Here is a 44,461-nt window from a genome sequence, read left to right on the forward strand (position 1 = left end):
CTCCCACCCCACCGGTCCCACTGGCGGCGCTCCTGGCCCGTGAGGACCTCGCCCTCCGCCAGATCGCCGGGCCGACCGATCCGGACCTCGTCGTCCACTGGGCGCACACCTCGGAGATGGCGGACCCGTACCCGTACCTGCTGGGCGGCGAGCTGCTGCTGACGGCCGGGGTGCACATCCCGGAGGCGGCGGGCTCGGGTACCTACTTCGACGACTACGTGTCCCGGATCGTCGCGGCGGGCGGCGCGGCCCTCGGCTTCGGGGTGGCGCCGGTGCACGACACGGTGCCGCGGGCGCTGGTCGCGGCCTGCGAGGCGTACGAGCTGCCGCTGGTCGAGGTCCCGCCGCAAACCACCTTCTCGGGCGTGGCCCGGGCGGTCTGGCAGCTCATGGCCCAGGCGCGCCACGCGGAGCTGCGCCGGGTGACCGAGGCCCAGCAGAGCCTGGCCGCGGCGGCCTCCCGGCAGGATCCGGTGCCGTCGGTCCTGCGGCAACTGGCTCGGCGGGTGGGCGGCCGGGCGGTGCTGTACGGGACCGACGGGGCGGAAGTCGCGGTTGCGGGGCGGGAGTTGGCGCCGGGAGTGAGTGGCGCGTTGGTGGAGCTGGCGGCGATCGTGCGGCCGGTCGAGGGCCCCGGTGTCACGCCCACGCCCGCCCCTTCCTCCGCCACCGACACCGTGGACGGCACCCATCTCGCCGCGTACGCCCTCGGTACGGAGCAGAGGTTCGTGCTCGGAGTGGCGGCGCCCCGGCGTGAACCCGGCGACCACACCATCGCCTCCGTCGCCGCCGTACTCCTGTCCCTCCTCACCGGCGAGCACCAGAGCGGCACCGGGGCGGCCCACTCCTCGGCTCTCGTACGACTGCTGCTGGGCGCCGCGCCCGAGGACGTGGCACCTCTCCTGGGCGGGAAGCGGTGGGTCGTGGTGCACGCGTGTCCGGACGGCCCCGCTGCTCCGGACGCCGTCGCCGCGTCCGCGCTGGGGGCGGCGCTCGGCTCGGCGCTCGTGGACGTGGACGGGGAGGTCGTACGTGTCCTCGTGCCCGCCGATCGTGAGCCGGCCCCGCAGTCCGGCTGGACGTGCGGGGTGAGCTCGGCCGTCGGCCCGCGGGAATGGGCGACCGGCGATATGCAGGCCGCCCGCGCGCTGGCTCGCGCGCGGGCCACCCGTACGCCCCTGGTCCGCCACAGCGAACGCCCCAGCCTGGCCGGTCTGATTCCGCCGGCCGAGGCCGAGGCTCACGCCCGTACGCTCCTCGCCCCGATCGCCACGAACCCGGCCCTCCCCGAGACCCTCCGCACCTGGCTTTCCCTGCACGGCAGTTGGGACCGCACGGCGGTCGCCCTGTCCGTGCACCGGAACACGGTGCGGCAGCGGGTCGCGCGGTGTTCCGCCCTGCTGGACATGGACCTCGACGATCCGGACGTACGGATGGAGCTGTGGTTCGCGCTCAGGCACGAGTGACCCGGGAGCGGCGCGGACGCCTGTCCCGGGTCACTCGTGGGCCTCTCGCTTGCTCAGTTCCCGCTTGCTCAGTCGCTCAGCGCAGGTCCGAGCCGAACAGGGCGTTCGTGGTCGGCGCCGACAGCGTGCCGGGGCCGAAGGCGAAGGCCGACGTGGTGGTGAGGCCGTTCGTGTTGCCGCGCAGGAGCCAGACCGCTCCGGCGGCGGCGTTCTCAGCCGTCGAGGCGACGGCGAGGTCGCGGTGGCCGTTGCCGTCCACGTCCACGAGTGCGGTGGCCGCGCCGAACGCGTCGTCCGTCTCGGCTACTCCCGGCACACCCTCGGTGTTCTGGTTGAAGACCTGGGTGCCGGTGCCCGTGACGCCGGAGGCGCTGCCGGGGACCAGGGCGAACGAACCGGCGTCGGTGAGGCCGCCGAAGTCCTCGCCGGCGATGCCGAGCGCGATGTCCGCGAAACCGTCGCCCGTGACGTCGGCGACCGAGACCGCGGAGCCGACGCGGTCACCCTCCTCCTGGGCGCCGTAGAAGCCGGGCAGGCTCTGGTCGAAGGACTTGGTGTCGGCCAGTCCGGAGGCCGAGCCGTAGGCGACGCGGACCTGTTCGGACCAGTCGTCGGCGCCGACCACCACGTCGTCGAAGCCGTCGCCGTTCACGTCACCCACGCCGGTGCCCGGCTGGTCGCCGCCCGCGGTCTCTCCGGGTGCCCGCTCGGTGGTGAAGCCGGAACTGCCGCCGTACAGCAGCCGATTGCCCCAGGTGCCGTCGCCGGTGTAGTTCCACTGGACGATGTCGTCCTTGCCGTCGCCGTTCACGTCGCCGACCTGGCCGGAGACGACAGGCCCGGTGATCGAGTCGGGGCCGTCCTCGCAGCCGCCGTTGGTGACGCAGGAGGCGTCGTCCGCCTCGTATCCCCACCATTCGGACTTGTCGAGGATGTTCTGGGTGGCGGCGGGCGTTCCGGCGCGGGAGATCGGGCCCTTCCACAAGGTGGCCGGGGCGCCCACGGGGTCGTCGCCGCCGACGTTCTGCTTGGAGAACAGGGCCAGGTCCGTCGTGCCGTCCCCGTCGAAGTCACCGGCCTGCGGGGCGGCCCCGTACCCGGCGATGTTCGTGCCGCCGGTCAGGCCCGAGGGGGAGCCCCACAGGATGACGGAGCCCGCGGTGCCGCCCGCGATCACGAGGTCGCCGTAGCCGTCGCCGTCCAGGTCGCCCTTGGCGAACGTGGACCCGAAGCGCTGGTCGGCGGTGGCCGAGCCGGGGACGCCGCTGGTGGAGCGGCTGACGAGCTTCTTGTTGGCGGCGGAGAGGCCGCTGGGCGAGCCGTAGGTGACGGCCACGTAGCCGGCCTTGGCCTTGCCGGACACCGTGGCGCCCGGGGCGCCGGTGACCAGGTCGGCGTGGCCGTCTCCGTTTAAGTCGTCCTGTACGTCCACGTCCGCCGCTGCGGCGGCGGGCGCGGCTTGGGCGGAGGCCCCGGTGAGGGCCAGGGTGCCGACCCCTCCGGCGAGCAGCGCCGCGGCGGCCACGGGAGCGGTCAGCCGGGCGGTGGGGGTTCTGCGTCGTGCTCGGGACATGCATGAGCCTTTCGAGTCGGTCCGTTCAGCGCGTTGGACGCGCATTCATGGACTGGGACCCGGATGACGATTCACCGGTTGCACGGCCGTACGACATTTTTTGTTCACCCACGGACCTTGGCTTGAACTGAACACCCCGTTGAACACGGGGAGTTCAGGCCTCTGTGCGGTGGGCTACCGGACGGCTGCTGGTCCGCTACCAGATCGCCTCCACCCACTCCGGGTGGTCGATGAACGGGTTGCGGTTGTGCTGGTACGTGTCGTAGATGATCTCGTTGCGGTTCTCCTCGAAGGCGCTCGGCGGGTCCTCGTCGTTCCACTGCTTCAGCACCGAGAGGCGGCCGTGGTACGGGGAAGTGCCGTTGGTGACCGAGTCGTTGGGCTCCAGGTCCGCCCAGCTGTCGTCGCCCTCGTAACGGACGGCCATGTAGAGGATCATGCGGGCCACGTCGCCCTTGACGGAGTCGCGGGGCTCGAAGGAGTTCGAGTCGGTGAAGTTGCCGGACGCGCCGCTGACCGCGCTGCCGCCGTTGTCGAAGTCCTTGTTGCCGCGGATGCTGTTGATCCGCACGTCCTCGGGCCGCAGGTGGTGCAGGTCGGTGCCGGGACCCGTCGACGTGCCGAAGTCGCCATGGGACTTCGCCCAGACGTGCTCACGGTTCCAGTCGCCGGTGTCGCCGCCGTTGAGGGACTTGCTGCGGGAGGTGCCGCTGTAGAGCAGGATCACGTTGTTGCTGTTGTTCGGGTCCTGGTCCGTGGCCTTGAGGGCGTTCCAGACCGCGGAGTACGAGACCTTGGTCTGGTCGCTGATGATCGTGTGCAGCGAGTCCTTCAGGGCCGGGCCCGTCTTGCCGATCGCGTCCTGGTAGTACGTGTCGTCGTACGCGTCGGTGGTGGCCACGGCGGGGCTCGCGGCGGCGGTCGGCAGGGTGACGCCGATGAGTACGGCGGCGGCGGTCAGCGCGAGCGGCTTCCAGGCGCGTATTCGTGTGCCTGTCTGCCGGCTGGTGCCTGTCTGCGTAACGGACATGGGGGGTGCCCTTTCCCGGGGACGGCACGCGTGGAACGCGATGGTCCGGCTCAAGGTGCCTGTGCTCTACGCGTGTTGACCACTTGGTCAATCGCGAGAGTGGCACGGGGGAGGGGTCCGCCGTGTAACCGGGAAGGGGCGGTTGTGTGACGTTCCCGTAGAGCCGCGTGGTGCGCGGGCTTTGCGCGGGTTTTCCCCAACTGGCTGAGGGTTTGCTCTAGTTGACGGCCGTCGGGTCCGGGCGGTACGGGGATGCCGCGCAGCTGCGGGTGACGATGTCGGCGAAGGCGCGGGCGAGGGGCGGGAGGGCGTCCCAGCGGCGTACGGCCCAGCCGACCGACAGCGGCGGCAGCGCCGGAATGGGGACGAGCCGCAGGGGGCCGTCCTCGGGCGTCGGCAGGCCCGGTACGGCGGGTACGACGGCGTGACCCAGACCGAGTTCGGCGAGCAGCAGGGCCGTGTCCCAGTCGGCGACGCTCGTGTCCGAGCCGACCCGGATGCCCAACTCGGTGAAGGCCGCGTCCAGGTGGGCGCCGGAGGTGGAGTTCGGCGGCAGCCGGACGAGGCGGATGTCCGACAGGTCGGGGGCGTCGATGCGTGCCCGGGTTGCGAGCGGGTCGTCGGCCTGGACGGCGAGCACCCAGGGCAGGTCGACTACGGGGCGCTGCTCGATGCCACGCACCGGGTCGCCGACGGTGATCCAGGCCAGATCGAGGTTGCTGGCCAGGAGGGCGTCGAAGCAGCTGCGGCTGGAAGTCTCGGTCTGGAACTCCAGGCTCGCTCTGGGATAACGCCTGCGGAAGGAGACGATCGCCTCGGCCATGAAGTGCCGTACGGTCGTGCCGCCGGTGGTGATCCGGACCGAACCGCTGTCACCGTTCACCAGCTCGCCGAGGCGGCGCAGCGCGAGATCGAGCCCCGCGATCCCGTCGGCGGCGGCATCACACAGGATTCGCCCGGCCGCCGTGGGAACGACCCCGCGCGGCTGACGCTCCAGCAGGCTCAGACCGGTCTCCCGCTCCAGCCGCTTCACGTGCTGGCTGACAGCCGACTGAGTGCAGGTCAGATCCCGGGCCACCGCACTGAGGCTTCCCGCCCGGCACACGGCCACGAACACACGCAGGTCGTCCAACGTCACGGGCACCCAAGCTACACCTTGGGGTATGCGAGAAAACCCCAGGATTGACTGGGGTGCTCGACCCCCGCGAAGATCGTCACAGGGCCCAGGCGGCAACCCGTCCGGTGCCTTCGCCCGGCTCCGGACCAGGCGATGGCGTCGTACGGGTGCCGACCGCCCAACCTGCGTGCGAGCTGCCCTACTTCGCCGGGAAGAGCCGTAGCTTCGCGGTGTCGCCCGCGATGGCGAGAACCTCGATCGACAGCTCGTTGACGGTGGAGGGTCCGCCCTGGTCGGGGTGCTGCCCGAGCAGGTTGGAGGCGAATCCGGTGGCGTTGACCGATCTCAGGTCCACGCCCTCGGCGCCGACGGCGGTCACCGTGAACGGTCCCGCCCGAAGGCTCTCGGCGCGCGGGAGCTCGGTCCCCTTCTTCACGACGACTGTGCAGCTTCCGTCCGTACACGCCCGCAACTCGGCCGGTGTCGACGGCTTCATCGGCTTCACCGGGGGCGGCGACGGCGACGCGGAGGGCTTCGTGGGCCAGGGCGCGGCGGTCGACGGTTCGGTCGAAGGCGACGATTCGGCTGACGCGGGCGCCCCCTTGTCGTCACCCGAGTCGGAGCCGCAGCCGGTCAGCGCGACGGAGAGGACCAGGAGGGCGCAGACGGTGCCCGCCGCACCGCGCACCGTGGACAGCCTGGCCGTACGGCGACGGGCCAATGTTTCCGATGTGGTGGTCATGGGCCCGTTCTATAGGCGGGTGCCCGGGAGGGGTCCCCGCGTTCCCGTCACCTAGCCGACCGAGAAGGTGGTACCGGGTGCGGCATAGTCAACGGAACCGTCGAACCGGGCCGAGGCGCGTGCCACCGCCTGCTCCGGGGTGAGGAATCGGCCGACGTGGGTGACGATCAACCGGCCTGCTCGGGCTGCGACGGCCGTGTCGCCGGTGTCTTCGGGCGTGTGGTGCACCTGTTCGCCCTCGGTCGGCGCCTGGGCGCTCTCGGCTTCGCACAGCAACACGTCGCATCCCTCGGCCAGTTCCGTGAGGTTCGTGCACGGTGCTGTGTCGCCGGAGTAGACCAGCGACCCGCCGGCCGCCTCGATGCGCACGGCGAACGCCGGGACGCCGTGCGCCACCGCCCGGCTGGTCAGCCGCAGCGAGCCGATGGTCGCCTGATGCCCGTCGTGCAACTCGGTGACGGCGAAGGCTGATTCGATCGGACTGCGGGCCGGTGTGTTGGTGAGGAACCCGGCCAGCCGGTCGGCGATTCCCGGCGGGCCATAGAGGGGAATCGGCGCAGCCAGGCGGATGTCCGCGTACAGGGCGCCGTAGTACGCGGTGAGCAGGTCCGCGCTGTGATCGGCGTGCAGGTGGGAGATCCAGATCGCGTCGAGCTCGTCCAGCCGCACGTGCCGCTGGAGCGGGCCGAGCGTCCCGCTTCCCGCATCCACCCAGATCCGGGTGTCGCCGCTCGACACCAGATAGCCCGAGCACGGGTTGTCCACGCTCGGGTACGGCGTCGCGCACCCCAGGACCGTAAGGCGAAGAAGCTCATCACTCATCGCGGGATCTTAGAACGTACGATCCCCAGGTTCTGACAATTTCTCATTCAGGGTGTGGGACGGGCGATCCACAACCACAAGGACCTCGTCCTACAACCGGCTGACCGTAGGGCTGTTACTGAACGGGAGGCCAGGGGGAGAGCAGATCACGCAGCAGCTCGGTGAAGGCGCTGTCCAAGGTGTCCTCCCAGCGCTGGTCGCCGACTGCTTCGGGGCAGAGAGCTGCGGGGCGGGCGATCCAGAGGATCTTCCACGTCCTGGACTTCAGCGCGAGGTCGCCCCAGACCCCGCCACGCGGGACGAGCGGGTAGAGCAGATCGCCGATCCGTTCCGTCGCGACGTCTATCAGCGGGCCCTCGATCGCCGTGTGCGCCGCTACGAGCGCCATGGGGGAGGAGCGGGCGATCGCGGCAGTGGTCGGATGGCGGCGGACGACACGCGCCACGTGGGTCAGGTGGTCGATGATTCCCGGAGTGGTGCCGTCGCTGGGGCAGGTGCGTTGTGCCTCGTCAAAAGCGTGCGCGAGTTCGGCTTTGAGCGCGAGATGGTGCAGTTCGGAGGCGGATTTCCAGTTGGCGTAGAGGAAGTTGCGCGACGTGCCACAGCTGCGGGCGATGGCGGTCAGGGGTACGTCCAGGCCGTCTGTGCGCATCAGCGTTCGTGCGGTGGTGATCACGTGTCCCGTGTTGTACGGGTTGCGCTCGGATCTGGATTGCGGGCTCATGGCCCCTATGGTGCGAAAAGCGTGAACACACGGGGGCGTGATGCCCTTTGTGTACTCAAACGAGCGGTGTTTGAACACGGCGGGGAGAAGTGCTCACACTTTTGCTAGGGGTACTGGTCCGCCGGCCCCCTCAGGATGGGAACTAGATCGTAGACGGCCTGGAGCCGATGGACCACGGCCGGCGAATCGTGGACTCTGCCGACGGACATGGCCTCGCTGTACGCGGCCGGGGGCTGGTCCTCGAACCACCACAGCGACAGCATGCTCTGCATCAGCGGATGAACGCCCAGGCCGAACGGCAGAACGTGAGCACGTACCCGCTCGCTCTCCACGAGGTGGACGAGGTGCATGATCTGCTCAGCCATGACGTCCTGGCCGCCGACCGGGCGACGTAGCACTGCCTCGTCCAGCAGCGTCCACACCACGGGCGTCACCGGATCGTCGAGGACAATCGTGCCGTCCCGCTGCGGCAGAAAGCTGCTCAGTCCGGACCGCCTCTCCATCGCCACAGCCCGCGCACCTTACGGGAGTTTCGGCCTACAGGCGTTTCGGCGTGCACTCCGCCGGGAGGTCCCCCAACTCCCTTTTCGGGAACGCCCGTACAACCTCCAGCCACTCCGGTGAGTCGAGAGACCAGTGCGCCGAGGCGCGCTCGTACGTACTCAAGAGGACGGAAACACTCGATGACTCACCGGATATCCCGGCCTGCCCGCGGGCTCTGCGAGGGCCTCGACGCCGGGATCCCGGCGCGGCCCACCGTGACCGCGACGTCGGCGGTGGCGGCGTCGTGATCATCTGGCTGAACGGTGCCTTCGGGGTCGGCAAGACCACGACCGCGAGAGAACTCACCACCATCTTCCCGGACTCCAGACTCTTCGACGCCGAGCAGGTCGGGTACATGCTCTGGCACGTCCTTGGAAAGCCGCGGGAGTTCCAGGACCTTCCGCCGTGGCGCGGGCTGGTGGTGGAGACCGCGCGTCAGGTGCTCGACTATGTGGGCGGCACGCTGGTCGTCACGCAGACCGTGCTGGAGAAGCCGTACTGGCGGGAGATCCGTACCGGGCTGACCCAAGCGGGCATTCCCTTACGGCACTTCGTCCTCCACACCGACCACAACACCTTGGTCGAGCGCATCCAGAACGACACCGACCCGGAGGGCGCCGACGCCCGCGGGTGGCGGCTGGACCATCTCGAGGACTATGACCAGGCACTCCTCTGGCTACGCGAGGAAGCGGAGCTGATCGACACCACCCGTATCCCGCCGCCCATCGTCGCGAAGCTCGTCATGGGAATGGCCCAGGAGCATCCCTAAGCCCGTCCACCGGAAACTCCGCCCCGGAATTAACGGCCCGTACGCTCTCCCTCCACCACCCCCGCCCTACGGTGATCCCATGCGTTTGAGATCCGTACTCGCGACCCTTACCGCCGGCCTTACCGCGGCCACCTGCCTCACCGCCGCCGGACCGGCCGCAGCCGCCGGAGCCCCACCGCGGAACGCCTGCTCCCCCTCCGTTTCCATCGACGGCTTCTCCGACGCCCTCGACAAGACGACGTACGAGGGCACCTTCGTCGGTAACTTCTCCGCGCTCGCCGTCGACCGGGACGGCAAGCTCGCCGCCCTCTCCGACCGGTCCTCCCTCTTCACCCTGGACCGGAAGACGCTCCAGCCCCGTTCCGTCGTCGCGCTCGCGGACGAGAACAAGGCCGCGCTCGACTCCGAGGGGCTGGTCATCGAACGGGACGGTACGCGGCTCGTGTCGTCCGAGGGGGAGCCGGCGGTTCGGCGTTACGGGAGGGACGGGGCGCTCCTGGGCCGGCTCCCTGTGCCGGACGACCTGCGCGTCGCCCCCGCCGGGCGAGCCGCCACCAACCAGACCTTCGAGGCCCTGACGTTCCGCAACGGCGGCCGCACCCTGCTGGCCGGCATGGAGGGCTCCCTGTCCGGTGACACGGCCGGCATCGTCCGCTTCCAGACCTGGCACCGCCACGGCTCGCAGGACTTCCGTCTCGCGGCCCAGTACGGCTACCGCGCGGACACCGGCCTCGGCGTCGTCGAGACCACCGCGACCCCGGACGGCCGTCTCCTCGTCCTGGAACGCGGCTTCACCTCGGGTGTCGGCAACACGGTCCGCCTCTACGCCGCCGACCTCCGCCGCGCCACTGACACCAGCGGCATCGAGAACCTGACCGGCCAGGACGGCGTCCGCCTGATCAAGAAGACCCTCCTCGCCGATCTCGTGAACTGCCCCACCCTCGGCGCCACCGCCAAGCAGCCCCAGCCCAACCCCCTCCTCGACAACATCGAGGCCATGACCGTCACCGGCCACCGCCACGGCCGCCTCAAGGTCCTCCTGGCCAGCGACGACAACCAGAACGCGGCGCAGATCACCCGCTTCTACTCCTTGCGCGTACGCCTCTGACACCTCTGACCATTTCGCCTCCGACTGTTGCGGAGGGATGAAATCCGGTTCCGATCGCGTTGGTGCCTTCCGGCGGACAAGGATCTGAAGATCTGGATCCAACCGATCTACGGGAGGCACCGGCGTTGGCAGCGCAACAGGGGGAGTCGAGCGGCTGGGCACGGCGGCTCGCCGGATACGCGTGGCGGTATCCGAAGGACGTCGTGCTCGCGCTCGGCTCCTCGCTCGCCGGTATGGCGGTCATGGCGCTGGTCCCGCTCGTCACCAAGGTGATCATCGATGACGTCATCGGGGACAAGACCCGGGACATGGCCCCGTGGGCGGGCGCCCTCATCGGGGCGGCCCTCCTCGTGTACGTCTTCACGTACATCCGGCGCTACTACGGCGGCCGGCTCGCCCTCGACGTCCAGCACGACCTGCGGACCGAGATGTACAAGGCGATCACCCGGCTCGACGGGCGGCGCCAGGACGAGCTGTCGACCGGGCAGGTCGTGGGCCGGGCGACCAGTGACCTCCAGCTGATCCAGAGCCTGCTGTTCATGCTCCCGATGACGATCGGGAACGTACTGCTCTTCCTGATCTCCCTCGGGATCATGGCCTCGCTGTCCCTGCCGCTCACCCTCGTCGCGCTGGCCGTCGCCCCCGCCCTGTGGTTCATCGCCAAGCACAGCAGCAGCCGGCTGCACCCGGCCACCTGGTACGCGCAGGGTCAGGCCGCCGCCGTCGCGGGAGTCGTCGACGGCGCCGTGAGCGGCGTACGCGTGGTGAAGGGGTTCGGGCAGGAGGACCAGGAGACCGGGAAGCTGCGAGAGGTCGGGCGGCGGCTCTTCGCGGGGCGGCTGCGGACCATCAAGCTGAACGCCCGGTACACCCCGGCACTGCAGGCCGTGCCCGCGCTCGGTCAGGTCGCGATGCTCGCGCTGGGCGGTTGGCTCGCCGTACGCGGGCACATCACCCTCGGTACGTTCGTCGCCTTCTCGACGTACCTCGCCCAGCTCGTCGGGCCCGTGCGCATGCTCGCCATGGTGCTCACCGTCGGGCAGCAGGCCCGGGCCGGTGCCGAGCGGGTCCTTGAGCTGATCGACACCGAGCCGTCCATCGAGGACGGCACGAAGCCGTTGCCGGCCGACGCGCCCGCGACCGTCGAGTTCGACGATGTGAGCTTCGGATACGCCGACGCCTCGCAGCCCGTTCTCGACGGGCTCAGCTTCGAGGTCCGGCCGGGCGAAACCCTCGCCGTCGTCGGCTCCTCCGGCTCCGGCAAGTCCACCGTCTCCCTCCTCCTCCCGCGCTTCTACGACGTCACACGCGGCGCCGTCCTCGTCGGCGGCCACGATGTGCGCGAGCTGAGCCTCGAATCGCTGCGTGCCGCGATCGGGCTCGTCCCCGAGGACTCCTTCCTCTTCTCGGACACGGTGCGCGCCAACATCGCGTACGGCCGCCCCGACGCCACCCAGGAGGAGATCGTCACCGCGGCACGGGCCGCGCAGGCGGACCGGTTCATCGCCGAACTGCCCGACGGGTACGACACCAAGGTCGGCGAACAGGGACTGACTCTCTCCGGCGGGCAGCGCCAGCGCGTCGCGCTCGCCCGCGCGATCCTCACCGACCCGCGCCTGCTGGTCCTCGACGACGCGACCTCGGCCGTGGACGCCCGCGTGGAGCACGAGATCCACGAGGCGCTGAAGCACGTCATGGAGGGCCGTACGACCCTCCTCATCGCCCACCGCCGCTCCACGCTCAACCTCGCCGACCGCATCGCCGTCCTCGACGGCGGACGACTCGCCGACATCGGTACGCACGACGAACTTCAGCAGCGCTCACCCCTGTACCGGCGGCTGCTCACCGACCCGGACGAGCTGGGCGGCGTCTCGCCAGGGCACACCCAGCCCGCCTGCCCGGTCGAGGACACGTCCATGGGGGTCCCCCCGCCCGAGTTCATTCGAGGGTGGGGGAGGGACGAACTGGACGCCGAGTTCGACGCCGAGCGTGGGATCACCCCCAAGCTGTGGACCGGCGACCGTGAGCCCCGGGACGCCGCCATGGACGGCATGCCCGCGACACCCGAACTCCTCGCCCAGGTCGAGGCCTTGCCCCCGGCGGACGACAAGCCCGGCATCGACGAGGCGCGGGCGGTCACCCCGGAGGAGTCGTACGGGCTCCGCAGACTGTTGCGGGGCTTCGGGCTCCCCCTTCTCGTCAGCCTCGGCCTCGTCGCCGTCGACGCGGGCATGGGCCTGCTGCTGCCGATCATGATCAGGAACGGAATCGACGACGGTGTCAGCAAGGTCGCCGAGGGCGCGGTGTGGACGGCGTCCCTGCTGGCCCTGCTCACCGTGGTCGTCCAGTGGGTGGCACAGACCGGTGAGATCCGTATGACGGGACGTACGGGCGAGAGGGTCCTGTACGCGCTCCGGCTGAAGATCTTCGCGCAGCTCCAGCGGCTCGGACTCGACTACTACGAGCGGGAGTTGACGGGCCGGATCATGACCCGGATGACGACCGACGTGGACGCCCTGTCGACGTTCCTGCAGACGGGACTCGTCACCGCCTTCGTCTCGGTCGTCACCTTCTTCGGCATCATGGTCGCGCTGCTCGTGATCGACGTGGAGCTCGCGCTGGTCGTCTTCGCGACGCTGCCGCCGCTGATCATCGGCACGGTCTTCTTCCGCCGGTCGAGTGTGAAGGCGTACGAACTCGCCCGTGAGCGCGTGTCCGTGGTGAACGCCGACCTTCAGGAGTCGGTGGCCGGGCTGCGGATCGTCCAGGCGTTCCGGCGTGAGCGCGGCGGCCGGGAGCGGTTCGCGGCAGGCAGCGACAGCTACCGCAAGGCGCGGATCCGGGGGCAGTGGCTGATCTCGGTGTACTTCCCCTTCGTGCAGTTCCTGTCGTCGGTCGCGGCGGCCGCGGTGATCATCGTGGGCGCGGGGCGGATCGACGCGGGGACGCTCAGCACCGGTGCGCTGGTCGCGTATCTGCTGTACATCGACCTGTTCTTCGCGCCCGTGCAGCAGCTCTCGCAGGTCTTCGACGGCTATCAGCAGGCGAGCGTCTCGCTGGGCCGCGTCCAGGAACTCCTCCAGGAGCCGACCTCCACCAAGGCTGCCGACAAGGCGCTCGACGTCCCGTCACTGCGTGGGGAGATCGCCTTCGAGGACGTCGACTTCGCGTACAAGGACGACGAAGAGGCCCTGAGCGGCGTGCAGTTGCACATCCCCGCCGGACAGACCGTGGCCTTCGTCGGCGAGACGGGTGCGGGCAAGTCGACGCTGGTCAAGCTGGTCGCCCGGTTCTACGACCCGACGGGCGGACGGGTCACCGTCGACGGCACGGACCTGCGTGCGCTGGACCTCACCTCCTACCGGCACCGTCTCGGCGTCGTCCCCCAGGAGGCGTACCTCTTCCAGGGCACGGTCCGCGACGCCATCGCCTACGGCCGCCCCGACGCCACCGACGCCGAGGTGGAGGCCGCCGCCCGCGCGGTCGGCGCACACGACATGATCGCCACGCTCGACGGCGGCTACCTCCACGAGGTCGCCGAACGCGGCCGCAACCTCTCCGCCGGGCAACGCCAGTTGATCGCCCTCGCCCGCGCCGAACTCGTCGACCCCGACATCCTCCTGCTCGACGAGGCCACCGCCGCCCTCGACCTGGCCACCGAGGCCCAGGTCAACCAGGCCACCGACCGCATCGCCGGCCGCCGCACCACACTCGTGGTCGCCCACCGCCTGACGACAGCGGCCCGCGCGGACCGCGTCGTGGTCATGGACCACGGCCGGGTCGCGGAGGACGGCACCCACGAGGAACTGCTCGAACGCGGCGGGCGGTACGCCGAGTTGTGGCAGATGTTCCTCGGGGAGCCCGTCACGGCCCCGCTGTCGTAGTGCCGTAGCGTTTCTCCCGGCTTTCTCCCACCACGCAACCAGACGGCCTTCGTCATGCGTCCGTAGACGGAGTACGCCGATTGCTGCGGGAGGAACAACAGTGGACAAGAGCGCGATACGCCGCCATATGGCGCTCGCTGTGGCTGTACTGACCGCTTCCGGACTTCTGTCGCTCGCGGGCCCCGGCACGGCCACCGCCGAGGCGGCAGCCCTCTGCTCCGGCCGCAAGGTCCGCACGCTGCCCTTCTCCACCGGATCCGTCCAGATCTACAAGAAGCGCGGATACGTCTGCGCGCTGACCCTCCCCAAGAAGGAGGGCACCCGCACCTACATGTCCGTAAGCGTCCGGGCCTGGCGCGCCCGCCCGGCCGTCAACAAGGGCCTGTTTCGGCACCATGCGGGCCCGGTGACGGCACATGTCGGCCACCGCCGCGTACTGGTGAAGGGAATGGTCGGTTCGGCGTCGGTGAGCTCGGGCTGGATCCGCCTGTAAACCGCGACCCAGCTCAGAACTGTCCGTAATGCACCCAACATCCCCTGGTCTCAACGGAGTTGCTCCGATAAGTTCCGGCGGACATCTGTGTTTTCCAGGGGAGTGTGCATGCGCAAGACGCTCAGATGGCTGCTGTCGCTCGTGGTGCTCATAGGCACTGTGAGCACGGCCGGCGCGGCCACCGCCGCACAGCCGGAGGCCACCGCCGCACAGCCGTCGGCAACCGCCGACATAAAGGACCGCCTCCTCGCGATACCGGGCATGAGCCTGATCGAGGAGAAGCCCTACACCGGCTACCGCTACTTCGTCCTCAACTACACCCAGCCGATTGACCACCGGCACCCGTCCAAGGGCACGTTCAAGCAGCGCATCACGATGCTGCACAAGGACACGGCCCGCCCGACGGTGTTCTTCACCAGCGGCTACAACGTCTCGACGACGCCGCGCCGCAGCGAGCCGACCCAGATCGTGGACGGCAACCAGATCTCGATGGAGTACCGCTTCTTCACTCCGTCCCGCCCCGACCCGGCGAACTGGTCCAAGCTCGACATCTGGCAGGCGGCCAGCGACCAGCACCGTATCTTCAAGGCGCTCAAGAAGATCTACGCCAAGAAGTGGCTCTCCACGGGCGGTTCGAAGGGCGGCATGACCGCCACGTACTACGAGCGCTTCTACCCGCGCGACATGGACGGCGTCGTCGCGTACGTCGCCCCCAACGACGTGGTGAACAAGGAGGATTCGGCGTACGACGAGTTCTTCGCGAATGTCGGCACCAAGGAGTGCCGCGACAAGCTGAACGCCGTGCAGCGCGAGGCACTCGTACGCCGTGAGCAGCTGGAGAAGCGCTACGAGGAGTACGCCGCGGCCGAGGGTCTGACCTTCAAGACCATCGGCAGCATGGACAAGGCGTACGAGGCCGTCGTACTCGACTATGTGTGGGGCTTCTGGCAGTACAGCCTGCTCGCCGACTGCGACACCATCCCGGCCGACGCCGCGAACGCCACCGACGACGAGCTCTGGAGCACGATCGACACGATCGTCGGCTTCTCCGCCTACGCCGACCAAGGCCTGGAGCAGTACACGCCGTACTACTACCAGGCGGGTACGCAACTCGGGGCGCCGGACATCGAGTTCCCGCACATCGAGTCGGGGCTGATCCGGTATGGCTACCAGCCGCCGCGGAACTTCGTGCCGCGCGACATCTCCATGAAGTTCCAGCCGTGGGCGATGCGCGACGTCGACACCTGGGTCAAGCACAACGCCAAGCAGATGCTGTTCGTGTACGGCGAGAACGACCCGTGGGGCTCCGAGCCGTTCCACCTGGGCAAGGGCGCCCGTGACTCGTACATCTTCACGGCCCCCGGCGCGAACCACGGCGCCAATGTCGCAGGCCTCGTCGACGACGAGAAGGCCCTCGCCACGGCCCGCATCCTGAAGTGGGCGGGCGTCGCCTCCGCCACGGTCCAGGAGGACCCGTCGAAGGCGAAGCCGCTGGCCAAGCACGACAGGAAGCTGGACAAGCACAGCGCGGAGCGCCAGCTGCGGCCGTAAAGCCGTACCTGCCCTATCTGCCTTACTGTCTGGCCTATCCGGTCCAACTTCCTTGTTGCGCCCGTCCGTTGATCACAGCGGGCGGGCGCAGCCCACCGGCTTCGGACCGCCGAGCCGGACGTACAGGGCGGTTGACGCGGGACACTCGGCGCGCTTCTCGACCGCCGAAGTCACCTTGTACTCGGGCGACTTCTCGCCCTTGCCGTCGCACGCCGTCTCGCGGACCTCGCCCTCGCCTGCGCTGTAGACGCAGTCGCCGACGATCGTGCGCGGGCCTCCGCCACCGCCCGGGTCGCCGGGGTGCGGCTTCTGGAGATTGCGCATACAGGCGTAGCCCTGCGGGACCGCGCCGTCGCCGTCCTCGTCCGCGGACGGCTTCTGTTCGCTGATGTGCAGCACGAAGTCCGTGGTGGCGGGGCACGGCGGACCTTCGCTCTGCTTGCCGTCATGGCGCGCCACGACCCGCGCCGCCGCCCGCTCGCTGCTGCACGCCACCTCGGTGAACGACGTCCGCCCGAACGAACTGCACTCGTCGACCCCGAGGAACTCCGCCCCGTATCCGGCGGTCCGCGTCGGCGTCACCCGCCCGCTCTCGCCGTTCTCGCCGAGCCGGCCCTCCCCGGAATCCGCGGACCCCGAAAGCCGATCGCACCCGGTGAGCGCCGCCACCATGACCAGCAGCGCGCACACCACCCACCCACACCGTGCCTTGTACATGACGCTCCCCCCGATACCCCCGCCCAGCGTGACCCGCCACAGCGGGCCCACGCCAGACGTGCGGGGTGCTTTGCGTCTTTTGGGGGCTGTGCGCCGGGTGTGCGGCGTACGTGGCGTACGGCGGACTGTACAGCCGTACGTCATCCAATGTCGGACTAGGGCCTGGTCTGCGTTTTCCCGGGGGCGACCCCCGGACCCCAGCAGAAGGACTCGTTGTCCGGCCAGGGCTTAGTAACTCAACCCGTGCCCGATCGGATACAGCACCCGGTCCGGAGCGTCCGCCCGCTGTACGGGTACCGGCAGCCTGCCCGCCGGTTCGACACGGCCCGCGATCACCCGGGCCGCGGCGCGCAGCTCGACGTCGGTCCAGGAGTACGTCGCCAAGTAGGCTGGTACTGACGGCAGTTGAGCCACGTCGTACGGGTTGCGGACGGCGACCGCGATCACCGGGCGGCCCGTCGCGAGCAGCTCGCCGACGAGCGTCTTCTGCGAGCTGGTCGCCGTGACGTTGTACGTGCCGACGACCACCGCGTCCGCGTCCCGCGCCGCCGCCACGGCCTGCGCGATGGCCGCCGCGGAGGGTGCCGTACCGGTGGATAGGGCGGTGGCGGTGAAGCCCAGTTCCGTGAGCGCGCCCGCGAGGACGGTCGTCGGCGGCCCGGTGGTCCCGGACGGCGAGGCGGGATCGGCGCCGACGACGAGCACTTTCCGGTGCGTACGGCGCGAAAGCGGCAGTAGGCCGCCCGAGTTGACCAGCAGCGTGGTCGTACCGTCGGCGATCTTGTCGGCCGCCCTGAGATGCGCCGGGATGCCGACGACGCGGTCGACGCCGCGGTGGGAGACGTACGGATCCTTCAGCAGCCCCAGCTTCGCCTTCAGCCGGAGGACGCGCAGGATCGACTCGTCGAGGCGGGCCTCGGTCAGCTCGCCGCCGCGTACGGCCGCCAGGACCGCGTTCCAGGCGACGTCCAGCTTGGGCGGGTTGAGGAGCTGGTCGACACCGGCTTTGAGGGCGAGCACCGGCACCCGGTCGTCGCCGTACTTCGTGCGGACGCCCTCCATGCCGAGCGAATCCGTCACCACCACCCCGTCGTAGCCGAGCCGTTCGCGCAGGATGCCGGTCAGGATCGGACGGGAGAGCGTTGCCGGGTCGCCGGAGGGGTCGAGCGCCGGGACCATGATGTGCGCGGTCATGATCGAGTCGATCCCGGCGGCGATCGCGGCCTGGAACGGCGGCGCGTCCAGCTCGGCCCACTGCGCCTCGGTGTGCTCGATGACCGGGAACCCGTAGTGGCTGTCGGTCTCGGTGTCGCCGTGCCCCGGGAAGTGCTTGGCCGTGGCGGCCACCCGGGAGCCCTGGTAGCCCTTCACCTGGGCGGCGACGAGAGCGGCCACGGCCTGCGGATCGGCGCCGAAGGAACGTACGCCGATGACCGGGTTGGCCGGGTTCACGTTCACGTCGGCGACCGGCGCGTAGTCCTGCCGGATACCCATCGCGCGCAGCTCCGCACCGCCGATCTGCCCGGCTCGGCGGGCACCCGACCGCGACCCGCCGGCGCCGAGCGCCATCGCGCCAGGGAGGAGGGTCGCGGGCTTGCCCACGCGGGCGACGATGCCGTGCTCCTGGTCGGTGGAGATGAGAACGGGCAGCCCGCGGGGCTTCTCGAGCGAGGCCCGCTGGATCCCATTGCTCAGGTCCGCGATCTGGTGCGGGTCACGGGTGTTGTGCGCCCAGGCGAAGTAGATGATCCCGCCCACGTGATACCTGGCGAGCAACTCGGCAGCAGTCCGTACGCCGATCTCCCGGAGGTTCGCGTCGATATCGGCCTGGTCGGGCGCGGTAGCCGAATGCCCGTACACCCGCATCACAAAGAGCTGGCCGACCTTCTCTTCGAGAGTCATACGGGAGATGAGGGCACGCAGCCGCCGGTCGCCGCTGTCCGCTTGGGCGGGGCTCTGACCCACCGCGACGGCCGCCGCGGTACCCGCCGTGGCGGCGAGCAGCGTACGTCTGGAGGTACCGGACTTCCTCGTACGTTCGTACACGTGCGCTCCTTCCGGAGAGGGTCCAGGGACCCGTGGAGGGGCGAGCATGAAGGAAACTTCCAAGAAGTCACGGATAACCGGGAACTTTCTGCCAGTCAAGGGTGCGCGGCACTAGAAAAGTCCGGTGCGGCTTCCAGCGGAGCGCCTTGGCGGCCAGCGGAGCTGTGACCCCCCCAAGAGGGGCCGTCATCGGCGCTGTTGGAGGGGGCGCGCCGATGACGGCATGCTGCCGGCCGCAGGCGGTTGGAGAGGGTGAGTCAGCGATCGCAGCCAGCAGCGAGGGCCGACACCGCACGGCGGAGACTCATCCGGCAGCCTGCGCATTGGACGGAGGGTGGCGGGGATGGGTTCCCCGAATCGGCCCGATTCCCGGAAATTGGTACGGAAACGCACCACCGTGCCCGAGGAGGTCCCTGCGGCACTGTTTCGGGCCGGGGCGCCGCAGAGAACCTGTGAACTCTCCGAACCCGCCGAACTCGAACTCGCCGATCAGCGCTTCTTGTTGTACGTCGCCGTCACCTCGACCTCCACGAGCCACCCCGGCACCGCCAGCGAGGCGACCTCCATCGTCGCCCGCGCCGGACGGGCCTTGTTGGCGAGCAGCGGCGGCTTGGGGGCCGAAGTGCCCATGGGCACCGGCACGACCTGGAGGGACTTCAGGTCGATGTTGGCGAAGTACTGCCGGTACGCGCGGTTCCAGCCCGCGTAGTCGGCGATCTGCGCGCCCGGCGGCTTCATCAGATAGGCCTTCATCGTGATGACGTCGGCCGGCTTCACGCCCGCGGTCTCGAGGTTGGTCTTGATGTTGCGGAGCACGACGAGCGCCTGCGCCTCGGTGATCGTGACGCCCTGCGCCCCTTCGGTGAGGGCGGGGTCGGTGTAGCGCTCGGGCGTGCCCTCCGGCGCCGCCGGGTTCAGCGCGGACGGGCCGAGACCGCTGCTCTGATAGACGGCGACCTCCCCGCCCGTCGCCACGCCGTTGGCGATGGCCGGGTTGGACTGCCCCTCGGGCAGCATGACCCGTACGTCCTTCGGGCCCGGCGACCACCAGCCCTTGGCGCCAGCGACTGTCGCGGAGCCGGTCAGCAGCGCCCCGGTCAGGGCCGTACCGACGAAAACCTTCGTACGCCGCTTCATCCCGCCATCACCCTCTCGTGGATCCCGGTCACGACCTTGCGTGCCGAGGTGAACGCTCCGTGCTGCCAGGCGATGACATGGCTGAGCCAGTCGCCGGCGAAGTAGACGTGTCCCGCGGGCTGGTTGAGCAGCCTGTACTCGGGGCCGGTCTGCGAGGGCCAGCCGACCCAGCCGCCCTCGATGTGCGGCGTGCGGTGCCAGGCGACGCTGAAGGAGTGGTCGAGTTCGGTGCGGTACTTGTCGCCGTGGATCTTCACGCCCCGGCTCACCGCCCGCTTCAGCCGCTCCGCGTGCGGCAGATCGCTGTACGCGACAGCGTTGTCACCGAAGTTGTAGTAGCCGATGAGCGTGCCGCGGCGGCCCTGATAGCCGTACGACGGATACCAGATGGTGGCCAGGTCCGTGTCCGTCGGTGTGATGCCGCCGTAGATGTGCTCGTCCGTCTCCCACCAGCGGCTGCGGTACTCGAGCCCGATCTTGCCGACGGGCGTCGCGACGGGGTACTTCAGCGCCGCGGTGACGTCCGCTCCCAGGTTGTGCTTGATCCGGGCCATGACCATGGGCGGGATGGCCGCCACGACGAAGTCGGCGCGCCGTGTGCGGATACGGCCCTCGGCGTCCTCGTACGTGACCTCCGCGCCGTCCGGAAGGTCCTTTACCTCCATCGCCTTGGCACCGTAGGTGATCCGGTCCTGGCCGACGGCTTTGGCGAGGGCGTACGGAATGGCGTCCATCCCGCCCACCGGCTGGAACATCAGCATGGCCTGGTCGTAGCCGGACTCGAAGGAAAAGCGCTGCCCGACGCCGCTCGCCACGACGTCCGACAGGGAGGGCACCGGGCCGAGGACCGTGCCCTCCTCGAAGGCCGCACCCGGCTCGACCGAATATCCCCGACGGTCGCTGCCGGTGTACGCGAAGCCGTCCGCCTTGCCCTTGATGGCGCCGAAGTTCTGCAGGAACGCGATGAGGCCTTCCTTGTCGGAGGCGGTGAGTTCCTTGTCCAGGGCGCCCTGGTCGGTGGCCTTGGCGAGCAACTCGGAGACGTAGCCGTAGACATCGGCCTTCGCGGTACGCCAGCGCACCGGCTTGCCCGCGAGGGCGGCACTCTTCTCGTGGTAGATGTACGCGTTGGCGTTCTGGTTGGTGAACACCTCGAGGGGAACGCCGAGTTCACGGCAGTACTCGAGGGTGACGTGGGACTGCGGCAGCCGGGCCGGGCCCGCGTTCATGTACTGGCCCCGGGAGAACGAGCCCTTCTGCGTACGCCCGTCCAGATCGGTCAGCGTGGTGCCGCCGCGGACCGTCCAGTTGCGTCCCCCCGGGCGGTCCTTCGCCTCCAGGATCCGGCAGTCGTAGCCCGCCTTGCCCAGCTCGTACGCCGTGGCCAGGCCGGCTATGCCGCCGCCGAGAATGAGAACCTTCTTGCGCCCGCGCCCGGTGAGCGCGAAGTCGCCGCTCCGGGGCGCCCGGTACGCCTCGGCCCTCGCTTCCGGGACCGGTGCGAGCCCCAGGGCCCCCATCGCCGAGTACAGCGTTCCGGCGCCGCCCGCGATCCCGACCGATCTCAGGAAGCCGCGGCGAGATGCCTCTGCAACCATCAATTCCTCCTCGCCCACAGCCCACGGCCCTGACGGGCCGAGGCTGCATCGTTGGATCAACCCGGCCCGGTGGGGGGTGAGTTGCGGGTGAGGCCGGAGTGCCCATTGAGCCTCCGTCAGGGGTGTTACAGGGCTATGCCAATGACGTATCCATGACAGACGCGTCGGCTCGACAGCCGGAGAGCGGAGATGCGCAGGACGTTCAAGGGCCCGACACGATCACGGCCACTCGGCCAGTCGGACGATCAGCCGTGAAGGGCACCGGCGGAAAGTGGATCACCGCAGTGGCGGCAGGGAGAGGGGGCAGGACTCGGCGGCGAAGGGATTCAGCACCCCGTCGACGTCGAGCAGGAGCAAGGGCCGAGCCACAGCTGTCGCCGTCCGGGCTCACGCCGACTCGTTCAGCAGCCGCGACAGGTGCTCCCGGCCCGCCCCCAGCAGCCCCTCCAGCGGCGCGGCCGCGTCGTACCAGCGCTTCTCGTACTCCCAGCACAGCCAGCCGTCCCATCCCTCGCGGGAGAGGAGTTCCACGCACTCGGTGAGGGGGAGGACGCCCGAGCCCAGCGGCAGCGGGGTGGTGTCGTCGGCCGAGGCGATGTCCTTCACCTGGACGTAGCCGAGGTAGGGGGAGAGGGCGACGTACGTCGAGCCGGGCTGTTCGCCGCCGAGCCAGGTGTGCATGACGTCCCAGAGGGCGCCGACGCGGGGGTGGCCGACCAGGCCGAGGACGCGGATGGCGTCCGCGCCGGTGCGGTGCGAGTCGTGGGTCTCCAGGAGGATGCGTACGCCGAGATCGGCGGCGTACTCCGCGGCCGTACCCAGCCGTCGCGCGGCCGTCGCGTCGGCTTCCTCGGGGCTCTGCTCGGTGCCGCCGCCGGGGAAGACGCGGATGAAGGGGGCGCCCAAGTCACGGGCCAGCTCGAGGAGTTCGCGGATCTGCTCGAGTACGGGACCGTCCTCGCCCGGTGCGGCCACGCGCGCGTACCCCGCAAGGCCCAGGATCTCGACGCCGGCCGCCTTGAACTCGGCGGCCACGTCGGCCCGTCGGCTCAGATCTATGCCGGGGTGGACCGGCTCCTCGGGGTGCGCGCGCAGCTCGACACCGTGGTAGCCGTGCGCGACCGCGAGCCGCAGCACGTCCGGAATGGGCAGTCCGGGAACGCCGAGAGTGGAGAACGCCAGCTTCATGCTGCGGACCTTACCTTTTGCCCCCGCATGCTGGGCAGGGTCAGTCCTGCGCGCCATGCAGGTCCAGGCGCCAGTCCTGACCGATCAGGTCCACGCCGAAGGAACGGTGCGGTTTCTCGTCGACGAGGACGAAGCCGTGGCGCTGGTAGATCTTGCGGGCCGAGGTGAGTACGTCGTTCGTCCACAGGACCATTTCGCGGTAGCCGACGCCCCGCGCGAACTCGATGCAGGCGCGCACCAGTTGGTCTCCGATGCCGAGTCCGCGGGCGTCCGGTTCGACGAGGAGGAGCCGCAGACGTGCCGCGCCCGGCGCCTCGTCCCGTACGCACATCACGCAGCCCACCGCGCGGCCGTCCAGCTCCGCGATCCACACCCGCTCCAGGTGCGGGTCGTGATCCTCCGCGAAGTCCGCGACGATCCGGGCGACCAGGCCCTCGTAGTCCGTGTTGAACCCGTGCTCGGCGGCGTACAGCGCGGCGTTGCGTTGCACGATCCAGCCGAGGTCGCCGGGGCCGGGGTCGCGCAGGACGACGTCCTCGCCGCGCGGCCGCCTGCCGTCGGACAGCACGTCCCGGATCGTGCGCATCGCCTCTACGAGCCGGGGCCGCTCGTCCGCCGGAACGGTCGCCAGCAGCGAGCCCACCGACTCCTGCGACCGCTCGTCGAGCAGATCGGCCGCCTCACGCCCGCGCGCGGTGAGCGTGACGCGCCGTCGCCGGGTGTCCTTTTCGGACGGTGCGCGCTCGATCAGGCCGTCCTGCTCGAACTTCGCCAGGATCCGGCTCAAGTACCCGGCATCCAGCGATAGTTCGCCGCGCAGGTCGGCGGCGTCCGTACGGGGCGCGTGCGCGAGCTCGTACAGCACGCGGGCCTCTGTCAGCGTGTACGGGGCGTACAGCTGGCGGCTGTAGTCCAGCGCGCCGATGACGTTCGTATAGAACCGGTTGAACGAGCGGATGTCCTGGATGGTCATGGCAGCCCGACCTCGAGATCGTTGACTCAGTCAGAGATATCGCCATTCCGAGGGTAGGCCGACGACTGGGCCACGTCCATGGGTCGGCCACGGGGTGCCTCCGGCGGTGGGGCGGGTGGGTTCGTTTTTGTCTGCGGATGCGGGAACCGCGCGACCAGCCACGGCGGACCCGCAGCCACGACCCGCCGTGTCACCCCCACCCCGTAGGCGCCCTGCTCAACCGCCGGAGGCACACCGCATCAACCCTTGGGCACCCCGGTGGACCCCCGCACCATCAACTCACCCTGCACCGTCACAATCCCCCCGTCCGGCGCCTCCTCCCGCCCCATGGCGATCCGCCCGGCCCGGGCCCCCGCCTCCGACAACGGCAACCGCACAGTCGTCAGCGCGGGCACCGCATCAACGCTGAACGGCAGGTCGTCAAACCCGACGACCGACACGTCATCGGGGATACGAAGCCCGGAATCCCGAAGCGCGGCACAAGCGCCCAGCGCAACCGTGTCGTTGGCGGCGACAACAGCCGTCAACGACGGCTCCCGCCGCAGGAGTTCGAGGGTCGCCTCGTAACCCGCCCGGCGGTCGTACCGCCCATGCACGGTCCACGCAGGATCGTCAGCAATGCCGTGCGCGGCGAGCGCGGCCCGATGCCCCTCAAGCCGATGACGTGTCGTGGTCCGCTCCTCGGGCCCCGCGATATACCCCATCCGCCGATGCCCGAGCCCGATCAGATGCTCGGTCAGCTCGCGCCCACCCCCGCGGTTGTCAAACGTCAACGCCACCGCCTCGGCGTCAGCGGGCGCGGGCGGCCGCCCGCACAGCACCACCCGCGTCCCCGCATCCGCCAGCTTCCGCAGCTTCGTCGCGACGGCCGCCGCATGCGTGGTGTTCTCGACGGCGCCCCCGGTCAGTACGACCGCGGCGGCGCGCTGCCGCTGAAGAAGCGTGAGGTAGGTGAGCTCGCGCTCCGGGGAGCCGCCCGTGTTGCAGACGACGCCCAGCCGCTCCCCGCCCGCGCGCCCGCCCGGCCCGCCGATCTCGGACTGGATCGCCGCCGCCATGATCCCGAAGAAGGGGTCGGCGATGTCGTTGACCAGGATCCCGACCAGGTCGGAGGTGGCGGCGGCCAGTGCGCTCGCCGGGCCGTTCAGTACGTAGTCCAGCTCGTCCACGGCCCGCAGCACCCGGTCCCGCGTCGTTGCCGCCACGGGATAGTTGCCGTTCAGCACACGGGACACGGTGGCGGGCGAGACCTGCGCGCGAGCCGCCACGTCCGCCAGGGTCACGGTCATCTATCGTCCTCCGGTCAGGGATCTACGTCGCATATCTCATCACCGCGCGGGGTTGTCCGATCCGCCGCACAGAGGTTAGCTTCTTCACACATAGAAAGCGCTTGCTGCAACGCTCACCTGTTCACTGTGGGGCGTACGCGGCGCAGGACGCGTACGAAGGGAATGACGTGACACGCAAGACGGTGCGCATCGCGATGAACGGTGTGACGGGACGCATGGGCTACCGCCAGCATCTCGTCCGCTCCATCCTCGCCCTGCGCGAACAGGGCGGCCTCGATCTCGGTGACGGCACCGTGCTGTGGCCCGAGCCGGTGCTCGTCGGCCGCCGTGAGCACGCATTGAAGGCGCTCGCGGACCAGCACGGCCTCGAACACTGGTCCACCAGCCTCGACGCCGTACTCGACGACCCGGCCATCGACATCTACTTCGACGCACAGGTCACCTCCGCCCGCGAGGACGCCATCAAGAAGGCCATCGAGGCCGGAAAGCACATCTACACCGAGAAGCCGACCGCGACCGGCCTCGAGGGTGCCCTGGAGCTGGCCCGGCTGGCCGCGGACAAGGGCATCAAGCACGGCGTCGTCCAGGACAAGCTGTTCCTGCCCGGCCTGCTCAAGCTGAAGCGCCTCATCGAGGGCGGCTTCTTCGGGCGGATCCTGTCCATCCGCGGCGAGTTCGGCTACTGGGTCTTCGAGGGCGACTGGCAGCCCGCCCAGCGCCCGTCCTGGAACTACCGCGCCGAGGACGGCGGCGGCATCGTCGTCGACATGTTCCCGCACTGGGAGTACGTGCTTCACGAGCTGTTCGGCCGCGTCAAGTCCGTACAGGCGCTGACCGCGACCCACATCCCGCAGCGCTGGGACGAGCAGGGCAAGCCGTACGCCGCGACCGCCGACGACGCCGCGTACGGCATCTTCGAGCTCGAGAACGGCGCCATCGCGCAGATCAACTCCTCCTGGACCGTACGCGTCAACCGCGACGAGCTGGTGGAGTTCCAGGTCGACGGGACCGAGGGCTCCGCAGTCGCGGGTCTGCGCAACTGCCGTGTCCAGCACCGCAGTTCAACCCCCAAGCCGGTCTGGAACCCGGACATCCCCGCCACCGAGGTCTTCCGCGACCAGTGGCAGGAGGTCCCCGACAACGCCGAGTTCGACAACGGCTTCAAGGCGCAGTGGGAGCTGTTCCTCAAGCACGTGTACGCCGACGCGCCGTACCACTGGGACCTGCTCGCGGGCGCCCGCGGCGTCCAGCTCGCCGAGCTGGGGCTGAAGTCCTCGGCCGAGGGCCGCCGTTTCGACGTGCCGGAGATTTCGCTGTGACGACTGGGACAACTGGTACGACGACTGGGCTGATCCAACTGCCTGGCGCGGACGGGGTGTTGAGGCCCTACACCCCCCGCACCGAACCGCTCGCGCTCTCCACGGGCGCCCCCTTCACCTCTCGCACGGTCTTCTCGGCGGCGCATGTCGTCGCGGACCCGTACGCCGACGTGTCCCCCGACTCGCCCGCCGCCGTCGACTGGGACGCCACCCTCGCCTTCCGCCGGCACCTGTGGTCGCACGGGCTCGGCGTCGCGGAGGCGATGGACACGGCTCAGCGGGGGATGGGGCTCGACTGGGCCGGGGCGGCGGAGCTGATCCGCCGCTCGGCCGCCGAGGCGAAGGCCGTCGGCGGGCTGATCGCGTGCGGGGTGGGCACGGACCAGCTGGCCTCCGGCTCCCTGGCAGAGGTCCAGGCGGCGTACGAGGAGCAGCTCGCGCTCGTGGAGGGGACGGGCGCGCAGGCGATCCTCATGGCGTCCCGGGCGCTCGCGGCTGCGGCTTCCGGCCCCGAGGACTACCTGGAGGTCTACGGCCATCTGCTGCGCCAGGCGTCCGAGCCGGTGATCCTGCACTGGCTGGGCCCGATGTTCGACCCGGCGCTGGAGGGTTACTGGGGCTCGTCCGACCTGGACGCGGCGACCGACACCTTCCTGGAGGTCATCGCCGCGCACCCCGACAAGGTCGACGGCATCAAGGTCTCCCTCCTGGACGCCCAGCGGGAGATCGACCTGCGCCGCCGCCTGCCGAAGGGAGTCCGCTGCTACACGGGCGACGACTTCAACTACCCCGAGCTGATCGCGGGCGACGAGCAGGGCTTCAGCCATGCCCTGCTCGGCATCTTCGACCCGCTGGGCCCGCTGGCGGCGGAAGCGGTACGCGTCCTGGACACGGGTGACGTGAAGGGCTTCCGCGAACTCCTCGACCCCACGGTCGAGTTGTCCCGCCACCTCTTCCAGACCCCGACCCGCTTCTACAAGACGGGCGTGGTCTTCCTGGCCTGGCTCGCCGGCCACCAGTCCCACTTCACGATGGTCGGCGGACTGCAGTCGGCCCGCTCGCTCCCGCATTTCGCCCGCGCGTACGAACTGGCCGACGGCCTTGGCCTGTTCCCGGACCCGGCGCTGGCCGCGGCGCGGATGAAGAACCTGCTGTCGCTGTACGGAGTGGAACAGTGAGCCTGTCGCGTTTTTCCATCAACCAGATGACGGTCAAGCAGCTGTCGCTACCCGAACTGGTCGACGCCTGCCTGGAGTTGGGCGTACCGGGCGTCGGCCTGTGGCGCGAGCCGGTCCAGTCGTACGGCGTGGAGGAGACCGCGAAGCTCATCCGTGACGCGGGCCTGACGGTCACGACCCTCTGCCGGGGCGGCTTCTTCACGGCGATCGACCCGGAAGAGCGTTCCCGAGCCCTCGACGACAACCGCCTGGCCGTCGACGAGGCGGCCACCCTCGGCACGGACACCCTGGTCCTGGTCTCGGGCGGTCTCCCGGCGGGCTCGAAGGACCTGCACGGCGCGCGGGAGCGCATCGCCGACGCGCTGGCGGAGCTGGGCCCGTACGCCCAGGAGCGAGGCGTACGACTGGCCATCGAACCACTCCACCCGATGTTCGCCTCCGATCGCTGCGTGGTGTCCACCCTGGCCCAGGCCCTGGACATCGCGGAACGCTTCCCGGCGGAGCAGGTGGGCGTGACGGTCGACACGTACCACATCTGGTGGGACGACACGGCCCCCGCCCAGATCGCCCGCGCGGGCGCGGGCGGCCGTATCCACACCTTCCAGCTGGCCGACTGGACAACCCCGTTGCCCGAGGGCGTCCTCACCGGCCGCGGCCAGATCGGCGACGGCGCGATCGACATGAGGGAGTGGAAGGGCTACGTCGAGGAGGCGGGCTACACCGGCCCCATCGAGGTCGAGCTCTTCAACACCGGCCTGTGGGCCCGGGACGGCCGCGAGGTGCTGGCGGAGACGGCGGCACGGTTCGTGGAGCACGCCGCGTAAGGGGTGTGCGACGACTGACGCGCGTGGGGCGCCCTGCGAGGGAAGGGGCGCCCCACGTGACGTCCACTGCCGATGGCTGCTCCTTGCGGTGGGCGCTTGTCTGCGTTTGACGGGAGTCCGCCCTGGGGCTGGACTGGAATCACTGGCGCTGCGGCCGGACCCCGTTCTAGGGAGAGCAGCGATGACGACCATCGAAACTTTCAATCTTCTGCAGCCGTACCGGATCGCTGAGGAGACGTTCGTCATCCCGTGGGCCCTGGAAGCTCCGCCGGTCGGCCACTTCCCGATGAATTCGATGGTGATCCGGGGATCCGAACCCGTGCTCGTGGACACCGGGGCACCGGCGGTGCGGTCCCAGTGGCTGGAGGCCGCGTGGTCCGTGGTGGATCCGCTGGACGTGCGGTGGATCTTCCTCACTCACGACGACCGTGACCACGCCGGCAACCTTTTGGCGGTCCTCGCTGAATGCCCGAACGCGACGCTGCTGACGACGTGGTTCTCGATCGGGCGCATGGCCGAGGAGTGGGAGACGCCCATCAACCGGTGCCGCTTCATGATCGACGGCGATACGGTGGATGTGGGTGACCGAACGCTGGTGGCCAAGCGGCCGCCGTTGTACGACAACCCCACGACCCGCGCCCTCTTCGACGCGAAGACCAATGTCCTGTGGGCGGTGGACACCTTCGCGACGAACGTGCCCGCTCCCGTCCCCGAGATCGCCGACCTGTCCGCCGATGAATTTCGCGACGGCCAGTTCTTCGGCGGACGCCTGGTCTCGCCCTGGGTCGCGCTGCTCGACGGCCAGAAGTTCGGGGCGGTGGTGGACGGCTTCCAGCGGCTGGACGCCGAGGTCATCGCCGGCTGCCATTCACCGGTGCTTCGCGGGCCGCGGATCGCGGAGGCGTACGACCTTCTCCGCCGGCTGCCCGAGCTTCCCGCGTGGCCGGAGTTCACGCAGGCCGACCTGGACCAGTGGATGGCGGTCGCCGAGGGTTCGGTCCCGCCGGAACAGCCACGGCCGTCGGCCACGTGACTACAGGCCGAGAGACGTCTGTGTCTCTCGCGTCTCCTGTATCTCCTGGTCGTCCGTGAAGGCACCGGACGCCGCCGCCCCGCTGAGGAGTGCCGTGGCGAGCGCCGCCGCTCCGACGAGCGCCCAGCGCGACCGCCACGAGCGCTTGGTCCCGCCGTTGCGCGCCGGTGGAGCGTCCACGTGCCCGCAGGCGATGGTGGTGAGCGCGTCCGCCGGGGCTTCCACACGCCCGCAGGCGATCGTGGTGCGCGCGTCCGCCCACGTCTCTGCCTCGTCCCCCCCGCACTCCGCAGGCCGTGACGAACGCGACGACCAGTTCCTCGCGGGGCAGTCGTTCCCTGCCGAGCATCGTCGCCGCCGTGGAGTAGGGCAGCGTGTGGCCCGCCTCCGTCGCGCGGCGTTCCAGTTGGCGGTAGCTCAGGCCCGACCAGGCCTTGAGGCGTCGTAGCGCTGCCATGAAGGCGGCCGGATCGGTGTCCGGTGGTGTGGGCGGTGCTGTGGTCATGGTGGTGGTCCCCCCTGTTGAGCTGGACGTACACGAGCTCGCACAAGCTCGAACACCCTGACAGCTTGAGGAACGGCGAGAGCGGCGGTCAACCTCGACGCAGATTCCCGATGTTGGAGGTCATATGGGCAAGGGTCTGCGTCTGCGTCACTGTCGCCGTACGGGCGGCGCCGCCACCGCCCTCGCGGTTCTGGTGATGCTGGGCGGATGCGCCGAAGAGCCGGCCGCCGGCCGTACGCCGGGCGGGGCGGCCGGCGGGCGCGCGGCACCGCCCGGCGCCGCGTCCGCGAAGGCGCGCGACGGGGAGTCGATCGCCGGCTTCCTGCGCCGCACCCTGCCCGCCGGGTCCGGCGGCACCGTGATCGCCGCACGCGGCAGCGAACTCGCGTACTGCGGAGGGTTCGGGACGGCGGACCGCGCCTCCGGAACCCCCGCGAGCTGCCGCACCGTGTACGACGTCATGTCGATCACCAAGCAGTTCACCGCGGCCGCGATCCTGAAACTGGAGGTCATGGGGCGGCTGCGGGTAAGTGATCCGATCAGCCGGTACCTGGGGCGGCCGGTGCCTGGAGACAAGCGCGGCATCACGATCGAGCACCTGCTCACGCACACATCGGGCCTGGTCGAAGGGCTCGGCGACGACTACGAACCCGTCTCGCGCGAGGAGATGGTGCGGCAGGCCCTGGCGTCGAAGCTGCGGTCCGCCCCGGGTGCGGAGTTCCACTACTCCAACACCGGCTACAGCCTGCTCGCCGCGATCATCGAGGAGGCATCCGGGGAGGGCTACGAGCCGTTCCTGGCCCGTCACCTGTTCGCACCGGCCGGAATGGACCGCACCGGATACGTGCTGCCCAAGTGGCCGCGGAACCTGGTCGCGGTGGAGTACGACAGCGAGGGGCGGAGCCAGGGCAGGCCCATCGACCATCCCTGGGCGGCCGACGGGCCGTACTGGTACCTGCGCGGCAACGGCGGCATGCTCTCCACCGCGGGTGACATGTTCCGCTGGCACCGTGCCCTCTCGGGCGACGAGATCCTTCCGGCGCAGGCCAGGAAGAGGCTGTTCGCGCCCCATGTGCGGATCCCCGACTCCGACGAGCTGATCGGGCCCGGCCCGTCGCACTACGGATACGGCTGGGTCGCCACCCGCACTCCCGAAGGCCCGCTCGCCTGGCACAACGGCGGCAACGACTGGTCCCTGGGCTATCTCGCGCACTGGCCGCGCGACGGCGTCCTGGTGTTCTGGGTGAGCAACCACGCCTACCGGGACGGGAAGTGGGACCTCCAGGACCGTGCGGAGAAGCTGACGCTGGGCATCGCCGACCGGGTACGGGCGGAGGACCGCTGAGGTCCACAGAGATCCACAGAGGTCCCGTAAAAAATCTTCGAAGGCCCGTACAACCCTCTGCCCACTCCACGGGTCGTACTTGGCATCAGAGCTTCTGGAGGGGGGATCTGGGGGGATCCGCGGGGGTTCTGATGTTTGGGGAGGGGTAAAACGAGGGGCCTGGTCGACGGACCGGGCCCCTCGAAGCCGTTCGGGCCTTCCGGTCGAAGCCTTCCGGCTTTCCGGGGCCCGGGTGCTTCCTAGAAGAAGACTCCGCAGCGCAGCAGCACGTTCGCGTACGGGCGGGCCTCGCCGGTCCGTACGATCAGGCGCGCGTCCGCCGACAGGGCCTTCAGATCGTCGTGGGAGATGTGAGTGAGGGCGGCCGGGAAGCGGTCGGTCAACAGGGCGGACGCCTCCGGGTTCGCTTCCCGTATTTCCTTTGCCGCCGTGGAGCCCTCCACGACCAGTTCGTCCAGGAGGCCGTCCAGGACCTCCGCGAAGGACGGGACGCCGGTGCGGAAAGCGAGGTCCACGACCCGCGGCCCGGCCGGGATGGGCATGCCGGCGTCGCAGATCAGTACGCCGTCGCCGTGGCCCAGTTCGGCTATCGCACCCGCGAGGTGACGGTTGAGGATTCCGGCCTTCTTCACAGGGCGGCTACCTCCGACGCGGTGGGGAACGAGGCCTGGGCGCCCTCCCTGGTGACGGCCAAGGCGCCCACGTGCGTCGCATACCTCGCGGCTTCCGCCAGGGACTCCCCGAGCCCCAGCCGCCAGGCCAGGGCCGCGGTGAAGGCGTCGCCCGCACCCGTCGTGTCCACGGCTTCGACCTTCACGGACGGGACGTGGGCCACCCCGGACGCGTCGGAGACCAGTGCTCCCTCCTTGCCCAGCGTGACGACCACCGAGCGCGGGCCGAGGGCGAGGAGCGCCTCGGCCCACTCCGAGGGCGTGGCGCCCGCGTCGGCACCCAGCACCACCCGCGCCTCGTGCTCGTTCACAATCAGCGGATCGCAGGCCGCGAGCACCTCCGGCGGCAGTGGGCGGGGTGGCGACGGGTTGAGTACGAAACGGGTGCCCTGCCGCAAGCCCCGTACGACCTCCTCGACCGTCTCCATCGGGATCTCCAATTGCGCCGAGACCACCCGTGAGGCCTGGAGGAGGCTGGCGGCGGCCTCTACGTCCTCGGGGACGAGCCGCCCATTGGCCCCCGGCGACACCACGATGCTGTTGTCCCCAGACGGGTCCACCGTGATCAGCGCGACCCCGGTGGGCGCGCCGCCGACCAGCACGCCCCCCGTGTCGACACCGGCGTCCCGCATCGAGTCGAGCAGCAGCCGCCCGTGGCCGTCGTCGCCGACCCGCGCCAGGAGCGCCGTACGGGCCCCGAGGCGGGCGGCCGCGACACCCTGGTTCGCGCCCTTGCCGCCCGGGTGGACGGCCAGGTCCGAGCCGAGCACCGTCTCCCCGGCGCCGGGCCGCCGATCGACGCCGATCACCAGGTCGGCGTTGGCCGACCCCACGACCAGGAGGTCGTAGTCGTACATGAACTGTCTCCCTCTGTAGGTGATCCGTAGGTGAGTGGGGGCGGTCAGCCGCCGAACCCGGCCACGTTCTCCTTGGTGACCACCTTCACCGGCACCTTCACCGTCTGCTCGACCGACTTGTCGTCGGCCGCACGCAGCGCGTTTTCCACCGCGATCCGGCCCAGTTCCTTGGGCTGCTGCGCCACGGAGGCGTACAGCGTGCCCGTCTCGACCGCCTTCAGGCCGTCCGGCGTGCCGTCGAAGCCGACGACCTGGACCGACTTGCCGGCCTTCGAACCGAGGGCCTTGATCGCGCCGAGGGCCATCTCGTCGTTCTCGGCGAAGACACCGTTGACGTCGGGGTGGGCCTGGAGCAGGTTCGTCATGACGTCGAGGCCCTTGGTGCGGTCGAAGTCCGCGGGCTGCTTGGCCACGACCTTGATGTCCGGGTAGGCCTTCAGTCCCTCGGCGAAGCCCGCGCCGCGCTCGCGGCTGGCGGACGTGCCCGCCTGGCCCTGAAGGATCACGATCGTGCCCTTGCCGCCCAGCTTCTCGGCCAGGGCCTTGGCGCCCAGCTTGCCGCCCGCGACGTTGTCGGAGGCGACGAGCGCGGCCGTGTCCGCCTTGTTCACGCCCCGGTCGACGCCGACGACCGGGATGTCGGCCTTGTTGGCGGCTCGTACCGACGGGCCCGCCGCGTCCGAGTCCACGGGGTTGACGATGATCGAGCCGACGCCCTCACTGGTGAAGTTCTGCAACTGGTTGGCCTGCTGGGACGCGTCGTTCTGGGCGTCCGTGACGGTCAGGTCCGCGCCCGCCTTCTTCGCGGCCTCCTCCGCGCCCTGCCTGATCTGCACGAAGAAGGGATTGTTGAGGGTCGACAGGGACAGGCCGATCTTCTGGCTCGACGCGCTCGACGAGGACGAGCCTCCGTTGAGGAGGGAGGTCGCGCCCACGACCGCCGCCACGACGACCGCCGCGAGCGCGTACTTCACGGCCTGTGGCCCCTTGCGGCCCGACGCGCCGGTCCCGGCGGCGCCCGGTGTCGCGCCCGCCTTGCGCCGCACCGTGTCCAGCAGCACCGCCAGCGCGATGACGACACCGATGACGACCTGCTGCCAGAAGGCGGACACGGAAAGGAGGTTGAGCCCGTTGCGCAGCACCGCCAGGATCAGCGCGCCGATCAGGGTGCCGGACGCCTTGCCCGTACCGCCGGCGAGCGAGGCACCGCCGATGACGACCGCGGCGATCGCGTCCAGCTCGTAGCCCTGGGCGGCCTGCGGCTGCGCGGAGGAGAGGCGGGAGGCGAGCACGATGCCCGCGGCCGCCGCGAACAGGCCCGACAGTGCGTAGATCGCGAGCTTCTGCTTCTTCACGCGGAGGCCGGAGAGGCGGGCCGCCTCCTCGTTGCCGCCGATCGCGTACATGGAGCGGCCGAGGTACGTACGGCCCAGGGTCACGGCCGTGATCAGGCCCATCGCGATCATCACCAGGACCGGGACGGGCAGCCAGCCGCCGAGGGTGTCACCGAGGTGTGAGACCGAGTCCGGGAAGGCGATGGGGCTGCCCTGTGAGATGACGAGCGACAGGCCGCGGCCCACCGACAGCATGGCCAGCGTCGCGATGAACGGCGGCAGTTTTCCGTACGAGATGAGGATGCCGTTGACCAGACCGCAGGCGATGCCGGTCGCGATCGCGAGGATCACGGCGATCCAGACCGGTACGCCCTCCGAAGTCGCCGTCCACGCAAGGACGGTGGCGGACAGCGCGGCGACCGAACCGACCGACAGGTCGATGCCCGCCGAGACGATCACGAAGGTCACGCCGAAGGCGAGGATGGCGGTCACGGCCGCCTGGACGCCGACGTTCAGCAGGTTGTCCGTCGTCAGGAAGTCGCCGGAGAGCGCCGACATCGCGATCACGAGGACGATCAGGGCGGTGAGCGCCCCGTTGTCGAGCAGGAGGCGGCGCAGGCCGGCGGCCGAGGAGTCACCTGCGCTCGACCGGCTCTTGAGCGTGTCAGTGGCCACGGCTGGCCCCCTTCTCTACTGAGTTCGTGCTGGCAGTGCTGTTGGTGCTGTCGGTAGCGGCAGTGTTTTCCGGGGCCTCTTGGGTCTCCGGGGTCGTGCTGACGGCGAGTGCCATCACGGAGTCCTGGGTCGCTTCGTCGGCCGAGAGCTCGCCCGCGATCCGGCCCTGGGCCATCACCAGCACCCGGTCGCTCATGCCGAGCACCTCGGGCAGGTCGCTGGAGATCATCAGGACGGCGGCGCCCGCGGCCGTGAGTTCGTTGACGAGCTGGTAGATCTCGACCTTGGCGCCGACGTCGATACCGCGCGTCGGCTCGTCGAGGATCAGCACCTTGGTGTCGGCGAGCAGCCACTTGCCGATGACGACCTTCTGCTGGTTGCCGCCGGAGAGGGTGCGCACATGCTGGCCGAGTCCGGCCATCCGCACGCCGAGCTGCCCGGCGATCCGCGCGGCGGCCTCCCGCCGGCCCTTGAGGTCGACGAACCCGCCACGGGTCGCCGCGCGCATCGTCACCAGCCCGAGGTTCTCCTCCACGGAGGCGTCGAGGAGCAGCCCCTGCCCCTTGCGGTCCTCGGGGACCAGCCCGATGCCCGCGGTCATCGCCGCGCCGACGTCGTGCCCGCGCAGCCGCGTGCCCGCGACCTCCACGGAGCCCCGGTCGTACGGATCGGCGCCGAAGACCGCCCGTACGACCTCGGTACGTCCCGCACCGACCAGGCCCGCGATGCCGACGACCTCACCGGCCCGCACCTCGAAGCTCACGTCGTGGAAGACACCGTCCCTGGTGAGCCCCTCGACGGTGAGCAACGCGGCGCCGGCGTCGGCCCGTTCAGCGGCCTGTTCGGCGGGGCGCTCGCGCGGATACTGCTGCTCGATCGACCGGCCCACCATGAGGCGTACGAGTTCGTCCTCGGACGTGGCCGCGGGGACCTGGCCGACGCTCCTGCCGTCCCTCAGAACCGTTACGCGGTCTCCTAGGGCGGCGATTTCCTCCAGGTGATGCGTGATGAAGACGATGCCGACGCCGCCCTCGCGCAGCCTGCGCACGATGGAGAAGAGTTTTTCGACCTCTTCGGAGGTGAGCACCGCGGTCGGCTCGTCCATGATCAACACGCGTGCGTTCAGGCTCAGCGCCTTCGCGATTTCGACCATCTGGAGGCGGGCGATTCCCAGTTCACGCACCCGCGCGCGTGGGGACACGTGCACGCCGACCCGCTCAAGGAGTTCGGCGGCGTCCGCCTCCATGCGTTTCCGGTCGATCAACCCGAAGCGGCGCGGCTGGCGGCCCAGGAAGATGTTCTCGGCGACCGTCAGATCGGGGACCAGGTTGAACTCCTGGTAGATGGTCGCGATCCCGAGCCGTTCGGCGTCCTGAGCACCATGGACGCGAACTTCCTTGCCGCCGACCACCACGCGCCCGGCGTCGGGCCGGTAGGCGCCCGACAGCATCTTGATGAGGGTGCTCTTGCCCGCACCGTTTTCGCCGAGCAGCACATGCACTTCGCCGCGCCGCAGATCGAAGTCGACGTTGTCGAGCGCGACCACACCGGGGAAGGTCTTGCGTATCCCTTCGACGCGCAGCAACTCGGCTTCGTTATGCGGCGACTTGGCGTCGTTGCGGGGCACCTTGTCTTCGTTTCGAGGCGGCTCGTCTTCGTTACGCGGCAACTCGTCCGGATTGCTCACGTGATGCTCCTTTGCGTGGAAGGCGGCTGCTTGGGCGGAGGCTGCATAGACCGGGACGGCATAGTCCGGGGCTGCGCAGCCTGCGGCTCGCCGCACGAGCGGCGGACGACGAGACGGGCGGTGAGGGTCACGGACTGCGGGGGCCGCCCCTCGATGCGGTCGACGAGAGCGCGTACGGCGGCCCGGCCCAACTCGCCCGTCGGCTGGGCGATCGCCGTGATCGGCGGATCGGTGTGCACGAACCACGGGATGTCGTCGAACGCGGCGAGCGCGATGTCGTGCGGAACCGACATCCCGCGCGCGCGGATGGCGTCCAGTGCGCCCAGGGCCATCAAGTTGTCGGTGGCGAACACCACCTCGGGCGGCTCGGGGAGGTTCAGGAACGCCTCGGTGGCCCGGCGTCCGCTGGCCGCCTGGAAGTCGCCCTGCCCTACGTACGCGTCGGGCAGCGGAAGTCCGTACTCGCGCAGTGCCTCCCGGAACGCCTCGACGCGCTCGCTGCCGGTCATGGTGGCCGCCGGGCCCGCGATGATGGCGAGCCTGCGATGCCCGAGGCCGTGCAGATGGGTGACCAGATCGCGCACCGCCTCGCGCCCGTCCGCCCTGACCACCGGCACGTCCACGCCCGGGATCCACCGGTCCACAAACACCATCGGGGTGCCCGTGTGCGCGGCGTCCAGCATCAGGGGGGAGCCGCCGTCGGTGGGGGACACCAGGAGGCCGTCGATACGGCGGTCGAGGAGGTTGCGGACGTGGTGGTCCTGCAACTCCGGCTGCTCGTCCGCGTTCCCGATGATGACGCTGTAGCCGTGGGCGCGGGCCTCTTCCTCGACGGAGCGGGCCAGTTCGGTGAAGTACGGGTTGAGTACGTCGCTGATGACCAGGCCGAGGGTGTGGGTCTGGTCGGTGCGCAGGGAACGGGCCACCGCGTTGGGCCGGTAGCCGAGAGCGTCGACGGCGGCGAGGACGCGGGTACGCGCCCCAGGACTGACGGACGGGTGGCCGTTGAGCACCCGGGACACCGTGGCAACGGAGACACCCGCCTCCGCGGCGACGTCCTTGATGCTCGCCATCACCGTCCCACCTCCTTGTGGAATCGATTACATGGAGGATTGGAATCGATTACATGAGACTTGGCAAGCCCTCGGGATCGGATCGTGATGAAGTTGTCCACAGGCTTCGCCCGGTGTCAGAGGCGGGCGGTAGCGTCGGATCATGTCGAATCTGGCAGGGAACCAGGCGGGCACCGGGGCGCGGAACCTGGCGGTCCTCGAAGGCGTGCTCGAGCGGATCACGTACGCCAACGAGGAGAACGGCTACACGGTCGCCCGGGTGGACACCGGACGGGGCGGCGGCGATCTGCTGACGGTCGTCGGCGCGCTGTTGGGTGCCCAGGTGGGGGAGTCCCTGCGGATGGAGGGGCGCTGGGGGTCGCATCCTCAGTACGGCAAGCAGTTCACGGTGGAGAACTACACGACGGTGCTGCCCGCCACCGTCCAGGGCATCCGCCGCTATCTGGGATCCGGCCTGGTCAAGGGCATCGGGCCGGTGTTCGCGGACCGCATCACGCAGCACTTCGGGCTCGACACCCTCCAGATCATCGAGGAGGAGCCGAAGCGGCTCATCGAGGTGCCAGGGCTCGGACCGAAGCGGACCAAGAAGATCGCCGACGCCTGGGAGGAGCAGAAGGCGATCAAGGAGGTCATGCTCTTCCTCCAGACCGTCGAGGTGTCGACGTCGATCGCGGTCCGTATCTACAAGAAGTACGGCGACGCCTCGATCTCGGTGGTCAAGAACCAGCCCTACCGGCTCGCGTCCGACGTCTGGGGCATCGGCTTCCTCACCGCCGACAAGATCGCCCAGTCCGTGGGCATCCCGCACGACAGCCCGGAGCGCGTCAAGGCCGGTCTCCAGTACGCCCTTTCGCAGTCCACCGACCAGGGCCACTGTTTCCTCCCGGAGGAGCAGCTGATCGCGGACGCGGTGAAGCTGCTCCAGGTGGACACGGGCCTGGTCATCGAGTGCCTCGGGGAACTGGCGGCGCCCCAGGAGGACGACGGCGACCCCGGAGTCGTACGAGAAAAGGTCCCCGGCCACGACGGCGGCGACCCCGTGACGGCCGTCTACCTGGTCCCCTTCCACCGGGCCGAACTCTCCCTGTCCGCCCAGCTGTTGCGCCTCCTGCGCACCGACGAGGACCGCATGCCGGCCTTCAGGAACGTGGCCTGGGACAAGGCATTGGCCTGGCTCAAGGACCGTACGGGAGCGGAGCTGGCCCCCGAGCAGGAGGAGGCCGTGCGTCTCGCGCTCACCGAGAAGGTCGCCGTGCTCACCGGAGGCCCCGGCTGCGGCAAGTCCTTCACGGTCCGCTCGATCGTGGAGCTGGCCCGCGCCAAGAAGGCCAAGGTCGTGCTGGCGGCGCCCACGGGCCGCGCCGCCAAGCGGCTGGCCGAGCTCACGGGCGCGGAGGCTTCGACCGTGCACCGGCTCCTGGAGCTGAAGCCCGGCGGGGACGCGGCGTACGACAAGGACCGGCCGCTGGACGCCGACCTGGTGGTCGTGGACGAGGCCTCGATGCTCGACCTGCTCCTCGCCAACAAGCTGGTCAAGGCGGTGCCTCCGGGGGCGCATCTGCTCTTCGTGGGAGACGTCGACCAGCTGCCGAGCGTCGGCGCGGGGGAGGTCCTGCGCGATCTGCTCGCCGAGGGCGGCCCGGTGCCCGCCGTCCGGCTCACCCGGATCTTCCGCCAGGCCCAGCAGTCGGGAGTCGTGACCAACGCGCACCGGATCAACGAGGGCAAGCAGCCGATCACCCAGGACCTGAAGGACTTCTTCCTCTTCGTCGAGGACGACACGGAGGAGGTGGGTCGGCTCACGGTGGACGTGGCGGCCCGGCGCATCCCCGCCAAGTTCGGCCTCGATCCGCGCCGTGACGTCCAGGTCCTCGCCCCCATGCACCGCGGCCCGGCGGGAGCGGGCACCCTCAACGGACTGCTCCAGCAGGCGATCACACCCGCCCGCCCCGACCTCGCCGAGAAGCGCTTCGGAGGCCGGGTCTTCCGCGTCGGCGACAAGGTCACGCAGATCCGCAACAATTATGAGAAGGGCGAGAACGGTGTCTTCAACGGCACGGTCGGCGTGGTCACCTCCCTCAACGTGGACGACCAGCGACTGACGGTGCTGACCGACGAGGACGAGGAGGTGCCGTACGAATTCGACGAGCTCGACGAGCTGGCGCACGCGTACGCGGTGACGATCCACCGCTCCCAGGGCAGTGAGTACCCGGCGGTGGTGATCCCGGTGACCACCAGTGCCTGGATGATGCTCCAGCGCAATCTGCTCTACACGGCGGTCACCCGCGCCAAGAAGCTTGTGGTGCTGGTCGGTTCACGCAAGGCGATAGGCCAGGCGGTGCGCACGGTGTCCGCGGGACGACGCTGTACGGCCCTGGATTTCCGGCTCTCACCCCGGCCTCTCGACCCGTGAGCGAGATTTGATCGATCAAGTGAGTCACAAGGGTCACAGAGCACTTCCGGAAGCAGGGCGAAGGGGGGCAGGATGAACGGGGTGGCGGCACTGAGTGCCGTCATTAGGCCCCATGGCCGACCCCGAGTGCACCGTCCTGCGCCAAATGGGGGATGGTAGAGACAGTCAGGGCACCTCGAAGAAGAGGCACAACGTCGGTGAGGGATGACGTGAGCGACAACTCTGTAGTACTGCGGTACGGCGACGGCGAGTACACCTACCCGGTGATAGACAGCACCGTCGGTGACAAGGGCTTCGACATCGGGAAGCTCCGCGCCCAGACCGGTCTGGTCACACTGGACAGCGGTTACGGCAACACCGCCGCCTATAAATCCGCCATCACCTATCTCGACGGTGAGCAGGGCATCCTCCGGTACCGCGGTTACCCGATCGAGCAGCTGGCAGAGCGCTCCACCTTCCTCGAGGTGGCCTACCTGCTGATCAACGGTGAGCTTCCGACGGTCGACGAGCTCTCCACCTTCAAGGGCGACATCACGCAGCACACGCTGCTGCATGAGGACGTCAAGAACTTCTACCGTGGCTTCCCGCGCGACGCCCACCCGATGGCGATGCTGTCCTCGGTGGTCTCCGCGCTGTCCACCTTCTACCAGGACAGCCACAACCCGTTCGACGAGACGCAGCGCAACCTCTCCACGATCCGTCTGCTCGCCAAGCTTCCGACGATCGCGGCGTACGCGTACAAGAAGTCGATCGGGCACCCCTTCGTCTACCCGCGCAACGATCTCGGTTACGTCGAGAACTTCCTGCGTATGACCTTCTCGGTCCCGGCGCAGGAGTACGACCTGGACCCGGTCGTGGTCTCCGCGCTCGACAAGCTGCTGATTCTGCACGCGGACCACGAGCAGAACTGTTCGACCTCCACGGTCCGTCTGGTCGGTTCCTCGCAGGCGAACATGTTCGCCTCGATCTCGGCCGGCATCTCGGCGCTGTGGGGTCCGCTGCACGGCGGCGCCAACCAGTCCGTCCTGGAGATGCTGGAAGGCATCAAGGCCAACGGCGGCGACGTCGACTCCTTCATCCGCAAGGTGAAGAACAAGGAGGAGGGCGTCCGCCTGATGGGCTTCGGCCACCGGGTGTACAAGTCCTTCGACCCGCGCGCCAAGATCATCAAGGCCGCCGCACACGACGTCCTCTCGGCGCTCGGCAAGTCCGACGAGCTGCTGGACATCGCGCTCAAGCTGGAGGAGCACGCGCTCTCCGACGACTACTTCGTCTCGCGCAACCTCTACCCGAACGTGGACTTCTACACGGGCCTGATCTACCGCGCGATGGGCTTCCCGACCGAGATGTTCACGGTCCTGTTCGCCCTCGGCCGCCTCCCCGGCTGGATCGCCCAGTGGCACGAGATGATCAAGGAGCCGGGTTCGCGTATCGGCCGCCCGCGCCAGATCTACACGGGCGAGGTTCTGCGGGACTTCGTCCCGGTCGAGTCCCGCTGATCGGTTAGCTCTCGTACGTACGCGTGCTACGTGCACCTACGTAAAACGGAAGGCGCCCCGCTGCCGGTCCCCCCACGGGCCGGAGTCGGGGCGCCTTCCTTGTCCCGGTTCGGATTCCCCCCACGGGATCCGGCCGGGCGTCTGAGGACAGCGCCTGAATCGCTGTGATCTAAACGAGCAAAACCGTCGTGTACTGCGTACTGCTCTGTGTACTGCTGAACTTCGTGTACTGCTGCGAGTGCGGTCTGCCGGGACCCGTACGGGAGGGCCGCTCAAGCTCCCCGTGTACGTGTCCCGGCAACGCAGTCCGGGAACGTCCCCCAAGACATCCCCAGATGCCAGTCACGCCCCCCAAGACGCTTCTGACATCGCCAACTTAGACTCACGAACCCCTTCGAGGGTTACCTTCACTTCACTGTGATCTGCGTCTCTTGCATATGTCCTGAAGATGCACAAGAGACCCGATATCGCTATCGGAGCCCAAGCGTAAGGAAGATGCGCGAGCCTTGTGAAGAGCTTATGTGAGGCTCGCGTCGGACTCCAGAGGTGTTCTTACTTCGACATCACCGAAATGCCCGGAGTCGGAGACTGTTCGTCACCACGAACACCGAGGAGAACGCCATCGCGGCGCCCGCGATCATCGGATTCAGCAGCCCCGCCGCGGCCAGCGGCAGCGCGGCCACGTTGTAGCCGAAGGCCCAGACGAGATTTCCCTTGATCGTCGCGAGGGTCTTCCGCGACAGCCGGATCGCGTCCGCGGCCACCCGTAGATCCCCGCGTACGAGCGTCAGATCGCCCGCCTCGATCGCCGCGTCAGTTCCGGTGCCCATGGCAAGGCCCAGATCGGCGACAGCGAGCGCCGCCGCGTCGTTGACGCCGTCGCCGACCATCGCGACGGCCCGGCCCTCGGCCTGGAGCCGCCTGATCACCTCGACCTTGTCCTGCGGCAGCACCTCGGCGAACACGAACGCCTCGTCGATGCCGACCCGGCGCGCCACCGTCTCGGCGACGGTCCGGTTGTCCCCGGTCAGCAGGACGGGCGTCAGCCCCAGGGTGCGCAGCTCGCGGACCGCCTCGGCGCTGGTCTCCTTGACCGCGTCGGCGACGGTCACGACACCGCGTGCCACTCCGTCCCAGGCGACGGCCACGGCGGTACGTCCCTCCGCCTCGGCCCGCGTCTTCAGTGCCGCCAGCTCGTCCGGCAGCGCGACACCGGCCTCGTCGAGCAGCCGCGTCCGTCCGACGAGCACCTCGTGCCCGTCGACGGTTCCGCGGACGCCGAGGCCCGCGACGTTCTCGAAGCCGGCGACGGCCAGGAGCGGCCCTGTGCTCCCCCACTCTCGGCTTCGCTCGAGCGGGGGGACCCCCATTTCTGCGCCCGCCGCGACGGCCTGGGCGATCGGGTGCTCGGAGGCGTGCTCCAGGGCGCCTGCGAGCCGCAGTACCTGCTTCTCGTCCGTGTCGGCGGCGACGTACACCTCCTGGAGGGTCATACGGCCGGTGGTGATCGTGCCGGTCTTGTCCAGGACGACCGTGTCGACGCGGCGTGTGGACTCCAGGACCTCGGGGCCCTTGATGAGGATGCCGAGCTGGGCGCCGCGGCCGGTGCCGACCATGAGGGCGGTGGGGGTGGCGAGGCCGAGGGCGCACGGGCAGGCGATGATCAGCACCGCGACGGCGGCCGTGAAGGCGGCGGTCAGCTCGTCCGTCATGCCGAGCCAGACGCCGAAGGTGGCGACGGCGATCAGCAGGACGGCGGGGACGAAGACGGCGGAGATCCGGTCGGCGAGGCGCTGCGCCTCGGCCTTCCCGTTCTGCGCGTCCTCCACGAGCTTCGCCATCCGCGCCAGCTGCGTGTCCGCGCCGACGCGGGTCGCCGCGACGACGAGCCTGCCGCCGGCGTTCACGGTCGCGCCCGTCACGGCGTCGCCGACGGTCACGTCCACCGGCACCGACTCGCCGGTCAGCATCGAGGCGTCGACCGCCGAGGCGCCCTCGACGACGGTGCCGTCGGTGGGGACCTTCTCGCCGGGCCGTACGACGAACTGGTCACCGACCCTGAGATCGGCAACGGGGAGGCGTATCTCCCGGCCGTCTCGCAGTACGGAGACATCCCTGGCGCCCAGTTCCATCAGGGCCCTCAGGGCCGCGCCCGAGCGCCGCTTGGCGCGGGCCTCCAGATAGCGGCCCAGGAGGATGAACGTGACGACTCCGGCGGCCACTTCGAGGTAGATCGTCGACGAGGCGTCCGCACGGGAGACGGTCAGGTCGAAGCCGTGCCGCATGCCCGGCATCCCCGCGTGGCCCCAGAACAGCGCCCACACCGACCAGCCGAAGGCGGCCAGCGTGCCGACGGAGACGAGTGTGTCCATGGTGGCCGCGCCGTGCCGGGCGTTCGTGAACGTCGCCCGGTGGAACGGGAGTCCGCCCCAGACGACGACGGGCGCGGCGAGTGTCAGCGACAGCCACTGCCAGTTGTCGAACTGGAGTGTCGGGATCATGGAGAGGAGGACGACGGGGATCGCGAGCGCGGCGGAGACGGTCAGGCGCTCGCGGAGGGAGGCGAGTTCAGGGTCTTCGCGGGGTGCCGCTGCCGCCGTCTCGGGCTCCGGCTCTGGGGGTGCCGGTTCCTCCGCCGTGTAGCCGGTCTTCTCGACGGTGGCGATCAGGTCGGCGACGTGTATGCCGTCTCCGTACGAGACCTTCGCGCGCTCCGTCGCGAAGTTCACCATGGCGGTGACGCCGTCCATGCGGTTGAGCTTCTTCTCGACGCGGGCTGCGCAGGAGGCGCAGGTCATGCCGCCGATGGTGAGCTCGACCTCGGCGGATGCCGCTGTGCTGCTCAAGGTTGGCCCTCAGGCCGTGCCGACGAGTTCGAAGCCGGCCTCGTCGATCGCGGCGCGCACCGCGGCCTCGTCGAGCGGGCTGTCGGACACGACGGTGACCTCACCGGTCGAGGCGACGGCTTTCACCTCGCGTACGCCGGGGAGCGAGGAGAGCTCGCCTGCGACGGAGCCTTCGCAGTGGGCGCAGCTCATTCCGGTCACCTGGTAGGTGACGGTGACGGTCTGCTGGGTCATGTCGTTGCTCCTTGGTGGGGCGGGTGGGGCTTTGCTCCCACTGTACCCCTAGGGGGTATGCATCCCAAGTGGGGGTCCGTCGTGGCTGAGGGCTCCCCGAGCGCCCATCAGGGGCGCGGGGAACTGTGCGGCAAGCCGCAACGCACCCGCAGCCGCGACGCAACGTGTCACCGCACCCCGGTAGGCGCACCCACCCAC

34 protein-coding genes and 1 pseudogene are annotated in these 44,461 nt (G+C 69.7%); 13 read left to right on the plus strand and 22 right to left on the minus strand.

What is annotated here, in order from left to right; translation table 11 throughout:
- The coding region (locus G6048_RS21555) for a PucR family transcriptional regulator (RefSeq protein ID WP_165341217.1) at positions 1–1,466 on the plus strand (1,466 nt) is incomplete at its 5' end.
- A 76-nt stretch (positions 1,467–1,542) separates the two neighbouring features.
- On the opposite strand, the gene G6048_RS21560 is transcribed toward G6048_RS21555, so the two are convergent.
- From G6048_RS21560 to G6048_RS21590, 7 genes and pseudogenes are all read right to left on the minus strand, one after another.
- On the minus strand, positions 1,543–3,039 hold the full coding sequence (locus tag G6048_RS21560; RefSeq protein WP_165341218.1) for an FG-GAP repeat domain-containing protein: 1,497 nt from the start codon (positions 3,037–3,039) through the stop codon (positions 1,543–1,545).
- A 196-nt stretch (positions 3,040–3,235) separates the two neighbouring features.
- Positions 3,236–4,069: an endonuclease I family protein gene (locus G6048_RS21565; RefSeq protein WP_165341219.1), complete on the minus strand. Its 834-nt coding sequence runs from the start codon at positions 4,067–4,069 to the stop codon at positions 3,236–3,238.
- Between the two features lie 217 nt (positions 4,070–4,286).
- Positions 4,287–5,207, minus strand: a complete 921-nt coding sequence (locus G6048_RS21570) for a LysR family transcriptional regulator (protein ID WP_165341245.1) — start codon at positions 5,205–5,207, stop codon at positions 4,287–4,289.
- A gap of 178 nt (positions 5,208–5,385) precedes the next feature.
- Complete coding sequence (locus G6048_RS21575; protein ID WP_165341220.1) at positions 5,386–5,928, minus strand: hypothetical protein; 543 nt, start codon at positions 5,926–5,928, stop codon at positions 5,386–5,388.
- A 51-nt stretch (positions 5,929–5,979) separates the two neighbouring features.
- Positions 5,980–6,750 (minus strand): MBL fold metallo-hydrolase, encoded by a 771-nt coding sequence (locus tag G6048_RS21580; RefSeq protein WP_165341221.1) that lies wholly within the window; start codon positions 6,748–6,750, stop codon positions 5,980–5,982.
- A gap of 115 nt (positions 6,751–6,865) precedes the next feature.
- Complete coding sequence (locus G6048_RS21585; protein ID WP_165341222.1) at positions 6,866–7,474, minus strand: hypothetical protein; 609 nt, start codon at positions 7,472–7,474, stop codon at positions 6,866–6,868.
- Positions 7,475–7,578: 104 nt separating this feature from the next.
- A pseudogene (locus G6048_RS21590) lies at positions 7,579–7,923 on the minus strand (Scr1 family TA system antitoxin-like transcriptional regulator); the annotation flags it as partial.
- A gap of 338 nt (positions 7,924–8,261) precedes the next feature.
- Here G6048_RS21590 and G6048_RS21595 point away from each other — a divergent pair.
- From G6048_RS21595 to G6048_RS21615, 5 genes are all read left to right on the plus strand, one after another.
- Positions 8,262–8,786 (plus strand): AAA family ATPase, encoded by a 525-nt coding sequence (locus G6048_RS21595; protein ID WP_165341223.1) that lies wholly within the window; start codon positions 8,262–8,264, stop codon positions 8,784–8,786.
- Positions 8,787–8,865: 79 nt separating this feature from the next.
- Positions 8,866–9,894, plus strand: coding sequence for an esterase-like activity of phytase family protein (locus tag G6048_RS21600; RefSeq protein ID WP_165341224.1), 1,029 nt, complete (start codon positions 8,866–8,868; stop codon positions 9,892–9,894).
- Between the two features lie 125 nt (positions 9,895–10,019).
- Positions 10,020–13,778: an ABC transporter ATP-binding protein gene (locus G6048_RS21605; RefSeq protein ID WP_165341225.1), complete on the plus strand. Its 3,759-nt coding sequence runs from the start codon at positions 10,020–10,022 to the stop codon at positions 13,776–13,778.
- Positions 13,779–13,878: 100 nt separating this feature from the next.
- Positions 13,879–14,271 (plus strand): hypothetical protein, encoded by a 393-nt coding sequence (locus tag G6048_RS21610; protein ID WP_165341226.1) that lies wholly within the window; start codon positions 13,879–13,881, stop codon positions 14,269–14,271.
- Between the two features lie 108 nt (positions 14,272–14,379).
- Positions 14,380–15,822: a S28 family serine protease gene (locus tag G6048_RS21615; RefSeq protein WP_165341227.1), complete on the plus strand. Its 1,443-nt coding sequence runs from the start codon at positions 14,380–14,382 to the stop codon at positions 15,820–15,822.
- 72 nt (positions 15,823–15,894) lie between these two features.
- Here G6048_RS21615 and G6048_RS21620 read toward each other — a convergent pair whose 3' ends face one another.
- From G6048_RS21620 to G6048_RS21650, 7 genes are all read right to left on the minus strand, one after another.
- On the minus strand, positions 15,895–16,539 hold the full coding sequence (locus tag G6048_RS21620; protein WP_165341228.1) for a hypothetical protein: 645 nt from the start codon (positions 16,537–16,539) through the stop codon (positions 15,895–15,897).
- Between the two features lie 228 nt (positions 16,540–16,767).
- Positions 16,768–18,633, minus strand: coding sequence for a glycoside hydrolase family 3 protein (locus tag G6048_RS21625; protein ID WP_165341229.1), 1,866 nt, complete (start codon positions 18,631–18,633; stop codon positions 16,768–16,770).
- A 441-nt stretch (positions 18,634–19,074) separates the two neighbouring features.
- Positions 19,075–19,722 carry a Rid family hydrolase gene (locus G6048_RS21630; RefSeq protein ID WP_165341230.1) on the minus strand — a complete coding sequence of 216 codons (648 nt, stop codon included), beginning with the start codon at positions 19,720–19,722 and terminating at the stop codon, positions 19,075–19,077.
- Positions 19,719–21,320, minus strand: a complete 1,602-nt coding sequence (locus G6048_RS21635; RefSeq protein ID WP_165341231.1) for a flavin monoamine oxidase family protein — start codon at positions 21,318–21,320, stop codon at positions 19,719–19,721. The genes G6048_RS21630 and G6048_RS21635 overlap by 4 nt, the downstream gene beginning before the upstream one ends.
- Positions 21,321–21,707: 387 nt before the next feature.
- Complete coding sequence (locus G6048_RS21640) at positions 21,708–22,508, minus strand: sugar phosphate isomerase/epimerase family protein (protein ID WP_165341232.1); 801 nt, start codon at positions 22,506–22,508, stop codon at positions 21,708–21,710.
- 40 nt (positions 22,509–22,548) lie between these two features.
- A complete protein-coding gene (locus tag G6048_RS21645) occupies positions 22,549–23,481 on the minus strand; it encodes a bifunctional helix-turn-helix transcriptional regulator/GNAT family N-acetyltransferase (protein ID WP_165341233.1) in 933 nt (310 codons plus the stop codon).
- 239 nt (positions 23,482–23,720) lie between these two features.
- Positions 23,721–24,770 (minus strand): LacI family DNA-binding transcriptional regulator, encoded by a 1,050-nt coding sequence (locus G6048_RS21650; protein WP_165341234.1) that lies wholly within the window; start codon positions 24,768–24,770, stop codon positions 23,721–23,723.
- Positions 24,771–24,937: 167 nt separating this feature from the next.
- Here G6048_RS21650 and G6048_RS21655 point away from each other — a divergent pair, with 167 nt between their 5' ends.
- From G6048_RS21655 to G6048_RS21670, 4 genes are all read left to right on the plus strand, one after another.
- On the plus strand, positions 24,938–26,089 hold the full coding sequence (locus G6048_RS21655) for a Gfo/Idh/MocA family protein (protein ID WP_165341235.1): 1,152 nt from the start codon (positions 24,938–24,940) through the stop codon (positions 26,087–26,089).
- A gap of 29 nt (positions 26,090–26,118) precedes the next feature.
- A complete protein-coding gene (locus G6048_RS21660) occupies positions 26,119–27,267 on the plus strand; it encodes a dihydrodipicolinate synthase family protein (RefSeq protein WP_165341246.1) in 1,149 nt (382 codons plus the stop codon).
- 26 nt (positions 27,268–27,293) lie between these two features.
- Positions 27,294–28,091, plus strand: a complete 798-nt coding sequence (locus G6048_RS21665) for a sugar phosphate isomerase/epimerase family protein (protein WP_165341236.1) — start codon at positions 27,294–27,296, stop codon at positions 28,089–28,091.
- A gap of 181 nt (positions 28,092–28,272) precedes the next feature.
- Positions 28,273–29,124 (plus strand): MBL fold metallo-hydrolase, encoded by an 852-nt coding sequence (locus tag G6048_RS21670; protein ID WP_165341237.1) that lies wholly within the window; start codon positions 28,273–28,275, stop codon positions 29,122–29,124.
- Here the strand turns inward: G6048_RS21670 and G6048_RS49700 are convergent, their stop codons facing one another.
- Positions 29,125–29,349, minus strand: a complete 225-nt coding sequence (locus G6048_RS49700; protein WP_235990140.1) for a hypothetical protein — start codon at positions 29,347–29,349, stop codon at positions 29,125–29,127.
- A gap of 404 nt (positions 29,350–29,753) precedes the next feature.
- On the opposite strand from G6048_RS49700, the gene G6048_RS21680 reads away from it, so the two are divergent.
- Positions 29,754–30,974 carry a serine hydrolase domain-containing protein gene (locus tag G6048_RS21680; protein ID WP_235990142.1) on the plus strand — a complete coding sequence of 407 codons (1,221 nt, stop codon included), beginning with the start codon at positions 29,754–29,756 and terminating at the stop codon, positions 30,972–30,974.
- Between the two features lie 239 nt (positions 30,975–31,213).
- On the opposite strand, the gene rbsD is transcribed toward G6048_RS21680, so the two are convergent.
- From rbsD to G6048_RS21705, 5 genes are read right to left on the minus strand one after another with little or no spacing between them, the layout of a single operon-like run.
- The gene (rbsD, locus tag G6048_RS21685; RefSeq protein ID WP_165341238.1) at positions 31,214–31,606 is read right to left on the minus strand and encodes a D-ribose pyranase; all 393 of its coding nucleotides are present in this window, start codon (positions 31,604–31,606) and stop codon (positions 31,214–31,216) included.
- Positions 31,603–32,502, minus strand: coding sequence for a ribokinase (gene rbsK / locus G6048_RS49705; protein WP_165341239.1), 900 nt, complete (start codon positions 32,500–32,502; stop codon positions 31,603–31,605). Before rbsK ends, rbsD begins: the two co-directional genes overlap by 4 nt.
- Before the next feature lie 44 nt (positions 32,503–32,546).
- A complete protein-coding gene (locus G6048_RS21695) occupies positions 32,547–34,511 on the minus strand; it encodes an ABC transporter permease/substrate-binding protein (protein ID WP_165341240.1) in 1,965 nt (654 codons plus the stop codon).
- On the minus strand, positions 34,501–36,138 hold the full coding sequence (locus G6048_RS21700) for a sugar ABC transporter ATP-binding protein (RefSeq protein WP_165341248.1): 1,638 nt from the start codon (positions 36,136–36,138) through the stop codon (positions 34,501–34,503). Before G6048_RS21700 ends, G6048_RS21695 begins: the two co-directional genes overlap by 11 nt.
- A 56-nt stretch (positions 36,139–36,194) precedes the next feature.
- On the minus strand, positions 36,195–37,271 hold the full coding sequence (locus G6048_RS21705; protein ID WP_165341241.1) for a LacI family DNA-binding transcriptional regulator: 1,077 nt from the start codon (positions 37,269–37,271) through the stop codon (positions 36,195–36,197).
- A 142-nt stretch (positions 37,272–37,413) separates the two neighbouring features.
- Here G6048_RS21705 and recD2 point away from each other — a divergent pair, with 142 nt between their 5' ends.
- Together recD2 and G6048_RS21715 are read left to right on the plus strand one after the other, a co-directional pair.
- Positions 37,414–39,684 carry an SF1B family DNA helicase RecD2 gene (gene recD2 / locus G6048_RS21710; protein WP_165341242.1) on the plus strand — a complete coding sequence of 757 codons (2,271 nt, stop codon included), beginning with the start codon at positions 37,414–37,416 and terminating at the stop codon, positions 39,682–39,684.
- Between the two features lie 209 nt (positions 39,685–39,893).
- Complete coding sequence (locus tag G6048_RS21715) at positions 39,894–41,183, plus strand: citrate synthase (RefSeq protein WP_165341243.1); 1,290 nt, start codon at positions 39,894–39,896, stop codon at positions 41,181–41,183.
- A 563-nt stretch (positions 41,184–41,746) separates the two neighbouring features.
- Here G6048_RS21715 and G6048_RS21720 read toward each other — a convergent pair.
- A complete protein-coding gene (locus tag G6048_RS21720; protein ID WP_268978936.1) occupies positions 41,747–44,029 on the minus strand; it encodes a heavy metal translocating P-type ATPase in 2,283 nt (760 codons plus the stop codon).
- Positions 44,030–44,038: 9 nt separating this feature from the next.
- A complete protein-coding gene (locus G6048_RS21725) occupies positions 44,039–44,263 on the minus strand; it encodes a heavy-metal-associated domain-containing protein (RefSeq protein ID WP_165341244.1) in 225 nt (74 codons plus the stop codon).
- Positions 44,264–44,461: the final 198 nt, after the last annotated feature.

It is taken from the genome of Streptomyces ureilyticus, assembly GCF_011045025.1.
Taxonomy (GTDB): domain Bacteria; phylum Actinomycetota; class Actinomycetes; order Streptomycetales; family Streptomycetaceae; genus Streptomyces; species Streptomyces ureilyticus.

Bases quoted from the DNA above. Each gene is read 5' to 3' on its own strand.
- G6048_RS21630 (WP_165341230.1), bottom strand. From the start codon at position 19,722: ATGAAGCGGCGTACGAAGGTTTTCGTCGGTACGGCCCTGACCGGGGCG.
- G6048_RS21680 (WP_235990142.1), top strand. From the start codon at position 29,754: ATGGGCAAGGGTCTGCGTCTGCGTCACTGTCGCCGTACGGGCGGCGCC.
- G6048_RS21640 (WP_165341232.1), bottom strand. From the start codon at position 22,508: ATGAAGCTGGCGTTCTCCACTCTCGGCGTTCCCGGACTGCCCATTCCG.
- G6048_RS21560 (WP_165341218.1), bottom strand. From the start codon at position 3,039: ATGTCCCGAGCACGACGCAGAACCCCCACCGCCCGGCTGACCGCTCCC.
- recD2 (WP_165341242.1), top strand. From the start codon at position 37,414: ATGTCGAATCTGGCAGGGAACCAGGCGGGCACCGGGGCGCGGAACCTG.
- rbsK (WP_165341239.1), bottom strand. From the start codon at position 32,502: ATGTACGACTACGACCTCCTGGTCGTGGGGTCGGCCAACGCCGACCTG.
- G6048_RS21620 (WP_165341228.1), bottom strand. From the start codon at position 16,539: ATGTACAAGGCACGGTGTGGGTGGGTGGTGTGCGCGCTGCTGGTCATG.
- G6048_RS21645 (WP_165341233.1), bottom strand. From the start codon at position 23,481: ATGACCATCCAGGACATCCGCTCGTTCAACCGGTTCTATACGAACGTC.
- G6048_RS21725 (WP_165341244.1), bottom strand. From the start codon at position 44,263: ATGACCCAGCAGACCGTCACCGTCACCTACCAGGTGACCGGAATGAGC.
- G6048_RS21565 (WP_165341219.1), bottom strand. From the start codon at position 4,069: ATGTCCGTTACGCAGACAGGCACCAGCCGGCAGACAGGCACACGAATA.
- G6048_RS21670 (WP_165341237.1), top strand. From the start codon at position 28,273: ATGACGACCATCGAAACTTTCAATCTTCTGCAGCCGTACCGGATCGCT.
- G6048_RS21600 (WP_165341224.1), top strand. From the start codon at position 8,866: ATGCGTTTGAGATCCGTACTCGCGACCCTTACCGCCGGCCTTACCGCG.
- G6048_RS21585 (WP_165341222.1), bottom strand. From the start codon at position 7,474: ATGAGCCCGCAATCCAGATCCGAGCGCAACCCGTACAACACGGGACAC.
- G6048_RS21575 (WP_165341220.1), bottom strand. From the start codon at position 5,928: ATGACCACCACATCGGAAACATTGGCCCGTCGCCGTACGGCCAGGCTG.
- G6048_RS21705 (WP_165341241.1), bottom strand. From the start codon at position 37,271: ATGGCGAGCATCAAGGACGTCGCCGCGGAGGCGGGTGTCTCCGTTGCC.
- G6048_RS21625 (WP_165341229.1), bottom strand. From the start codon at position 18,633: ATGCTCGCCCCTCCACGGGTCCCTGGACCCTCTCCGGAAGGAGCGCAC.
- G6048_RS21635 (WP_165341231.1), bottom strand. From the start codon at position 21,320: ATGGTTGCAGAGGCATCTCGCCGCGGCTTCCTGAGATCGGTCGGGATC.
- G6048_RS21665 (WP_165341236.1), top strand. From the start codon at position 27,294: ATGACGGTCAAGCAGCTGTCGCTACCCGAACTGGTCGACGCCTGCCTG.
- G6048_RS21615 (WP_165341227.1), top strand. From the start codon at position 14,380: ATGCGCAAGACGCTCAGATGGCTGCTGTCGCTCGTGGTGCTCATAGGC.
- G6048_RS21580 (WP_165341221.1), bottom strand. From the start codon at position 6,750: ATGAGTGATGAGCTTCTTCGCCTTACGGTCCTGGGGTGCGCGACGCCG.
- G6048_RS21650 (WP_165341234.1), bottom strand. From the start codon at position 24,770: ATGACCGTGACCCTGGCGGACGTGGCGGCTCGCGCGCAGGTCTCGCCC.